The sequence below is a fragment of the Alteromonas sp. CNT1-28 genome, from assembly GCF_022348345.1.
GTDB lineage: Bacteria > Pseudomonadota > Gammaproteobacteria > Enterobacterales > Alteromonadaceae > Alteromonas > Alteromonas macleodii.
In genome coordinates this window covers 1-57671 of sequence record NZ_JAKREZ010000002.1, presented here as the reverse complement: position 1 = coordinate 57671, position 57671 = coordinate 1, and the positions used below count along the sequence as shown (strand labels likewise).

Here is a 57671-nt window from a genome sequence, read left to right as displayed (position 1 = left end):
AGCACCACTAGTTCAGGCTCGTGTATAACAGCGCGAGCAATAGAAACTTTTTGCTTCATCCCTGATGAGAAATTCTCGGCACGTCTATCAAGGAAGGTTTGCATATCGAGTAAATCAGCTAACTCTTCAATACGCGCGTTAATCACATTTTTTGGAATACCGTGCAACTCACCGAAGTAGCTAATATTCTCTCGGCCACTCAAACGACCATAAAGGCCCGTTGAGCTAGATAAAAAGCCAATTTTTTTACGGGCAATATTAGGGTTAGAAAGCACATCCTCACCACCAATGATAACTTTTCCGCTATCAGGCTTTAGTGCTGTTGAAAGCATGCGAAGTGTGGTTGTTTTGCCAGCTCCATTTGGCCCTAACAGCCCAAGTACCTGTCCTTTTTCGCACGTAAACGACACATCCCTTACCGACTGGAAATAGCGCCCTTTTAATCGCGGGTCCTTTTTTTCCTGTTCGCTAAGCTTTTTTGGGTTCTCCACCTCAAAACGCTTAGCAAGGCCTGATATTTCAATCATTTCCCTTCCCTCTTCTCACGTGTGAACAGTAGCACCGTTCATTATTGTTGTAGGCTTGCTTTGCTGTAGCCGCAAATTATGCCGTTCTATTTGTTTAAAGTTGTTTTAGCGTACTAACCAGCTTTGGCAGTAATGGCCATTGCACCCTAGTAGTCTGTACTTACAAATATTTATTACAGCATTCCTTGTTTTTATTTGTTGTACAAGTTTCAGCCTTGCATTAAGTGTTAGTAAATATTTCTTAATATACCCTTTGATGAAGCCATAAAAAAACCCACCTAGCGGTGGGTTCTTAATATGCGGTTAAGCGCTAATTTTACTCAGGAAGCACATCGTCTTCTTGCTGAGGTACCGCTTCCTCTGCTTTCATTGTTTTAGAAAGCAAAAGTTCTTGGCGGATCTTAGTTTCAATCTCGTTTGCGATCTCAGGGTTCTCTTTCAAGAACTTCATTACGTTCGCTTTACCTTGACCAATGCGGTCGCCCTTGTAGCTATACCAAGCACCCGCTTTATCAACTAGCTTTTGCTTAACACCAAGGTCGATAAGCTCAGCTTCTTTGCTGATACCTTCGCCGTAGCGGATCATAAATTCAGCTTGCTTAAACGGAGGTGCAACTTTGTTCTTCACTACCTTAACGCGAGTTTCGTTACCAACTACCTCGTCGCCTTCTTTCACTGCACCAATACGGCGAATGTCTAGACGAACAGAAGAGTAGAACTTAAGCGCGTTACCACCGGTTGTAGTTTCTGGGTTACCAAACATAACACCAATCTTCATACGAATTTGGTTAATGAAGATACACAGTGTATTTGAACGCTTGATGTTTGCAGTAAGCTTACGCAACGCTTGCGACATTAGACGCGCCTGCAGACCAACGTGAGAATCACCCATGTCACCTTCAATTTCAGCTTTAGGTGTAAGCGCTGCTACCGAGTCAACAATAACAACATCTACCGCACCCGAGCGTACTAGCATGTCGCAAATTTCTAGCGCTTGCTCACCAGTATCCGGCTGAGATACCAATAGCTCATCAATGTTTACGCCTAGTTTCTCAGCGTATACCGGGTCAAGGGCGTGTTCCGCATCAACGAAGGCACAGGTTTTACCCTTGCGCTGCGCTTCAGCAATAACTTGAAGCGTTAGCGTGGTTTTACCTGATGATTCAGGACCGTAGATTTCGACAACTCGTCCACATGGCAAACCGCCTATACCTAGAGCGATATCAATGGTAAGTGAGCCAGTAGAAATCGCTTCAATATCCATGGCTTGGTTATCGCCTAAGCGCATGATTGCGCCTTTACCAAATTGCTTTTCAATTTGGCCAACTGCGGCGGTTAAAGCTTTTGATTTGTTATCGTCCACGTATGTATCCTCTAGGATTTGCGGTTAAATTCTGTATTGGTGTTTTCCATATCTTGTATGAAATTACCAAATAATGATCACATTCTATACTGTACAAGCATACAGTTTCAACCAGTGTTTTTAATTTTCACTCAACATTTTAACTAAGTGAGTAATCGCAAAGCTAATAGCGTGTTGACGTACTTCGTCGCGATTGCCGCTAAACACCTGTTTAATTTGCGCTTCGTGTTCTCCACATAAAAAGCCGAACCATACCGTGCCCACTGGTTTTTCTTTGCTACCACCGCCAGGACCGGCAATGCCACTCACCGTTACAACAAGTTGCGCTCCGCTATTACGGCGCACGCCGTCTGCCATTTCAATTACCGTTTGCTTCGACACCGCGCCGTACTCTTTTAGCGTCTGCTCTGTTACGCCCAGTATGCTTTGCTTTGCGTCGTTTGAGTACGTCACCCAGGATTGGTTAAACCAATCAGAACTGCCAGCCACACTGGTAAAAGCAAAAGCGACTCCTCCGCCTGTACACGACTCAGCGCTTGATACAGTCCAACCTTTTTCCCTTAGTGCGTCGCCTAACACCTGAACTTGCGCAGATAATGCGCTATCAAGCGTTAAAGGGGTGGCGTTTGCTGTCGAATCAGTTAAAAATGTTGTGCTCATTTGGATATACCTAATTACACCTGTTGTGCTTTATCAGATCTTCGCTTGATCTTAGTGGGCGTGAGTTTATCATTTATTCCCCTCAACAGGCATTAAACCCAGCAACAAATTCGCAGAGGCATTTTTTGGAATCACATACTCCTATGATGCGCCAATACCTGACTATTAAGGCGCAGCATCCGAATATTTTACTGTTTTATCGCATGGGCGACTTTTATGAGTTGTTTTACGACGATGCCAAAAAAGCTGCTGAATTACTGGATATCTCATTAACAGCCAGAGGAAAATCTGGTGGTGAACCTATTCCTATGGCTGGTGTGCCTTATCATGCGGTAGAAAGCTATCTGTCACGCTTAGTGAAAATGGGCGAGTCAGTAGCCATTTGTGAACAGGTAGGAGACCCAGCCACCAGTAAAGGCCCTGTTGAACGCGCGGTACAACGTATTGTTACGCCTGGTACAGTCACCGACGAAGCGCTGTTAGAAGAACGTCGCGACAATATTCTGGCCGCCGTTTGTGGTCACAGTATGCACTATGGTCTGGCAACCCTAGATGTTACAAGCGGTCGTTTTGTTGTGTTTGAATGCGACAGCGATGAAAGCCTACTTGCTGAAATTCAGCGCATTAACCCGGCAGAACTGCTCTACCCCGAAGGATTTGAAAGCTTAGCATTGGTTGAAAACCGCAAAGGACTTAGACGCCGTCCTGAATGGGAATTCGACATTGATACCGCCACAGAGCAATTAAACGCACAGTTTGAAACCAAAACATTAGATGGCTTTGGAATAAAAGGCGTCACTAAAGGCTTAGGCGCAGCGGGCTGCGTTTTACAATATGTAAAGGATACCCAGCGCACTGCTCTGCCTCACATTCGCCGCATTCAGACCGAACAGCAAGACAGCCGTGTGCAGCTTGATGCTGCCACCCGCAGAAACCTAGAACTTACCCATAATTTGTCGGGCGGACAGGAAAATACGCTGTTCAGCGTGATGGATACCACCACTACGGCCATGGGTAGTCGTATGCTGCAGCGCGTTATTCACTCGCCTTTAACCGACCAGCATGAACTGCACAGCCGTTTAGATGCTGTTGAAACGTTTATTAATGACGACCCTGAAGATATTCGCACCGCGCTCAAACACATTGGTGACATTGAGCGTATTATGGCGCGCTTAGCTCTTCGTTCAGCGCGGCCACGGGACTTTGCTCGCCTAAAAAATGCCTTTAACGCCCTGCCTGACTTACAAGATGCTCTAGCTCGGTTCGACACAGGGCAAATCCGAAGTATTAGCGAAACCATTGGCACTTACCCTGAACTTCAAGCCCTGTTAAATGATGCCATTATCGATAACCCACCAGTGGTAATACGGGATGGCGGCGTGATTGCCGAGGGCTACAACGCCGAACTTGATGAATTGCGTAAGCTATCACAAGGAGCTACCGACTACTTAGACGCTATGGAGCAACGTGAGCGCGAGCGCACCGGCATTTCTACGCTAAAAGTGGGCTATAACAAAGTTCACGGGTTCTTTATTGAAATTAGCCGGGCCAACAGTGCATTAGCGCCTGCTGAATATATTCGAAGACAAACCCTTAAAAACACTGAACGTTATATAACGCCAGAACTTAAAGAGCACGAAGATAAAGTGCTAAGCAGTCAGGGTGCTGCACTTGCTCTTGAAAAGCAGCTTTATGAAGCCTTGTTTGATAACTTTGCTCCACACTTAAATAACTTAATTGAAACCGCCGCAGCCCTTGCCAAGCTTGACGTGCTGTGCTGTTTTGCCGAACGGGCAGTCTCCCTTGATTGGCATCGACCAAATCTAAGCCAAGAATGTGCACTTACCTATGATGCCGGCCGCCACCCTGTGGTTGAAAACGTAATGAAAGACCCCTTCATTGCCAACCCGCTACAGCTAGATACCGAGCGCCGCATGCTAATTATTACTGGCCCGAACATGGGCGGTAAATCAACTTACATGCGCCAAACAGCGTTGATTGCGTTACTAGCCTGTATTGGTAGCTTTGTACCTGCTGAAAACGCCCACATAGGAAAACTTGATCGTATTTTCACCCGTATAGGCGCATCAGATGACTTAGCCTCAGGTCGCTCTACCTTTATGGTTGAGATGACAGAAACGGCGAACATTCTCAACAATGCCACAGAAAACTCACTGGTTTTAATGGATGAAATAGGCCGAGGTACCAGTACCTATGACGGATTGTCACTGGCGTGGGCATGCGCGAGTTATTTGGCAAAACAGTTAAATGCTTATACGCTTTTTGCCACTCATTACTTTGAACTAACTGAACTTCCAGAAACGCAAAGCGGCGTAGTGAATGTGCACTTAGATGCGATGGAGTTTGAAGATACTATACGCTTCATGCATACCGTATCAGAAGGTGCGGCGAGCAAAAGCTTTGGTTTACAAGTTGCCCAACTTGCAGGCGTACCTAAGGCGGTAATAAAAGCGGCGCAACAAAAACTTGCGGTGTTGGAATCATCACACCTTATGACCAGCACGGAAGATGGATCAGAGAAAGCCAATGATGAGTCTTTTGTGGCGAAGAGCTCGGTAAAAGGTGGAAATAAAACAAGCGCATCAGGTAAAGCTCCATCAAATACCAAAGGCCAAGCTGAAATGCTGTTCCCTGATAAGCCGCACCCGGTAGTAGAAGCCCTTGAAAACTTGTCACCCGATGAGCTATCACCGCGCCAAGCGCTAGACCTTATCTACACACTTAAGCGCCTGAGCCAATCTTAAACCAAGCTTAAGCGCGTATAAATTGCGCATCATGTGGGCAAATTGATTGTCTGCCCACATGAATTTGCGTATACTATCGCCCCGTCCAAAGTGTAGCTGGTTTTGTTCTAAACTCAGCCTATATTTACCATACAACCCAAACGTTCTAGGTTTCGCATGACAAATTATATTTTCGTCACCGGTGGTGTAGTTTCATCGCTAGGTAAAGGTATTGCTGCAGCATCGTTGGCCGCAATTCTGGAAGCTCGCGGTCTCACCGTAACCATGTTAAAACTCGACCCTTACATCAATGTCGACCCGGGCACTATGAGCCCTATCCAGCATGGTGAAGTATTTGTTACCGATGACGGCGCTGAGACCGACCTTGATCTTGGTCACTATGAGCGTTTTATTCGCACCCGCATGACTAAGCGCAACAACTTCACTACCGGCCGTGTATACGAAGAAGTGTTAAAGCGCGAGCGTCGCGGTGATTACCTTGGCGCAACCATTCAGGTTATTCCTCATATCACCAATGAAATTAAGCGCCGCGTAATTGAAGGTGCTGAAGGTCACGATGTAGCTATTGTTGAAGTAGGCGGAACCGTAGGTGACATCGAGTCACAACCTTTCTTAGAAGCTATTCGTCAGCTAGGTACCGAAGTAGGCCGTGAACGCGCTATGTTCATGCACTTAACGCTAGTACCTTATATGCCAGCATCAGGTGAAGTAAAAACTAAGCCTACGCAGCACTCGGTAAAAGAGCTTCGCTCTATTGGTATTCAACCAGACATTCTCGTTTGTCGTTCAGTAGGTGCATTGCCGGCTAGTGAGCGCTCGAAAATCGCCCTATTCACAAACGTTGCTGACAAAGCCGTTATTTCTTTGAAAGACGTAGACAGCATTTACCGCATCCCTGCTGCACTTAAAGCACAAGGCATGGATCAGTTAGTTGTAGACCGCTTCGGTCTTGAGTGTGAAGAAGCCGACTTATCTGAGTGGGAACAAGTACTTTACGCAGAATCAAACCCTACTGCAGAAGTTAACATTGGCATGGTAGGCAAGTATGTTGAATTACCTGACGCTTATAAGTCTGTTAATGAAGCGCTTAAGCATGCTGGCCTTAAAAACCGTCTAACTGTGAACATCCACCACATTGACTCACAAGACGTGGAAAGTAAAGGTACCCAAATTCTAGAAAAACTAGATGCTATCTTGGTGCCTGGCGGCTTTGGCGAACGCGGTATAGAAGGTAAAATTGCTGCTGCGCGTTATGCCCGTGAAAACAAAGTCCCTTACCTTGGCATTTGCTTAGGTATGCAGGTAGCGCTTATCGAGTACGCGCGCAATGTTGCAGGTATGGAAAATGCGAACAGCACAGAGTTCGACCCTGAAACGCCTTATCCTGTTGTGGGCCTAATCACTGAGTGGTTAGACGCAGCCGGTACAACTGAAACTCGCACTGAAAACTCAGATCTTGGCGGAACTATGCGCTTAGGCAGCCAGCTTTGCCACCTTATTGAAGGTACAAAAGTTCATGAGATGTATGGTAATGCCGAAATTTATGAGCGTCACCGTCACCGTTATGAAGTGAACAATAACCTGCGCGACCAAATTGAAGCTGCGGGATTGAAAGTAAGTGGTTTGTCCACTGACAAGCGACTTGTAGAAGTGGTGGAAATCCCTGATCATCCTTGGTTCATTGCGGGCCAATTCCACCCTGAGTTCACATCAACTCCTCGGGATGGACACCCATTATTCACTGGTTTCGTTGCTGCGGCAGGAAAATACCAGAAAGAAAATCACTAATTTCTAATAAAAGGGGTGCTCTCTCCCGTTGCACCCCATTCAATTGTTGAGGAAAAAACATGGCGAAAATTAGTCGCATTATCGGACGCGAAATCTTAGATTCACGCGGAAACCCTACCGTAGAAGCAGATGTATACTTAGAATCAGGCGTAATGGGCCGTGCTGCAGCACCATCTGGTGCCTCTACTGGTAGCCGCGAAGCACTAGAGCTACGCGACGGCGACAAGTCTCGTTACCTAGGTAAAGGTGTAACAAAGGCAGTTGCAGCAGTTAACGATACCATCGCGCCAGCGCTTATCGGCAAAGACGCACTAGCGCAAGCTGATATCGACGGCATCATGATTGACCTTGATGGCACAGAAAACAAAGAAACCCTTGGTGCGAACGCAATTCTTGCAGTTTCTCTTGCTGTAGCTAAAGCGGCTGCAGCGGAAAAAGGCGTAGCGCTTTACGAGCACATTGCAGACCTAAACGGTACATCTGGCCAATACTCTATGCCAGTACCTATGATGAACATCATCAACGGTGGTGAGCACGCTGACAACAACGTAGACATTCAAGAGTTCATGGTACAGCCAGTTGGCGCGAAGAGCTTCAAAGAAGCACTACGTATGGGTGCAGAAATCTTCCACGCTCTTAAGAAAGTACTGTCTGCTAAAGGTCTTAATACAGCAGTTGGTGACGAAGGTGGTTTTGCCCCTAATCTTAGCTCAAACGCTGAAGCGCTTGCAGTAATCGTAGAAGCCGTTGAAAACGCTGGCTATAAAATGAATGAAGACATCACCCTTGCACTAGACTGCGCGGCGTCTGAATTCTATAAAGAAGGCAAATACGTACTATCTGGTGAAGACAAGAGCTTCGATTCAGAAGCGTTTGGCGATTACCTTGCTGACCTTTCTTCACAATACCCAATTGTATCTATTGAAGACGGCCTGGACGAAAGCGACTGGGACGGCTGGGCAAGCCTAACTAAGAAGATTGGCGACAAAGTACAGCTAGTTGGTGACGACTTGTTTGTAACTAACACTAAAATTCTTAAGCGCGGTATTGATAACGGTATTGGTAACTCAATCCTTATCAAGTTCAACCAAATCGGTTCACTAACTGAAACCCTTAACGCTATTAAAATGGCAAAAGATGCGGGCTTTACGGCAGTTATCTCTCACCGTTCTGGTGAAACTGAAGACGCCACTATTGCCGACCTAGCAGTAGGTACAGCGGCGGGCCAAATCAAAACGGGTTCACTATGCCGTTCTGACCGTGTTGCTAAGTACAACCAGTTACTTCGTATTGAAGAAGCACTAGGTGACGCTGCTACTTACAAAGGCCGTAGCGAAATCAAAGGTCAATAATTGACGCCTGAGATTATGATGAAAAGCCGCTTTCTATAGCGGCTTTTTTTGTGTCTATTTTTCGCATTGTTTAATGAAACCGTGTAGCAACAAGCGCTTAATCTTGCTAGGGTTAAATAACTTTAGACAGGTATTTGATAATCCCGATGGCTTCAGGCGACAAACTTTCCCACTCTTTGCCCAACTCCCAAGTTGGCTTTTTCAGTGAAGCTGGTGAACTCGGCGGAAGCCACCCTCAATTCAATGAAATATGTACTGCTCTGTATGAAAGAGAAATCGTCTCTCTAGCTCATAGCGAGATAAAAAACCTATCGCTGCTTAAGCGTCGAATGGGCGGGCTTCCCTATCACGTGAAAGCTATTGCTCGATATATGATAAATAATGGCAACTCAAACAACCCATCCCCGCTAAAAACAGATACCCATAATGGAAGTTGGTATGCCAAGCAATCTGCAAAGTGCCCCGGCATTAATCATTTAGACGATGTAGAAAAGCGAGAAGCGTGGTATAGAAAAAACGCTAGGTATGGTCTTGTTGTACCTGTTTTAATTTTAAATATGGAAGGTTCTCACATTGAGCTTGATTCCATTGATATGGTAAACCAAGACAATACCCAGCTCCATTTGAACAAAAATGGATGGTTTGCCAATTCAGGGGAGTGCATTTCTTCAACTCCACTACGCGATGAAATGGAAACGGCCACGGCACTTTCAGTTCAAAACAAAATACTGCTACGGCCTTCAAAGGCGATAATGACCGCTGCATGCTGTGGCCACGCATGGAGCTTTAAATCCAAGCGTTCACCACGTGCCTTATCCCTTCGCGAAATGCGCTTATCGACTCAAATCAACTGGAAGAACTTTACGCTGCTTAATAGGTAACAAAGCCCCGACAAGAATAAAAAACCAGTATATCCGCATAAAAAACCACAATCTCTTTTGCGCCTCCACAACCAAATTTAGTACAAACATCCTAACCAACATCATATATAGTAAATTAACCCCCTCACAAATGGCTGTAGTTACTGGTCACGTTGCTCTCAGGCCAAGATCGTTAGGACAAGTATCCTAAATAATTAAAAGAAAGTATTTATACACGAAAAATATACTCATTATTGTAAACAATGGTTGACCTCTTCATGCCACATGGGTACATTGTCGCTATCAACTTGGTCAGCAAAGAAACAACAACAAATGCGTATTCGTTTCCTTCTTCTATCTCTACTCCTTATGGCAGCCAGACTGCACGGGTAGATTGCGACCAGCGATTTAATTTCACAAAAACCCGTGCCAAGCACGGGTTTTTTTTAACTATTCAACTGAGAGAGCGTCATGACAAATCAAGTGAAGATCTTTGATACCACATTGCGAGACGGCGAGCAGGCCTTACCTGCAAGCCTAAGTGCCAAAGAGAAATTGCAGATCGCGCTGGCGCTCGAACGGTTAGGCGTTGACATCATTGAGGCAGGCTTTCCTGTCTCTTCACCCGGCGATTTTCGCTCTGTACAAATGATTGCCAAAGAAGTTAAGAACTCCATCGTTTGTGGCCTATCTCGCGCATTGCCGGGTGATATTGATGCATGCGGACAAGCATTAAGCGTTGCTGAGCAATTCAGAATTCACACCTTCATCGCAACGTCAGAGATTCACGTAGGTGCCAAGCTTCGCAAGTCACAAGATGAAATTGTAGATATGGCCGTAGCCGCGGTGAAACATGCACGTAAGTATACTGACGATGTAGAGTTTTCCTGTGAAGATGCGGGGCGTACCCATATTGATTACCTATGCCGAATGGTTGAAGCCGCTATTAGCGCTGGCGCGACGACGGTGAATATTCCGGACACCGTAGGCTACACAACACCTACAGAGTTTGGCGGTATTATTCAGCAATTGTTTAATCGCGTTCCAAATATCGATAAAGCAACCATTTCAGTGCATTGTCACAACGACTTGGGCTTAGCGGTAGCAAATTCATTAGCAGCTGTTGAGCAAGGTGCCAGACAGGTTGAATGTACGATAAACGGTATTGGCGAGCGTGCTGGTAATGCATCACTTGAAGAAATTGCTATGATCTTGCAAACCCGTAAGAACATGTTGGGCTTTGAAACTAACATTAATTCTACCGAAATATCGCGCACATCTAAGCTAGTCAGCCAGCTTTGTAACATGCCAGTTCAATCAAACAAGGCCATTGTTGGCGCGAATGCGTTTAGCCATTCATCTGGTATTCACCAAGACGGTGTCTTAAAAGCGCAAAATACCTATGAAATTATGACTCCAGAAAGTGTGGGTATTAATAAGAACAACCTAAACTTAACGTCACGTTCTGGCCGTCATGTGATTAAGCATCGCTTAACCGAACTTGGCTATAAAACCGAAGACTATGACTTAGAAGCGGTGTATGACGCATTCTTAAAGTTAGCGGATAAAAAAGGCCAAGTATACGATTACGACCTTGAAGCCTTGTTGTTCTTCGATAAGCAAAAGCACGACCAAGCACACTTCCAGTTGCTTTATCTTCAAGCGAATTCAGGGCGTGAAATTATTCCAAGCGCCACCGTTAAAATGAAAGTGGGCACTGAAGAAATTACCCAGTCTAGCATTGGAAACGGCCCGGTAGATGCGGCTTATAAGGCCATCATGTCTATACTAGGTCACGAAGATTTAGAAGTTGTCGACTTTAAATTAGATTCAAAAGGTGAAGGTGCCGACGCTTTGGCGCAAGTGAGCGTTATCGCTACATATAAAGGCCGTCGTTTCCATGGAATCGGCTTGGCTACAGATATTGTGGAAGCCGGCGTTAAAGCCCTTATCTTTGTATTAAACAACACATATTTAGCCGATCAAATTGATCAGCAAAAAAATCAACAAGAACGCGTTGCAGGAGTATAAATGAGCCAGTATTCAATTGCCGTATTAGCCGGAGACGGTATCGGCCCAGAAGTTATGCAGGAAGCCAATAAGGTTTTAGATGCTGTTGAAAAGAAGTTTAACGTCACACTCAACCGTACTGCATATCCTGTAGGTGGCTACGCCATTGATACTGAAGGCGAAGCGCTACCCTCAAAAACGCTTTTGGGCTGTGAGCAAGCCGATGCGATCTTGTTTGGCAGCATCGGTGGCCCTAAGTGGGACACCTTGCCGTTAGAGCAACGTCCTGAGCGTGCCGCATTACTTACCCTTCGCAGTCATTTTGACCTGTTCAGCAACTTGCGCCCAGCTCGCATTTATCCGGGCCTTGAAAGCCTGTCTCCCCTTCGTGAAGACATTGCTAAATCAGGCGTAGATGTTTTGGTAGTGCGCGAGTTAACCAGCGGTATCTACTTTGGTCAGCCGAAGGGCCGAGAAGGTGAAGGCGAAGAAGAATTCGCGTATGACACTATGCGCTACAGTAAACGTGAAATTCGCCGTATTGCTATTGCAGCGTTTGAAGCAGCACAGAAGCGTCGCGGCAAAGTGACGTCGGTGGACAAAGCCAACGTACTGGTAACCAGCCGTTTATGGCGTGAAATTGCTGAAGAAGTAGCAAAAGACTATCCAGATGTAGAGCTTGACCATATCTACATCGACAATGCCACTATGCAAATAATGAAGAATCCGGCGCAGTTCGATGTGATGCTGTGTTCAAACCTTTTTGGCGATATCGTTTCTGATGAATGCGCTATGATGACGGGCTCTATGGGCTTGTTGCCATCGGCAAGCATGAACGAGGAAGGCTTTGGCCTTTATGAGCCAGCAGGCGGTTCGGCCCCAGATATTGCAGGCCAAGGCATTGCTAACCCTATCGCACAAATTTTATCGGCCGCCATGATGCTGCGTTTCAGCATGGACTTGAATGATGCTGCCGACGCAATTGAAAAGGCAGTAGTGGCAACGCTAGAAGCAGGAGTACTTACGGGCGAGTTATTACCTGCAGATAAACGCAGCCAAGCGGCAAGCACGTCGCAAGTAGGCGATGAAATCGTTAAACAATTAATGGCGCAGGAGTAAAACAACCTCATGGCCAAGACCTTATATGACAAAGTGTGGCAAGCCCACATTATTGACCAAATCGGTGAAGACAGCTTAATTTATATCGACCGTCACTTAATTCATGAAGTAACGTCACCTCAGGCATTCGCTGGCCTTAATGAAAAAGGCCGTAAAGTACGACGCCCTGATCGCACGGTTGGTACTATGGATCACAGCATTTCAACCCGTTCATTGGCAATTGATGCCTGTGGTCCGGCGAATGCGCTTCAGCTACAAACCTTGGCAAAAAACTGTGAAGAACACGGCATTCAGCTATTTCCAGTGGGCCACCAGAAGCAAGGTATTGTGCACGTTATGGGCCCTGAATTAGGTCTAATTCAGCCTGGTATGACGGTGGTGTGTGGTGACTCACACACTGCAACCCACGGTGCATTTGGTGCGCTGGCATTTGGTATTGGTACCTCTCAGGTAGAGCATGTATTGGCCACGCAAACGTTGAAACAAAGCCGCGCGAAAAGCATGCTTATCAACGTAAATGGCAAGCTTCCTGTCGGTATTACGGCAAAAGACATCATTCTTGCCATTATCGGCAAAATTGGCCACGCTGGCGCTACTGGCCATGTTATCGAATACGCAGGTGAAGCTATCCGCGGTTTGAGCATGGAAGAGCGCATGACGGTGTGTAACATGAGTATTGAAGCTGGCGCGAAAGCTGGCCTTGTTGCACCAGACGAGAAAACCTTCGCCTACCTTGAAGGCCGCGAATACGCACCTAAGGGTCAAGACTGGGAAGACGCTGTCGCTTATTGGAAAACCCTTTACACCGAAGAAGGCGCAACCTTTGACACTGTGGTTGAACTTGAGGCGGCGGATATCGCTCCTCAGGTTACGTGGGGCACCAACCCAGGTCAGGTTATTGGCGTAAACACGCCTGTACCTGCCCCTGAAGATTTTAGCGACCCGATTGAAAAAGAGAGCGCAGTAAAAGCACTAGAGTATATGGGCTTGAAACCTGGTGAAAAGCTTGCCGATATTGCAGTAAACCACGTATTTATCGGCTCGTGTACCAACGGTCGAATTGAAGATATGCGTGCAGCAGCACAAATCGCCAAGCGCGGTAAAGTTGCCGATTCAGTAACAGCTATTGTTGTTCCGGGGTCTGGTAACGTTAAGCGCCAAGCGGAAGCTGAAGGCTTAGATAAAATTTTTATCGATGCTGGCTTTGAGTGGCGTTTGCCAGGTTGCTCTATGTGCCTTGGTATGAATGACGACAAGCTAGTGGCAGGCGATAGATGTGCCTCTACCAGTAACCGTAACTTTGAAGGCCGTCAAGGCCGTGGGGCGCGCACTCACTTGGTAAGCCCAGCAATGGCTGCCGCTGCTGCAATTACCGGTCGCTTTGCTGACGTTAGAGATTATCAGGAGTAACTTATGTCTGAACAAGGTTTTACACAACACACAGGCATTGCTGCGCCGCTTGATCAGGCCAATGTCGATACCGACCAAATTATTCCAAAACAGTTTCTAACTGGCGTAACACGTGCTGGCTACGGCAAACATTTGTTTCACGACTGGCGTTATTTGGATTTAGAAGAGAAAGAGCCAAACCCAGCGTTCGCGCTGAATAAGCCTGAGCACAAAGGTGCGAGTCTGTTGCTAGCTCGCGAAAACTTTGGTTGTGGATCAAGCCGAGAACACGCGCCGTGGGCACTTGCCGACTTTGGATTTAAAACGGTTATTGCCACCAGCTTTGCTGATATTTTTTACGGCAACTGCATTAATAATCAGCTAGTGCCTGTGGCATTATCAAGCGAGCAAATGGACGCTTTGTTTGCTGCAGTGAAGGCAGACCCAGCAACTAAGATCACCGTTGATCTTCCAGCGCAAACAGTAAGTTTTAACGATACAAGCTTCAGCTTCGATATTGCTGAGCATCACAAAAACAACCTTATTAAAGGCTTAGATGCTATCGGTCAAACCCTTGAACTCACAAGTGCTATAGAAGCCTTCGAAGATAAACAGCCCGCGTGGTTGTAAAAGCGTGGGGCTTTAGCGCTTAACAACGCCCTTGCATGACACATGGGTGCTGTCGCGAGATGGCACCCTGTTTATTTCTCTCATCTATGCCTCTACTTTAACTTCGCATCAAGACGCCTAATACCAATCCGCAATAAAAATATCAGTTCACCTGATTTGAGCCATAAGCAACTTCTCGGCACATTTACACGTCACGCGTTTTCTCACGAATTCGGTAATCCTACATTCGCCGACTCTAGCTATACTAAAGACTAATAAACTCCTCACTTTTTTCACTGGAATATCGTACTATTCGTTTCTATTGTAATTGAAGGCTATGGCAACGTTGTGCCTCACAGGAGAGATAATGCTAGAACAGGTACCCATTGATGATTTGCAGCCAGGAATGTACGTCAATCAAGTACTTGAACAAACAGGTTCACTTAAAATGCGCTCTAAAGGCATTGTGAAAACCCAAGCCATTATTGATAGTCTAAAATCGAAAGGTATTTTAAGCGTCGAAGTAGATCTTGCGAAATCTAAGCTGCCCGAGCCAGCTGTGCCACCCGAGCCAGCTAAAGAAAAAGAGCCTGAAGTGACTAAACCGGTTGTTAAGCCAGTGGGTCGTGATTCAATTAACGAAGCCAACGAGCTTTACAGCAGCGCAATTGCCATTCAAAGCAGCTTTTTAAAGTCGCTTAAAAATGGGGCGGTAAAAGATTTGTCTCCCATGGAGTCGCTGTCGCAAAGCCTGATCGAAAGTGTATTTGATAATAAAGATGCGCTGAGCTGCCTGACTATGATCAAGGATACCGACCAGTACCTTCTTGAGCACAGTATTAATTGCAGTGTACTAAGCGGCATTTTCTGTGAGTTTCTTGGCTATGACAGAGATACCACAGAGCAAGTGAGTTTAGGCGCCCTATTGATGGATATCGGCATGTCTTCCCTGCCAGATGAAATTCGCAATAACACAGGCGAATTTTCCAGTGATGATTGGGAAGTGATGAAAACCCACGTTGAAATTGGTGCAGACCTAGTTGAACAGTGTGGCGATATTTCTGACCTATCACTACGCATTATTGAAGAGCACCACGAGCGCGTTGATGGAAGCGGCTACCCGAGAGGATTGGTTGGTGACGAAATCTCAGAGTTCGCGCGTATTGCTGCCATTGTGGATGCATACGATGCCATGACATCTAATCGTACGCACAAAAACAGTATCACGCCTACTCAGGCGCTAAAGCGACTAACTGCGACAGAGAACTTAGACCAAGAATTGGTAAAACAATTTATCCAGTGTATTGGCGTGCACCCTGTTGGCTCCTTAGTGAGGTTAAAGAGCGGTAAATTAGGTATTGTTAGCAAGATCAACCCTAAAGACCCCGTAAGCCCTCACGTTATGACCTTTTACAGCGTGACGTCGCAGCATTTCAATGAAGTGAAACGCGTTGATTTAAGTCAGTACGACGATGAGATTGTGTCAGGCGTTCGCCCCGAAGAGTTTAGTTTGAACTTACCAAAATTCTTTAAAGACGTTTTCATCAATCAGATGCCGCTGTAAAACACAAAGTATAACCAGCGAAAAGGCCCTTTTTTCAAAGGGCCTTTTTAGTGTTTTTTGGAACTAACAGATAGTAATTACCAATCGGTTAATGCTGCCATAGTAAAAATCTCATCTTCGAAAGCAAGCACCACACGTTGCGCTTCAATATTGACGATTTGCACTCTATCAGCAATCCAGTCGCCCTCACCTATTTGACGGCCATTGACTCTCACCCACCTATCGGCAGGACGAGACGCATACATATGCGCGCTAAAGTTCATGGTAGGAAGTCGTGTTAACAAGCGAACGGGTAACTGATCTACACGGGGTAGTTCGTCTTTAACCGTCACCCTTGTTTGCTCTTCAGCGGGTGTATTATCTTGTGCCTTTGAGTCTAGCGCTTCAACGGCAGCATTAAAACGCGCCATGAGTTCTGGTGACACGGATACGTCAGATTGAGACGTAGCTTCATTTAATACTCTCCCTTCATAATTCCCTGAAGTCTCAGTTTGTCTTGTATCCATTGAAGAGCTACGCTCATATCCACTACTTGGCTCGGCGCCAGAACGTTGGGAGACGTCGTTATTGTAGCGATTCTGAGTACCTGTTGTGTTTGGGTTTGTATTTGGAACTGCACCTAAATCAGTATTTTGCGTTGCAGCTAAGTTGCCAACAGACTGGTTATTAACCATAGCGTTCGCTTGCGTGCCTTGCTGAGCTGCAACGCCGTTACTAACGTTGGCATTTACCGCTGTGTTAGCAGTTTCAATTAAACCTGCGCTTTGCCCACTTCCCTGAATGTTAGAAGATACCTGTTCACTTTTGTTGCTTGAAGTGCCTGGTGCTTCATTACTACTTTGCGTGGTCGTAAGCGCTGAAGCGCCTGCGCTTGCTTCAACCTGTGAAACTGAGCTTTCAGAGTCTGCCACCGGTACAGAAGCGGGTGCAGTTAGCATTGGCCACCAGCGTTTTGCCGTAGCGGCGGAAAAGCCAATGCATAAACCACCAAGAATAACGACGGCAAAAAGCGCAACTTGCTTGGTGTAAAGCTTCCATGCTGACGGAAGCCCTTCTACTGTGGGTAAAAACAAGCTTCGATTAAACTGCTCGTTAAGGGATTTATCAAATTTGGCGGTAGTGTCGTGCTCGCCCCGAAGCAAAGCTTGGGTCTGAGTTCTATGATGAACTGTCGGCGCTATTTCCACGGTTTGCTCAGGATCTATTTCGACCTCTTGCACGCCCATTTCAGACAAGCCCTGCACCATAGCATCGCTTGTCACTAAACCCGACTTTCTAATTTTAACTGGCCCATTTTGCTTGGTAATTTGAACAATCACCATACCGGGCACTAAATTTTCAATGGCGACGATATTAGACATACAAACTCCCTAACCCGTAGCCGAATATGATGGCCAAAACAAACGCCGATGCGAGATACCATTTACGCTGGCTTTGCACGCGCTGACTGACAACATCTTCACCTAGAATTTGCTCTGCCGCGGCCAAGAATATAGGCTTTTGCACAACCGCATACTGCTTAGTAAAAGATAAGGTTAACGCTCGGTCGCACAGCAAATTAATTACCCTTGGAATCCCGCCCGTAATTTGATGCACCGCGCGCAATGTTGACTTACTGAAAATACTGATATCACCTTCAGCCACGCTTAAGCGGTGTGCTATGTAAGCACTAACTTCAGGCGCAGTTAAGGGCAGCAGATGATAACGAGCGGTAATGCGTTGAGCCAGCTGACGTAATTCGTTACGCTTTAGCAACTGCTGTAACTCAGGCTGACCTATCAATACAACCTTTAACAGTTTTTCACGATTCGTTTCTAGGTTGGTCAATAAACGAAGTTGTTCTAGTACTTCGGGCAACAGATGCTGCGCTTCATCAACCATTAGTACCGTATTCATGCCTGACTGATGATTCTCTGCTAACTTAGACAAAATCAAATCGGTGAAATACTTAAGGCTTGCTTTTTCAGGTGTATAAGCCAAGCCTAGCTCATCACAAACCGTTGCTAATAGCTCAAGGGCGGATAAGGTAGGATTCAAAATCATGGCTACCTGCGTATTATCGGGTAGCTGCTGCAACAGTTTTCTCGATACCGTTGTTTTTCCCGTGCCCACTTCTCCGGTGAGCATTACAAAACCACCGCTTTCTCTGAGGCCAAAGGTCAAATGGGCCAAAGCCTCTTTGTGCCTAGGGCTCATATACAAATAATCGGGGTTAGGCGCAATCGAAAAAGGATTGTCATTTAACCCGAAGTAGTTCAAATACATGGTTGCTGAAGCGCCTATCTGTTTTAATTTTTAACGACGAATAAACTACCAGACGCAACCTTGAAGTGAAAGCGCATAACGATGTGGCTACGAATTTTAATTGTAACATTGCTATACTGCGCCACTATGACGTGGGGAGTGTTGAGTTTTGCGACACGCCAAAAGTCGGCACATCCCTAATCTAAAAAGTATTACTGACTAAAAAATCGATGGAAGAGCATGCAAGTATATCTCGTTGGTGGCGCAGTACGTGACGCACTGTTAAACAGAAAAGTTGTTGAACGCGACTATGTCGTGGTGGGCGCCACGCCAGAAGAAATGCTCAGCCAGGGTTTTACCCAAGTAGGCAAAGACTTCCCTGTTTTTTTACACCCTAAAACACAGGAAGAATACGCACTTGCACGTACAGAACGTAAGTCAGGAAAAGGTTACACCGGTTTTGTATGCGATGCGTCAAGCTCGGTGACGTTAGAAGAAGATTTGTTACGCCGGGACCTTACCGTTAATGCGATAGCGCAAGACAACCTTGGAAACCTTATCGACCCCTATGGTGGTAAAAAAGATTTAGAAAACCGCCTACTTCGCCACGTATCTGAAGCCTTTAGTGAAGACCCTCTACGCGTATTTCGCGTTGCTCGGTTTGCCACCCGCTATGCTTATTTAGGGTTTACTATCGCCACTGAAACCATGGCTCTTATGCAGTCTATGGCGCAAAGCGGCGAGTTAAGCACGCTAAGTGCTGAGCGGGTATGGCAAGAAACAAAGCGTAGTCTTTTAGAGAAAACACCGCATGTTTTTTTCACTGTATTAAACCAAGCCCACGGTCTTAATGACTGGTTTACTGAGCTTGAAAGTAACTTAGATACTGCTTTGGCAACATTAAAAACGGCGGTAGATCTAGAAAAGGCTAAAAATGAGAGCTTTGTTAAAGACACGGGTTCAGAAACCCCATTACCTGACAGCAGCAATTCAGAAACCGCTAGGCTGATAACAAGATTTACTGCTCTGCTCTCTCACCTTGGTGAGGAGGATGCGAAGCACTTATGTAGCCGACTGAAAGTGCAGAACCAAGTTAGTGAGATTGTCATCCTTGCCTGCAAATTCAAAGATTTTCTATTGACTATGCAGAACTCTCCCGCCGACCTCCTCGCCTTATTCAATGGCTGTGATGCATGGAGAAGAGAGGAGCGTTTTACATTATTGCTTAGCGCTTTTGCGCCTTATGCTCATAGCAAAGGCGTAGATTGGCAAGAACAACAAAAGCGCATCGAAAATGCATTAGCTGCCGCCAAACAAGTGAACGTGCAAGACATCATTGCCACGGGCGTTAAAGGCCCTGGAATAAAAGACGCGCTTAACCGGGCAAAGCTATCCGCTATTGCCTCTATTAATACATAATTGTGCTAAAGCAATGATCGAAAGAAAAACGTACGGACGCTTTCTCTCACCTTTAGCGTCACCACTTTTTTATTTACTTTTCACCGTTCTCCTTGCGCTTTTTGGTTGCACTGAAGAGACGCGCGTATTACCTGTTCACGAGTTTCGCTTTACCCAAGAGCCAGTGAGGAATGCTGCGCTTTCAGACGATGCCCGTCTTGCGGCATTCATTTTTGACGATTCCTCTGTTTCTGTTTGGGATGTTGATGAAAAACGAGAGCGCTACAAGTGGCATAGTGACGTGCTTGATGAAGAGTCACTGCACCTCATTACGTTTTCCAAAGACAAGGCATGGTTAGCGCTCACAGGCTATTGGAGCACTACACTGATTAACTTGCAATCAGGTGATGTGGTAGGTAGTTGGCATTTTAGTGGTAAAGATCCCGGCGCCACAGCGTCATCAACTTCCCTATCCCACCATGGTGACAGCGCACTAGTTGGTATGACCGACGGTACCGTATTGCTACTAAATTTTGATAACGGCACTGCATTGCAATACCAGCACAATACAATGAAAGTGCTTCATGTAGGCTATTTTTCTAATGACTATGCGTTTTCTGGAGGGATAGATAAGCGCTGGTTTCTATGGGATTTAGACAAAAACGATGTGTTGCTAGAAAGGCAATATCGCAGTCGAGTTACCGCTTCAGCGCTAGACAATAGAGCTCAGCGAGCTTTTATATCCGATGCGCTGAACAGCCACGAAATTATTGATCTCGCCACCCATGAAGTGATCTCTGAACTACAATTTATGGAACGTTTCCGCTTTTTCCGAAAAGGGTTATTTTTAGAAAACGGTGACTACCTAATGACAACATCACCCAAATCAGTGGTAACGCTATGGCATGCTAACTCTGGCGAAGAGATAGCCTCATGGGAAATTAAACGCTACTCAAGCGAAGCCACCACTCACGCTATAACACTGAACGAGGATGGTGATGTTGTTACCCTCTCCTCTGATGGCGTGCTTCAAAACTGGGATTACCGCGCACTGGTTACACCACTGTGATATACCTAATGCCGATACCGTCCCTCACAGCCTTTGTCCCACCTTTTTGCTAACAAGTTTTCGTTTACACCGCTTGAACATGTCGCTATTATCGAGTTTAGATTACAAATGTAATCCTTAACTGTATTTGTGCGTTCTTGTGCAACAGTTGCTCGCTAGTTATTCGTTGCTTGTTCGCAGCTCGTTAAATAACAGCTTCAAAGCGCGCTTCGCTTTAAACAAACGATTCGCCCTTTTAAATGAAAAAATCTGGCATCGGCTTGGAGATTCTTAAGTGAAAAAAACAATAATAACGTACCTTATAACTTTAGCTTTTCCCCTTATAGTTAGTGGATGTGCAAGCCCCCCAACCGTCTACCTTTATGGCAAATATCTTGAACCGTCCAAAGTTCAAGCCTTATCTGAACAGTTAACGGACCAAGGCTTGAATGTTGAAGTAAACGACTTTGATTTTCCTACATCCGTGTCTACAAATACGTTGCTCTATTCATTGCTGCTACAATCACCAGAAGCAATCGACAATACCACTAGCATCGCAGAGCATGCGGGTTACTCTATAAACCGTGTCCAATCGCTCACTCAAGGCAATCATTGGTATACTAAAAACTCTTTGGCGCTGTTCGTGTTTCCTAACGGCAATCGCCCCCACGGAACCCTCCTTGCCCAAGATCTTATCCATAGCTATATCGCCAATGGATGTGGTAACGGCGAGCGCCTCACGCTGTATAAAGACGGTACGTATACCCTCACACTTCAAACGCCCACATCTTCAGAAGACGTAAAGGGTAAATGGAAGTATCGCCAGTTTCCTTACCTAGAGCTTCAAGAACCAAATTCACCGTACGCCAACTACTACTTCGAAATTTCACGGGTTGAAAGTGAGGATAAAGTGAGTAAGCTCGATTTGACGCACTTGCACTTACTTAACGCCAACAGTACCAACCCGTTAGCATCAGAATGTGTATTTACCTACGGTGTGCGAATTTAACGCCAGTTTTTCTCAATGTTTTGGTATAGCAATGCTACAATACGCCCCATTCATTTAGAGCGTTTTTTATACTATGACTTTCGAAGAACTCGAATTAGACGAAGCACTGTGTCACGCAGCTGCCGATATGGGGTTTGAAACTCCAACTAGCATTCAAGAACTGGTTATCCCGCATGCGTTGGATGGACGAGATATCTTGGCCTCTGCTCCTACAGGTACTGGTAAAACAGCCGCTTTCTTATTGCCTGCATGCCAGTTTTTACTTGATTATCCGCGCAGACAGCCTGGTGCTACACGTATTTTGATCCTAACGCCTACCCGCGAGTTAGCGCTACAGGTTTACGAACAAGCCCTAGCCATAACAAAGCATACACAAATTGTGTGCGGGGTAATAACCGGTGGTATTAACTACGGTACCGATAAAGAAACCTTAAGCAAGAATCTCGATATTCTTGTGGCCACGCCAGGTCGTTTGCTTGAGCATATCGAAAAAGAAGCCGCAGATTGCCGTGATATCGAGTGTTTAATTCTTGATGAAGCTGACCGCATGTTGGATATGGGTTTCTCAACGGTAGTTAACCAAATTGCTGCCGAAGCGCGCTGGCGCAAGCAAAACCTATTGTTCTCTGCCACGCTTGAAGGCAAAGGCGTTAAGACTTTCGCTCATGACATTCTTAACAATCCTGAAGTGATTGAAGCGAACCCATCGCGCAAAGAGAAGAACAAAATTCATCAGTGGTATCACCTTGCTGACGACATGAATCACAAGCAAGCATTGCTGGTGAATATTTTGAAGCAAGAAACAACGACGTCAGCGGTTGTGTTTGTGAAAACCCGCGAACGCCTGCAAATGCTTAAGGACTTCTTAGCCTCGAAAGATATTCCAGTGTGCTGGCTACAGGGTGAAATGCCACAAGACAAACGTATTGCAGCGCTAGCCCGTTTCAAAAGTGGTGAAGTACCTATCTTGCTGGCAACGGATGTTGCTGCCCGCGGTATTGATGTGCCTAACGTGAGCCATGTTATTAACTTCGACATGCCGCGCAAAGCCGACGTTTATGTTCACCGCATTGGCAGAACAGGCCGCGCTGGCGCCAAAGGTACTGCAATATCTTTGGTTGAGGCCCACGATTTTGACATGGTAGCCAAAACCGCACGTTACATGGGCGAACCACTTAAAGCTCGCGTTATTGACGAGCTACGCCCCAAAAACAAAACGCCTAAAATTGGCCCGAAAAAGAAAAAAGTAAAGGCCAAAGACAAAGCCAAGGCAAAAGCTAAGCCTAAAAAGAAAAAGTAAAACTCGAGCACGTAGAGGGTGAGCGATGCGATGGCCGAAGGTTGGGAGTGGCTTTCGCAAACACGCGGTAAACACATCCATGTGCGCTCCGCTGCCGCATCCCTGCGGCAGAGGGTTTGCTCAAACCACTCCCAACCTTCGTCCTGAATAACCTAAAGTAACCCGATGAATGTGCTCGAGCTTATTTCAGGAGCAAAGAAAAAACGAGGAGTCTGGCACAATGAAATTCCCAGAAAAAATTGTTTTAGCCACAGGTAATCAAGGCAAGGTGCGAGAGTTTGCATCCTTATTTGCAGATTACGGCGTAGACGTTGTGGCGCAAAAAGAATTAGGTGTATCTGATGTGCCTGAAACAGGCACAACATTCGTTGAAAATGCCATTATTAAAGCGCGTCATGCGGCACAAGTAACAGGCCTTCCTGCTATTGCTGACGACTCAGGCTTAGTAGTCGACGCCCTTGGCGGTGCACCCGGTATCTATTCAGCCCGCTATGCTGGCGCTGATGCAACTGATGACACCAATATTGACAAGCTATTAGCTGCCCTAGATGGCGAAACCCAGCGTAAAGCGCATTTCTTCTGTACATTAGTGTTTATGCGCCATGCTGACGACCCTGTGCCATTAGTTAGTCAAGGCAAGTGGCAAGGTGAAATTTTAACTGCTCGCTCTGGTAACGACGGTTTTGGTTACGACCCGGTATTTCACGTGCCAACTCATGGCTGCACAGCTGCAGAATTGGAGAAAGCCGAAAAGAACCGTATTAGCCATCGCGGCAACGCCTTAGCGATTTTGCTTGATAATATGAGAGCGACTTTTGCGTAATCCACCGCTTAGCCTTTATATCCACATTCCTTGGTGTGTTCAAAAGTGTCCGTACTGTGACTTTAACTCTCACGGGCTTAAATCTGATTTACCCGAGAAAGAATATGTGGCGCACCTGCTGGACGATTTAGCCATTGATGCCAAACGCATTGGCGACCGCCCTGTCGAGACAATCTTTATAGGCGGTGGCACGCCCAGTTTGTTTTCAAGCGAGGCCATGGCTGACATCTTAAACGGCGTCAAACAGCGGGTTAACTTAAGCGACACTGCTGAAATAACCATGGAAGCCAACCCAGGCACCGTCGAGGCAGGTAAGTTTGCGGGCTTTTATCAGGCAGGCGTAAACCGAATATCGGTTGGCATTCAAAGCTTTCAGCCGAAGGATTTAAAAGTGCTAGGCCGTATTCACAATGAAAGCCAAGCTGAAAATGCGGTAAAACAAGCACACAGCGCGGGACTACCCACGTTTAATTTAGATCTCATGCATGGTCTACCTGAACAAAGCGTAGAGAATGCTATGGCAGATTTGAAGCAAGGCATTGAGCTCGATCCTTACCACTTGTCGTGGTACCAGCTTACCATCGAGCCAAACACGCCTTTCTATTCAAAGCCGCCAGAGCTGCCAGACGACGACATCCTGTGGGAAATACAGGAAAAAGGCCACAGCCTCTTAGAGCGTGCAGGCTATCACCAGTACGAAATTTCAGGCTACGCCAAAGCGGGGCACCAATGCCGCCATAACCTTAATTACTGGCGCTTTGGCGATTACTTAGGTATTGGATGCGGTGCACACGGGAAGATTACCGATGCCGCTAACGGCACAATTCATCGTATCGTTAAAGTGAAGCATCCAAGAGGCTACATGGAAATGAGCCGACCGTATTTAGATACGCAAACGCGGGTTAGTGCAGACGACCTGCCGTTTGAGTTTTTTATGAACAGGTTTCGTTTAGTTGAGCCTTGCCCGATAAGTGATTTTAATGATTTCACAGGTACTGAATTAACAGATGACGTTAAACGCGCACTGTCTGATGCTCATCACCAAGGGCTGCTTTCTATTTCAGATAGTCACTGGCAGGTAACTGCTAAAGGGCGTAGATATCTCAACTCTCTGCTGTCGTGCTTCGTATAATCTTGCCCATTTGAGCCAACCAAAAAGCTAGATCAAAAAAGCCTGCTCACGCAGGCTTTTCAGTCTTTAACCAGAATTAGTACACGTAATACTTATTTCAACTAGTTTTCGCTCTTATCATGTCGCGTAATGATATTGTAAGGCTTGAATGCAGGCACACTTGCTCGAAGGTTTTCTTCCGCTACGTCTAAGCGTTTGAGCTTTTCACAAAACCACTCTGCCTTTTTACGCAATGTCGTAGCTTTATCACCCACATCAAGATGCTCGCCCACGTTATTAAGCTGACGAGTAATTTCCGCTACTTTCTCTTGATTTACTTCGCCACTTCCAGTGTTGATACCACTGATCGCCGATAATATACCGCCTACTGAGGTAGAAATTGCTTCCTCAAGCTGTGCTTCAATTTCACTATCCACGAATTCATCAACGCTTTCCAGTGATCCAGGGCCGATAAAATAATGATTACTGGCATGCCTGAATTTATCTTTCACGCGGTTTTGAACACGCTTCATAGCAGCATTCAAACGCTCGTAGCTGTCGTGATCACTGCCTACTAAGCCTAGGTAAACATGCTCAATGGTATCAATAGCTAAATCTACACCTTCGGTGGCCAAAATAATCATTTTTGGTACTACATAGTGTAACCCTGAAGAATACTCTTCTAGCCACTGCCGTTCTTGCTCATTCAAGGTTTGCCAACGCCCACCTACAAACAGCTGGTTTTGGTCATTAATCTGAACTACGGTGCGGGTTTTATCCATTACGCGAAGCTGTTCGTTATTAACGGCAATACCGTAAGCAAAATCGATATTACAGGTATATTCAGCCTGCGCCGATGTGCTAAGTCCAGCGAATAAACAAATTGTAAAAAGGGCAGCCTTAAGGCTCGATATCATTTTCATACCAACATTGTGGCTAGCTTACTGGGAAATAAAAAGCCATCATGAGTCTAACGTGCTAAAAATCAGGTTGAACATGTCGATATTATCAATCTACTCAAAACGCAGCTTGATACTAGGGCCTGTAGACTTTTGTTATTCACCAAAGGTCAACAGGCTCTAAGCAAGAGTGTCGATTTTCTTTAAAGTTGACGTTCAAACCAAAAAACAAAGCACGCATTATAGAGCGTGCTTTGTTGATAAAAAGTCTAAGGGTTAGATACTAGACGAAAGACTAATACGAAGCAGTGTAGATCTTTATCTACACCTATTCGTTGGTGTAGGTGCGCACCAGTCGTACGTAAATGAAACGGTCTTTCTCTTTAATCGAATGGCTCGCATTAAAGAATGCAACAACCCAGGCTCTGTCTGGGTCATCTGCCGAAGGGGTAGAAGTCCAAAAATCATCCGGAGGCGTAGCTGGGAAAAGCGAGCTATTAATCGCCGGGCGTACGCAGTCGCGTTCCGTTAAGGTGGCCAACTCTTTAACGTTGGGCAAGCGCCATCCTAGCAGGTCTTCGTTACTCGCCTGCTGAGCAAGTTGTAGCGCCTGCTGCCACGTATACTTCACCGCTTCACCACTGCATGTTGAGCCGTCCCAAGTTTGCCCTTCGGAACATCGTCTCCATACTAAATCTGTGGTGGTATCCAACAAAGTACTGGTAGTCACTGCTTCAAAATTATCGTTGGGCGTGGTTTCTAGTCCATCAGACAAGCACTCTTGAGCGAAAGCTGAAAGCGATGCACTAGCAAGCAACGTCGAGGCCGCAACCATTTTGAGTGTAGTTAGCACTGCGCTTTTCAGTACGCGTTGAGCGGATTTATTAACTTTATTGCTCATGACTATCTCCCTGCTCTTACAAGACGAACACGCGCCGCCGATGACTTATTAAGAAAGTTATCGACACCTGAATCGAAATCCAATGCCCATGCATTTTGTGCATCATCACTGTTTACCCCATCAGCACTTGGCACTGAGGTCCAATACCATAGGGGCTCGGTAGAGACTGCACCGGTGTTAGGGAAGTAATCTTCATCAATGGCCACGTCGTCGGCAATGCCTAAATGCATTAACGAAAAGAGTTCATGGTGAGTAGGTAGCCGCCAGTCGTAAAAACCACACAGCCCTTGTGCGTTAACCGCCTGTACATATGCAGAGGTATTACAGCTGGTTAATAAACACGTTGCATTCGCGCCTGTCTGGTCGCCCTCAAAACCACCATTTACCTCTTCGCTGTACCAAGAATAGGTGTAGTCTTTATCTTGAAATGCGCCATCGTCAGTTTTAACTTCCCACACCAATCCGGTGACATTGTCACGAACGCACGACCACGTATCTGCGCTGGCGTCTTGTTCGTCGCCATTGGCATTTAAACGGGTAAAGTCGAAGCCGGCTTTACCACGCCCAGCTTTTTCAATTAAGCCATTCTGTTCAATAATATCAGCTCCGCGTTGTCCGTCTTGGCCAGGAAAATCATTTTGCTGCGCCTCTGTTAACGCATTATTGGTGGCTTGCTGCAAAAATCCCGTGTCGTTCAATAGCGGCGTCGGCATGGGGCGTATTCTAACGTTAATGGTGTCTTCAACACTGTTGTTGTTAGCGTCTGTTACAGTAAGTGTATAGGCCACCACAGTCGCGGTGGATACGGAAGGGGCAATAGCAAACGTAGATAGTGCATCGTTGTCATCTACCGGGCGAGCTGCCACTCCTGTGTTTGCCCCATTGTTAGATGTAACGTTGTTACTACGCTCCCAAGAATAAGTAAGCGGTAAAGCACTGGGAATACTGGTGCTTGCTTCACCATCCAAAATAACCACCTCACCACTGAAAACGCCTTGCGAGAAGCCTGCATCAACCACAGGCAGTGTCTCGGTTTCAGACTGCACTGAGATTGTCACTGTGTCTACGTCGGTTGCACCTTCGCTATCAGTTACTTCAAGTTGAAAAGTGAGTTCCTGAGACTCGTTAGCGATAGGCGTAGTAATTGTTAAGGTAGAAAGGTTCGTTTCCCCCCCCGTAATAACGTTAGTGCCGCTGGTTTGAGACCAAACATAATCGGCAATTTCGCCATCGGACGTAGATGAGTCAGTATCGCTGCTTCCCGTGCCATCAAAAATAATTTCAACGCCGCCTGGGAAAGTATTCGCTGGCAGACCTTCCCACGCAGGCACATCAATACTTGCTTCCGGCGCTATGTTTACCGGCGCAACAGTAATTACCGTGAAGTCACTAGCCGTATTACCGCTTTGATCGTTTACCGAGACGGTAAGCGTGTATTCAGTGGCGCTATTAACTAACGGCGCGACGAAGCTCGCTGCAGAAGCGCTGGTGTCTTCGTGTGTAATGGTCAGCGATGGAGACGCGCTCCAGTTGTACGTATACGTGCCATCACCACCACTCACTTGTGCACTTAGTGAATAGGTCACGCCTTCCGTTACGGTAGCGTTAGCGCCTGCATTAACAACTAAGTTGCCATTGCCAGATCCCCCACCACTAGAGTCACCATCTCCGCCTCCGCCACCACCGCAGGCTGCTAGAATGAAAGCACCACCAATAACTGCAAGCCCGCGTATTACGGTGCGAGGAAGGTAGCTTGAAAATGAAGACGAACTTGATTGCATACGTACTCCCATCGCACTCTGTGCTGCTGTTCTATGCTCAGTGCGAGTAAAAACTTGATGTAGATAGAACCGCAAGATAAACAATATAATCTAACGGGTTTAACGTAGCGGTTATAAGAAGGTTTTCTTTGCTCTATCTGATTGTGAGCTTGCTTCTTGCGCTTCAGACACTGTTACTTGTAGCGCTTCTAGCTGCTTTTTACCTACCGCTACATCAGTCATGTCGTAAATCATCATACTGATAAAATCCACCTTGCCCGTCGCAGAGGTAAGAGGAGAAAGTGTGATGTTTTGGTACATGAATGACTCACTACCTGTAATCGGCCGGTAGTTTGGAAACTTGAACAAATAAGGGCGTTGTTCCCATGTCATAAAGGCACGGGTTTTTAGGTCGAAAACGGGCTTAGCTTTCTTAATAAACCAGTCTTGTTTGATTGCGGGAAATAACGAAAATAACGTTTTGTCTCTTACTTCACTCGGCAAAAGCCCACTGTGACTTTCCATAAAACCGTTCCACACTTGCACGGTGAAGTTGCGGTCTAGTACGACAATGCCAACGTCTACCGTTTGCAGCATGTCCATCATCCAGTGAAATTCTTGTAACTCATCTAAATGCTGGCTCATTAAAAATCCTCCAACAAGTGGGCGAGTTTAGAATTCATCATTTTCATAGACTCTTCCGTGAACAACAAAATTAAATCACACTGAACATTGTAGCCTTCCAAGCCATAGCTAAGCTCAATCGCCAACGTTCGCTTCCACTTTATTTGGTTCATGCTGATAATTTCAGTGATGGCACGATGTTGACCAAGTACAATGGGATGACCTTGGCTGAAGTTAATGTCCATTTGATGGGCCAGCCCTGTTAAACAGGTTCCAATCAAAATACTCGCAGCATCCATAAGCAGCTCTAACTGAAGCTGGTCGTCAACTTCGCCTTCTACATTGAGTATTTTAGCCACGTCGTCAAAGCTAGAGTCGCTCAAAATACACAATGCCTCACCACTAACACCTGGCCCTAAGAAGCCTTGGCATACCGCAGTAACTTGCTCATGGCTCTCAATATCAGAAAGCATCATGTGAAGTTCAGACACTTCAATTAAATTAACGTTGGGAATAGGCAGTTCAACAAACACGTTCATGGTGCGGGCTAAATGATCCCCCGCTTGCCCCATGGCTATGTTAGTGATTTCTTGGTAACAATCGCGGATTTCAGGGTCTAGCGGTGAAACTTCTTCCGGCTCGTCCTCTTCAACATGAAGAATGTTGAATTTATCTAGTACCTCGGCCAGCTTCTTAGGATCCACCGGCTTTCGAATAAAGTCCAAAGCGCCAAGCGATGTCACTCTTTCATGAGCTTCTGGCTGAATATCACCAGACACAACAATAACTTTGGTTTTAAGACCTTGTTTCTGAATTGCTTCTAATGTGCCGTACCCATCTAAAACGGGCATATTGAGGTCGAGCAATAGAAGATCGCCCTTTCCTTCAGCGAGCGCCGATAGAGCATCTTGACCATTCTTCGCAAAATGTACGGCCACTTCCCAATCTTGAGGAAGGCATTTAGCCACTTGCTTGCGCGCAACTAACGAGTCGTCACATACGAGTACAGAAAACATTAAGTTCTTTTACCACCTAGCTTTTGAAACCAGCTACCGCCGGTATTTTCTAGCAATTTCAATTGTATCGGCACAACTACTGTGAACTGAAGTAACGATTTGAGTTAACTTACACTTCGCAGTAACCCTGTTACTTTTTGTTTGAATAGATACCATGCATATAGTGATACGAAACACCTCACTAAGAAATAGCACTTTTGGGGAATATTGCCAGCACGTTTTTACTTACAAACATCAGCGCGCGTTGATTCTTTGCTACGCGTTTTTACAGCAGCTTGTGCACCTTTTAGTCAAGGCGGGTGATTGCAGGTCTGGTCAGGCTAAATCACAACGAACAGATAGAACGCCAAGTTACGAGAAAAGCTCTCAAACAAAGAAACCAAAAATGACAGGTAGTGCCAACGCAGTAAATATACCATTTACACAAAGGCCTAGAGTCGCCATCGCCGCCACGTCTTCCCCCATTTGAATAGCTTTGGCTGTACCAATTGCGTGGGCCACCGTGCCCATAGCAATACCTTGCGCCTGTCGATTTTGTACATTGAGGACCGCAAACACACCAGTAGCCACAATGGCTCCAACTACACCCGTCACAATGACAAAAACGGCAGCCAATGCGGGAATGCCGCCAACCTGTGCACTCGACTCCATAGCAAGGGGCGTGGTGATTGATTTAGCTAACATGGTAATTTGTATTGCACGCGGTGCATCTAGTGCAAACAAAGTAAGCCACGCGGTGAAAGGCGCGAGTATGCCACCAAAAGCAATACTCGCCATTAACCGCCAGCCGTAGTGCCTTAGCTTTTGCCATTGTCTGTAAATGGGTAGTGCTAATGCCACAGTGATAGGCCCTAGCAACCAATGCAACAAAGAAGCCGCCTGTTGATACTCAGTAACCCCTGTTTCAGTTAAATAAAGGCCAGCTGACACAATCAGCGCGGTAACGACAATGGGATGCGCTAGCGGGTGACCTTTGCATTTTTTGTTCACCCAAAGGGCAATAATGTAGCCAATTATTGAAACGCTAAGCCACAATAACCCCGTTAAGCTAAATGCTTGATGTAGAGCCTCCTTCATTCTTGCTTTCCACCCTTGCTTGCCACATCTGAGCCGCTGCCGCTTTTGCTATTAAACAATTGCTGCGAAAACCAAGCGGTTATTCCTAAACTTATCGACGTCGTTACAATAATCGCGATAGCAATGGCAAGTGCATTGGACTGAATGTCAGCCCAATAAATAGATACGCCAAGTACGGCTGGAATAAACAGTAAGGACATATGCTTCAAAGGAAAAGTAACAAAGCGCGCCGTGTGAACCTCAAGCTGAGGAAAAAGAAAAAGCATCGCGAGTAAAAAGAATAAGCCCATTAATGGCCCTGGAATAGGAAGGGCACTCACACTAACGACAACTAGCCCAAGATAATAAGCAGCAAACACTAAAACTGCGCCCACTATCATGTTTCTTACATCTCGCACTATCGCTCCTTATTAGGCCTTGCAGGTCCTGGTACTTATTCCCAAAATTCAGTGAGTAAGTGTAACGATAAGCGAGTTAGACCACCAGCAGTACCATGGTCGTATAGTAGAATGTTGCACTGAAATGCGATTTGACGTTCAGTCTGTTAGCCAAAACTGATAGTAATACTTGTGAGTAATCTTGAACGCTTCGCCACCTTGCATGACAACTCGCTGCTGATTGAGTTTTTGTTCCAGGTGCGCGATATGTTTTGCGTTGACCGCCACAGAGCGGTTACAGCGTTTAAAATTCTGCTCTCCCAAACGCTTAAGTAATTCACACAAGGTTGTGCGGACAACGTAGCTTTCTGATAGCGTTTGAACACACATGTAGTCACCTGCAGCTTCAATCCATTTAATCTCTGCTGGATTTAAGCAACACCACCCGTTTTCAGCGCGTATCCCTACAACATTTGGCTGAACACTTTTGTTCAATTGCTGGCGCAATGTAGCTAGAAGCGCAGGTTCAGACACCCCATATTGTTCACAAAGTCCCTTTACCAGCATATTGAATTGAAAGTCCCGTTCATAAAAATGGTACTTGGTTTTGACATGCTCTATAGCGTTTAATACTTGGGGTTCTTCAAGTGGTGATTTAACAAATCCTGACGCGTTATGAGAAAAGGCTAACAGCGCTTCTTCGTCTTTATTTCCTACTGCAAGCCAATACCGTGATGCAAGGTTTCGACTTGACTGAGAGACTGAATAGAAACCGATGGACTGAGGATATTTCTCTGCTAACGCAAGACAATGGCCTACCGATTGCGCGCCATAAACGTGACTGAATACGTCTAGCTTTTCTAGCATTTTGCAAAGTGAGTTTTGCATAGAAACAGAGTGTAAAAAAACCAGTGCGATCATCTGCGATCCCTTGCAAGTGCAAGCAGTAATAGCTGTCAGCGTTATTTATCCCACTCTTAATAAGTGATGGGATGAAGACAGCGAAAAGTAAAAATAAGCGAAAAAGGGGCTATAAGCTGCATAGCCCAATCGCCAGGGTAGAAAACTCTTCATTAGCGTTTTGCTGTTAATACACTAGGGCTAGCATTAATGCGACGAGCAATCAGCTGTGCGTTTTTAGATGCATTATGAGTAAGTGCAAAAGTAAGCATGTCTTGCCCGTTGCACACTAATCCTTCATGGATATATCGCATTTTAAAACCCGTCGCTTTCACGGCGCGATGCAATCGCAAACGGCTATCGCTTTTTACCGCTTCACACACTGCAATTAAGTTTCTTTCTACATGCTTGGGATACGGGGCGGCATTCGCTACTGTTGCAGTAAGCGACAAGGTTATTCCTAGTAAAGCAAGTTGGGTAACACGGCGTGACATAAACATAACAAGTTCCTCTGATAATATTCGGCAACGCGGTGACTACCTCTTTTGTCCCCGCACCATTAAATTAGTGAAACTTTGTAAAATTCACGCTATAAAAACGTTAAAGCACCGCTATTTGAGACGTTGCGACAAGTACACAAAAGCTAAGGTTTAATAATCGGTCTAAACTGTTATTAGTCGTACTTAACACACACTTTGCAACATTCTTATAAATGCATACATTGCAAAGTGGAAAATCATAAGCAAATACTCTTGCCCGCCTAGCGGTGCAGACAACAATCTAATTTTTTAACACGTATTCAAGGAAGAGCCATGTTAGAGCAGCAACAATATCACCTTATTAGAGAGCATATGCAGCCTGGTGACATCATCGCATTTGGCGGCAATAGCTTATTTTCTCGTTGGACCAAACTCACGACACGCTCTGCGGTAACGCATGTGGCAATAGTTATGCAAACGAAGATGCGCGATGAAGATTCTAATCGATATTTTAATCAAGTCATGGAAGCAACATCGTATAAAGGAAAGCGAGGGGTAATGACCAATAGACTAAGCGAGCGAGTAGCATCTTATGACGGTGATATTTGGTGGCTGCCCTTGTCTAGCGCGTCAAGAAGTATCTTTGAGCAAAATAAGCGAGACTTCTTTAACTTCATGTTTGAACAAGACGGGAAACCTTACGACGTGCTACAGCTATTCGGCTCAGCAGTGGACGCGATTGATGAACATCCCCTGTTCGGCAGCATAAGCTACAATCAAGAAGACTTTAATAGCTGGTTCTGTTCAGAGTTAATTGCTGAGGGGTTGGAGACTGCAGGTGTTGTAAGTGGAGTAAATGCATCGGAAGTCACGCCAGTGGACATCTGCCGGTTTAACATTTTCAAAAAGCGTTACGTACAGCTTAAAGGAAAAGGAAGGGTAATTGGAGGGTTCAATTCACTCAAGGCAGATAACTGGGGCCAGATTGCCTAACCCCATTAATTAAAAACACATCTACCCCAATATGGGGTAAGGTGAGTTTTAGAAAATACTGTCTTGGTGAATCTTAATAAACATGCTCGTCCCAATTTTAGAGTAATCGATTTTATACTCTTTCCCATTTAGGGTTTGTACGAACAATAATGTTTTTTCGTCGCCAAACACATCGCTAGTAGTTACATCTACTAGTTCCATGTCCATCATCTTGGCATCGCGCTTGTTTTCAGGCACTTTGCCTTCGTACTGCTTAATACCTTTATAAGTAACAAGAATTGGCGGATGTTCATCACCATTGATCACCAATAGATCTAATTTTCTTATTTTATGAATGATGGTATTTCGACCACTTGTAATGAAGGGTTTTTCAGTCATTCTCATCTCCGCGACCGCTCACCTGCTTTATAGTTATTAACAAAGAATGTAAGTGATTGAGTTTATCACGATGTTAACAATCAGCACATAAGCATTTGGTTGATATATGTGTGCAAAGTATAAACATAAATTACACAAAATGAGCAATAAATCGCTAATTTTTGCGTGTAGTGTGTGTTTTTACAAATTGCTCGTCGGTTAAACTGCGCAAAAATGCAACCAACGCCGCCTTTTCATCTTCAGAAATCGTAAAGCCTTTTATAAACGGACTGCGGTAAGGGTTAGGGCTTTCAGCCAGATTTCCCCCACGAGCATAAAACTCAATGACTTCATCAAGGGTGGCAATACTGCCATCATGCATGTAGGGCGCAGTAAGGGCTATATTGCGCAAAGTAGGTGCTCTAAACTTCCCCATGTCTTGTTTATTGTGAGTAACGCTGTAAAGCCCCATGTCCGATTCCGGATAACTGCCCTTCCCATCTTCGTTATACAGGCCAGTGTTGTGGAAAGGCTGAGCCGCAAAAGGTTGAAAACTATGCTTAGACGATTGAGTAAAGTTCAGACCTCCGTGGCAGTGAAAGCACTCAGTGCGCTCTGAAAAAAACAGATTCAAACCTTCAAGCTGCTGGGCGGTTAGTGCATCGTCATCTTGAGCGTAAGCGTAGTTATCGAAAGCACTATTAAACGACACTAAACTTCTCACGTAGCTAGCAAGCGCCTTTACGATATTATTTAAATTGGGTGTATCATCACCATAAGCCGCTTCAAACAGCGCTCGATATTCGCTGCCCTCAAAGCCCTTTAATATACGCTTTTCATTTCCCGTAACGCCCATTTCCACAGGATGTTCATTAAAAAGCGGGATCATCAACTGCTTTTCTATACTTTCTAAATTGTTATGCGCCCAAGTGAAGGATGCATTATAAGCCACGTTTACTAGCGCTAATGCGTTACGGTTTAGCGCGTCTCCATTCGCGCCTACTGAAACCGTCTTAGGTTCAGAGAAAGCATGCTCTGGTTCATGGCAGCTGCTGCATGAAACCGTGTTGTTAGCACTTAAGCCCTTATCAAAGAAAAGCTTCTCTCCCAAAATTACGCTTTCTTCGGTCACAGGATTGTCTGCGGGAACGGGAGGCGGTGGAATATTGTGAGGCAAATTCCAAGTGTAAGGCGTGGGCGATTTACTGCACGCTCCTAAAATCATTACAACATGAGCGATAATTGCCGCCTTGAAAGCGAGCAGAGCTCGTCTTCTAGTGCAAATTAAAAGTGCCGCTACTGCCACTTAATCCAAGGCCTGTGCACTAAATTCTGAATGAGCTTTTTACAGGGCTCAGTTTCAGGAGACTCGAACATACAACTTGGCGCTTCGTTTATATCAACTTGCGCAACAATGTTAGACACCGATACTTCCAAATCTAAATCAGTATCAAGCTGGGTCATCGGCAGAATAAACTCCACCCGGTTTGTGAAAGCACACGATTTTTCAGGTGGCCTGACTGCTGATTCAGAATCGCAACCCACGCTACCTAAATGATAAGACCATTTGCGTGTTTCCTCTGAGCCTTTAGACACATCCAGTCGCAAAAACTTATGACCGTTTTGCCAGCTCCAAAACATTGTACTGTCATTCAATGGCGAAGGCTGTGTAAGCGGGTTAGCGTGATTATCGTCGAAGGGAAGACCCATAGTGAAGCGCAAGTTTGTGGACAGCTTTAAAAGCTCTTCCGATACATCTAATACAATTTTGCTATTGGCATCATCAGGATTGTTGCACTTATTGTGAAACTTTAGCAATGCTATATTCTGCGTCTGCCATTGGGTTTGTTTAAACTTAACCCGCTGCCACTTCCCATCAATGCGCACTTCTGGCTTGCTAAGGTAAAAACCGAAGTAGTCTATATTCCATCGCTGTTGTCCAATACTCATGATCATTGGACATGCCCCCGTATCGACTCCCACCAACTTAAACGGGATTTCACCAGGCTCTCTTCCTTTGAGGTTAATGACATCACAGCCGGTTAACGACACTAGCGCCGCAAAGAGTAACGAAGGCATGACACTCATGCGAAAAAGCATTTTCATTTACGTATGTACTTCCTTTGGATATCTGGTAGTTTTTTATACAAACTACCTTTTTCTAATTACACACTTGCGCGGACGACAAGATGAATGCATTCCCATTAACGCTAATAGTGCTGCTTTTAGCATTTGTGAGTCAAGGTGCACAAGCACACACAGACCATGACAAAGCGCGTTTTGTTGCCGAAGACGGCGTGGACGCGGGCAAGTGTGACAACCGTTTCAGGCCCTGTAAAACGTTGAGCTATGCCGCGCGACAGGCCAATAAAGGCGACAAAATTCTCGTTGCTGAAGGCCAATATTATTTCGACAACGCTCAGCATGCACAAGTTCTAAACGACAGTCTTTTACCCGTATTAGGAGGCTTTTCTCGTGAAGATCATTACCAGGCACAGAAGCCTGCCTTGCACAAAACTACACTAGTTAATGTGCCTACCTATTTATCAGAAGCCCTTTATGAAAAAGGGTTCGATAGTATAACTGACGGAAAAGCCGCGTCTTCCTTTCAAGCACAGGCATCATCGCACATGGTCCTTAGTACCGAAGTCAGTGCAAATGAAGCTTGCACAGATGGCACGGCTGCCGACTTCCCATGCAGCCAATATCGATCTACTCTCTAACGTACCTGTTAACGTATTGTCGTCGGTATCAAATAGTACCAACGATATTTGGGGGCACGTCGATTTAAACAACCGTAGAGAATATGCCATTGTTGGCATGCAGGCCAGCATTGCCGTTGTAGATGTAACCGAGCCAACAGCGCCGGTAGTAGTGGGTGAAATTACCGGTCAAAGTACGACATGGCGCGACATTAAGGTCTATCAGTATTTCGATAGCGCTGCGGGGCGTTTTAAAGCGTATGCCTATGCCAGTGCCGATAGCGTAACAGAAGGTTTTACCATCATTGACCTTAACGACCTCCCTAATGGTATTAGCTTAACGAAGCGGATTAACGACGATAACCGTGCACACAATATCTACATCTCAAACGTAGATTACACGCTAAACACACCGTTAAATGACGCTGCGCCTCAGCTACATTTGGTTGGTCAGGATAGTAACGGCGGAGCCTTTCGTTCATATACGCTAACCTCACCTCAAACACCAACCGCGTCTTACATACCTAGCGGTCTTACACGTGCCGACTATACGCATGATGCGTCATCTATGCGCGTTACCGACGCAAGAGCGCAAATTGACTGTGTGAATGCTACGGCTGATGGATGTACGGTTATGCTTGACTTCAATGAAGATGCAATGCGCCTTTGGGATCACACGAACACAAATAGTACCTCTGAACTAAGTAGTATTAGTTATAACGAGGTTGCCTACACCCATAGCGGTTGGTTTAGTGAAGACAAGCAATATGCCTTTGTTCACGATGAGTTGGACGAGCGAAACTTCAGCTTAAATACCCGGGTTATGATTTTTGATATTTCATCACTCACAACACCTGTGCTTGCCAGCATTTGGACCAGTGACAACGGCACTATCGATCACAATGGCTACGTAAGAGGTAACCGCTACTATATGTCTAACTATGAGCGTGGCTTAACGGTACTAGACATTTCAGATCCTACCGCGCCTGTAGAAGCAGGCTTTTTCGACACCTACCCTGCTTTTAACAGCACCAACTTTAATGGTGCGTGGGGCGTATACCCGTTTCTACCTAGCGGTAATATTTTGGTTAGTGATATTCAGCGCGGTTTGTTTGTATTAAAAGACAATACGTTAAGCGCAACAACAGTTGCGGGCTTCTCTCAGGCTAATTATGAAACGGATGCTGATACAACCTTAAGCCTTCCTGTTAATAAGACAGGTACCGGGGCTATGACAGTTGCGTATGAAGTAATAGCGGGTTCAGCCACCAGCAGTGATGTAATGTTAGCGCCTGGAGAACTCAGTTGGGGTGCATCTGAAACACAGGCTAAAAATATTACGTTAAGCGTAAGTGCTAATGAAGATAACGAAAGCAATGAGGTATTTTTCGTTAGACTATTTAACCCGCAAGGAGGAGGTATCGCCTCTGGTAGCGGCTATGCTCAAGTCACTATTAACGGTGCTGCCCAACAAGGAAAAATTGAATTAAGCGCTGGCGAACTCGCTGTTTTAGAGACCGACTCTGAATTTGCGTTAAACATTGTTCGCCAAGGTGGAAGTGAAGGCGAAGTAAGTGTGAATTATTCACTGGAAAGCGGGACAGCACTGAGCGATGAAGACTTTGTCAGCCAAAGCGGCGCGCTAACTTGGAGCGACGGCGATACCAGTTCGAAGACTGTAAATATAGCGCTTGTTAACGATACTATCGAAGAAGACAACGAACAATTTCGTTTAGTACTTGCTGCACAAGACACCAATCTTCTAGGTGGTGTGGTAGAAACGCTGATTACGATAAAGGACGATGAGAGCAATCAAGCCCCTGTGGTAAACGCAGGAACAGATGTTGAAACCGATGTAAGAGCCAGCGTTGAATTAACGGGAAGCGCCCAAGACCCCGAAGGCGCGTTAACAAGCGTAGAATGGACGCAAACCGCCGGCGACACGGTTACCATCAGAAATGAAGATACATTAACCATGTCTTTTACCGCCCCATCATCTCAAAGCAATTTAACCTTTTCGTTAACTGCAACGGATGAGTTTGGAGTTAGCACCAGCGACACCGTTACTGTTACCGTAAACGAAAGTGTAGTGAGCTTGCCAACGGATACTAATTCAAATAGCTCTGGTGGAGGCGGTTCTACGACTCTGTTTAGCATGTTAGGCTTGGCATTTGCTCTTGGGTGGCGACGTGTAAAATTGCCAAACAAGGCACATAAACTACAGCTTAGTGAACAAAAATAAAGCAAACAAATCACAAAGCCACCAGCGAGGCGTGACAAGGCAAATAAAACTGCTTATACTTGCGCTCGCTTGTGGTTGTTATGCATAGCAATTTGCAATAGAAAACTGCACAGCACATCTCAAAATGGCCCCATAGCTCAGTTGGTTAGAGCATCCGACTCATAATCGGCAGGTCCCCTGTTCAAGTCAGGGTGGGGCCACCATTTTTTCTAGAATTACTAGTCACCACTCGCTTATATCATCACGATATCAGTTTTCTCAAATTCAAAAAAAGCGTCTTTATTAAAACTGTAACACCAAATCTGTAGCCTAACTGCACTGTCTCTTTACCCATAGTTTGGTTCCCCTTGGATGAAGCACACCATGTCACGCCATACGTTTTATTCGCTGACGGTAACCTTCACCATTTTGTCTATTCTTGGCCAACTCTCTACCAGCATTTATAGCCCCTTCTTTTTTGACTTGGCTGCTATATACGACAGCTATGTGGGAATAATTGAAAAAAGCGTGGCCGTGTTTCTTATCGCGTTCTCACTTTCGCAGTTAGTGTCTGGTGTCGCCTGCGACTACCTAAACAAACAAAAGTTTCTACTGTATGGAGTCTTTGTATTCATCGCCGGTACGCTTACGGTGGCACTTGCCACCGAAGAAAATACCTTTCTTTTAGGAAGAGTCATTCAAGGCTTAGGCGGTGGGGTTGGCGTTTCAGTATCGCGCGGACTGTCACGTCAGATATTTAGCGAAAAGCAGCTGAATGTTTCACTTTCATTTATCAACATTGCATTCGCTATCGCGCCAGCAATAGCGCCACTAGTAGGTACACTAATAGGCGAGTCCTTCGGAGTTTCATCTATCTTTTATTTTGTACTAGTAATGGGAGTATTCGCCTTACTTTTACTGCTTTCAGTTTCCACCACCCTCAAACTGTATATGCCGACAACCTCAGAGAACGTCTTTAGCGATACTTTAGCGCTTATTAAAAGCACAATGATGAAAATCGTCTCAGTGGGGATGGCCAGCGGACTACTTTATGGCATTGTGTTTAGCTTCATTACCATCTCGCCATCAATGATAATGCAGCAATTCGGACTCACCAAAACTGTGTTCTCGGTATATTCGCTTCTAGCCACGCTGTCTTTTGTGATGGGAAGCATAATCAATATTCGACTAGCCTCTGTTTCACCATTGTTTAAATTCAAGTATTCAAGCTTGTTTATCGCTGTGCTTTCAGTGCTTTTTTGGTTACTTATTTCCCCCTTCGCAATAAAAGGGTTAATGGGTATTTTGACTTATTGCTATATCACCTTCTTTTTTATTGGCATCGCAATGCCCTGCAGCGTAACTATCATGCTTGGCTACTCTGATAAATCCGCAGGTTTTTTAGCGGCACTAACCGGCTTTTTTCACCTAACAGGGGCAGCAATAGGCGCTTACGCGGTGACCTTAATTACCCTAGAACCTATCATTTCTTTTTGTTTGTCCTCTTGCGGCTTAAGCGTTGCAAGTATCCTCATCTGTACAACACTGAAGAGGAATTAACTCAGCTCTTGTACGGCAATGCCGTTGTATTGATAAAACGTACACCACTTAAGGTGTTGAATAGTGAAAATCGAGTCGTGTTGCCCGTTTGATTTCTAAAATCCATCCCCATAATGATGAGGCTCCCGAAGTGGTTGGGAGTAATTATTGTTAAAAGGATATTAGAAACAATGAAACGTACTATTCTCGCCAGTATCTTTGGCGCGCTTTCTTTAAATGCTTTCGCAGCTTCGCCTTCATATGACTTCGTTAAAGCTGGATACGTACAAGCAGATATTGAAGACGCAGGCGACTTCGAGCCTACCGGTTTTCAAATTCAAGGCTTCAAATCACTTAACGAAAATGTATACCTGACAGGTCGTTATGGTCAGTTGAGTGAAGACGAATATGGTGTTGACGGTGAACTTGACTATATCTCTGCAGGGGTTGGTTACCGCTATGGTTTAACTACAACAACCGACTTTTTTGGTGAGTTGACGTATGAGTATGTAGATATTGACCTAGACTCAAGCTTCGCTTCTGCTGAAGCTGACGACAATGGCTATGGCATTACTGCCGGTATTCGTTCAATGCTGTCAGAGCAATTTGAGCTTCGCGGTGCTATCCGCTATATCGACATTGAAGACGACGAAACAGCTTTTGAAATTGGCGCAGACTATTTCTTTACACCACAATTCTCTTTCGGCGCAACTTACGTTATAGCTGATGATGTTGACCTACTAGGCGTATCTGCACGTTACACCTTCTAACACCTTTGATGGGTTAACGTACTCGCAACAAAGCCACGTTACACAACGTGGCTTTTTTATTGAGTTAAATAAACTCTCACTGAGAGTCACCTAAAAAGGTTTAGAACAAGCGCAACCGACTTAATCTAAATACACCTCAAACTCTGCAATTTGTGGTCGTTGTGTTGCAGAATCGATGACAAAGTTGATTTTATCCAAATTGGTATTTGAAAACGAAATCGTACTTGGAATTGAGTTTCCTGATGCCAATACGCTGCCTGTGTCATTGTTCACAAGTTGCCATGATGTTACCGCACCTTGAGTAGAAGAGGTCTCAATTACCCGTACAGTATTTACTGTCGTATTCAAGCGTTTGATGCTAATTCTTCCCGTCGTTCCGCTCGGAGACCAGTAAGTAGATACATCCCCATCCCTTACGTTCCCGTAACTTGTTCCACTGTACTTAGAGCTACCGTCAGATTGTGCATTTAACGCTAAGTTGGTGCCGCTTGGCGGATTACCTCCTGAGTTATCATCGCCGCCACCATTATCACCTCCCCCTGTGTCGCCACCTCCTGTATCACCACCTCCGGTATCGCCACCGCCACCAGTTGAACCGCAGCTACCGTCTGATACTGCAAGATTTTTGTTGGCACCAGCGGTGCTCTCAAGAATATCTCGTATACAAGATGCCCCATCTAGCGAGTAACTATAGGGAATAGATATTGATGCTGTAGATTGAACGTTTGGCCCTGCAGGTTCATAGTCACTGTCTGAGTCGCTCCACGTTACGCCACTTCCGAAAGTGTTTCCCGCAACCTGCCAATAACCGTCAGTTGTTGTATAAAACGTACCCAGTGGATCTTTACTATTTTCGAAATAGTTGTTTTCTACTTTGACTTCGGCTCCTGCGCGGGAATTAATCCCTGAAGAGCGAACGCCGTCATAGTAGTTATTGTAAATGTGAGCTGTTGCCCCCCTTACAAGGGGAACGCGCGAGTTCAAATTGTCAAAGATATTGTGGTGATAGGTGATCGGACCGTTATTAACTTGTGATTCGCTTGAACCTACCAGACCGCCTCGATCTGAGTTACGTAAAATGCTGTAAGATAAGGTGATGTATTTCGAGTTATCCTTTACATCGAACAAGCCGTCATAACCATCACTCTCACCACCACTAGCTTCTAAGGTTACGTGGTCAACCCATACGTTGCGAACGTCTTTTTCTATCCCTATCGCGTCTCCGCCATTTGACGTGGGTGAGCCCGATTTTTTGACATTTTTAACATGAACGTTTCTTATAATGATGTTTTGGGAATTCCTTATGTGTATACCTAGCTGGTCGAATGTAGCGCCACCGCCTACACCAATAAGTGTCACATTCGCGATGTCTTTTAACTCAATTTTGTCTTCTGCGGTATTACAGCTGTCTCCAGACACTTTTTCAGTATTACCATGATTGATTGTACCCGAGACTTGAATAATGATTGGCGTTTCTGAGGTGTTTCTATTACACAATGCTTCGTGAATTTGTTTACCCGTAGAAGCTTGTACTACTTGTCCACCTTGACCGCCTGTCGTGCCTCCATTCTGTGTGTGAAAACCTGAAGCAACTGCAGACGTAGAGACGGCAAAGGCAATTGATGATGCAATTATCGTCGATTGAAATATAGGTAAGTTCTTTTTCATTTTTTGTCCTTAGATTAATAATTAGAAGGGCGTACTGCTTCAATTACTCAACAAGACAACATCAATTAGTTCTTCTTTACACGCGAACTAAAGAAACTCAATTACCGCCCATTTGCCACCGGTAGCAAAAAGATAGTAGCAGGCAAAAGAAAATAATTAACAATCGCATTAATAACAAATTATTAATAAATATAACAAAAAACATACAACAAGCGGTATAACCTTGAAAAACCTAAAGTTAATTTCCTTTATAGAAAAGAGAAATACAACCCAAATTGCCACCGGTATCTTTTGAGAAGTCAAAAATCACTCGGTGAAAATCAACGGTGTATAGAAAAGAGAGCGATACGGATAAACGCATGTTGACTATTTTTGGCGAAAACTCCCCGTCAGAAGTCTAGGACATCATTTGCTCAAGTCATATTTAGCGAGATTTTTAAGCTTTGGGCGTTAAATTCTCTGTGGATTGAGCTGCACCTTCCTGCTCTAGGTTAAGCGCAGTAATTGGAAATGGAATGACAATCCCTTCTTCATCAAAACGCTTTTTAAGCATTTTTATAAAGGCGCTCTTTATGAAGAAGCGGTTAAAGTATTCACGGGTTCTCAGCATCACTGTTAAGTTGATACTAGAATTGTCGAAAGTGTGAAACAGAACAAAAGGTTGATAAGTTTCAACACCAAACTCGTGCTGCTCTAGAATAGTATTGGCAACCTCTAAACATACGTTTTCAACATGCTCTAAATCAGAGCTATAATGCACGCCAACTTCAACAGGCACCGACAGTTCGCGTTCAGGGTAGTAGTAGTTAATCAACTTTGAATTAGACAACTTACTGTTAGGCATGATCACGATGTTGTTAGGTAGCATTCTAACCCACGTGGAGCGCCATCCTATTTTCTCTACAAAACCTTGTTCTCCGGAATCCAGCTCGATGAAGTCGCCTATACGAATGGGCTTATCCATTACCAACTGAATACCCGAGAAGAAGTTTTCAAGCGTTGGCTGTAGCGCTAGTGCTACTGCGAGCGAAGTAATGCCTAACGATGCAACAATGGGTGTTACCGACACCCCCATGGTGCTTAATATAATCAAAATTGCTAATACAGCGAAAAGCGCTCTAACTGCTCCACCGGCAATTGCGCTGGTATTTTTAACTATGGTTGACTGGTCGCGATAACGACTCAACGAGTAAGTGACAAAACGCTCGAAGAAGAGAAATAAAGTAATGATGAGGCCAGCTTCGATAACAATGGATAGCGCTTTAATCGCCCCTTCATCTTCTATCTGAAATACTGAAACAATACTTTTAACCAACAGCAGGAAAATAACCCAGATAAGCAAATTAAGTGGGGCATTTAACGACAGCACAAGCACGCGATAGATATCAGACATACTGCTGTTTTCTGAACGCGCTTTAGCTTTCAAACGCACCAAAATAAGTCGTTTAACAATGAAGAGCACAATAACAACGCCTACTAATCCGGCTATTGCTATTGCCTGCTGGTTTTCAAGAAGTTGAGTGCTGTCCACGGCTGACGGGGCTCCTGCATATATGAGTAGGCACTTTTTATTTTTAGCTACACCTTAGTACGTGAAAGAAGAGGCAAAAGGTGCACCAGTTATATCAATCCGCATAGATAATTGCCCACTCAGAAGGCGCAGGCAAGTTTCCTAGCGAAGCGCGGGAATGAACGAAGCTAGGATACTTGCCAGACCTTCCCGGAGGGCGAGTTTAATAAAAAAAACCCATGCAGTTTTCACAACATGGGGCTTTGGTTTGTTTTATAGGCCTTTAGAAAGGCAGTTGTTGGTAGGTGACCTTTCTTCTAGTTAGCCTAGATTCTTCGTGTTTTCACGGGCGACTAATTAAGTAAGTTCAAAGGTATTACTTTCCCTGTTACGGGATTAAACTCAAACGTTACTGTTCCCGTTGTCGCATTACCATTTTGATCAACGTTTGCGTCGTTAATATCACTTACAAACTGATCAATAACAACCCGGTATGACGTCGGGCCGTTAGCCCAACCATTCACGCGAACCCGATAGGTTTCTCCGGGGACAATGCCACCGCCAACTTGCTCATTAGAGCCCAAGTTGCCGGAGCTCGCCATAATATTGCCTTCGGCATCGAGCAGTTCAAAGTCAAGATCTGGCACCGCTACTACCTCAACATCAGCGCTCAGCGTTGCAACTACACTTGATGCACTAGGCAGCGCTGTAAACGGGATATCAACATAGTCAACGCCATCAACCAATGCTTCATCCGCTGCACCAATTAAGACAACACCCGTGTGCTCCTCAATATTATGGTAAACCACAGACTGTTCTTTTGGCTCAGACGTATCAAAGGTAGGCGTTTCTCCTCTACCGGTTGACGAAGCGCCAGCTTCGTAGCCGCTGATCCGCGCTTGGAACGTAAAGAGTTTTCCATTTGGGTTATCAAACTTTAGATAACGCAGTGCAGATGTTCTGTCTACATCTAGCGATTGATCGAAACGGAACCTTGCTATGTTGCCGTTTTGACCAGTGCCACCATTATCTGCATTCAATACGGTAATACTGCCATTGCTAATATGAGTAATATCGAAATCAACTGGACCGTAAATTCTCTCGTCGCCAGTATTTATCAACGCAATATCAAAGGCAAAGATACCGTTATTGTAGTTTACATTACCCACCTTGTAGTCAACTTGCTCACTCACATCCACCGTGTTTAAGCCGGTTGAAGCAATCCCTGACATATTAGAAAAACCAACTTGCTGATTAGGGTTAAGGCTGATTGCACGTACTACGTATTCATAGTCAAACGAGTCTATGCCTTGACCTGCACCACGCCCTAAACCTTGCCCTTTGTCTATGTAGCGATTATCGCCCACAATAAATTCAACATGGGTGAAGCCAGAGAATGTGAGGTCGCCGTCAAAGTATTCTCGGGTTGATACACCCGTAAACAAACGCGCACTCGACCCTTTTTTGCGTTTTAGCAATTGATAAGCAAAAGCGTCAGGTACGGTTTCCCACGTAATTTCAATCGCGTCATCAGAAATGATATGCGCGTCTATAGCGTCTGGTGTCGATGGCTTAGCCTGGGTAGCCGTAAACTCGCTCACTGCCGTTGATATAGTCTGTCGACCGCCTAACGGTGCTTTCGCGTTTGCACCTAGCTCTCTGGCAGCAAAAACACGCTCAATTAATGCATGATGACGACCTGGTGAAGTTAAATCTAAAGGATCGGTAGGATATAAGGCGGCATCGGCAATTAACACTGCATCCCGTGCGCGCACGAAGGTATCTGGCGCAGATACCCCTAGCACGTACATTGAGCCTAGGAAGATACGTTCCCACGTTTCTTTGCCCAAGCTAGTTTCTTGGGTAGGATCGCCGGTAACTGGATCGGGGCGAACGAAATCTTGTCTAGGCTGCAGCGCCACCATAAGCTCTCTTAAGTCCCACATTGCACCCGCGTAAATTTCTCCATCACGATGCACTTCAAATGCGTTGTCTCTTGTGCCTAACTGCGAATAACGAATTTGGCTCTGTGCAGAACGAATAAACTCAAATGAGTCGGGATTAACCCCCTGCTCTCTTAAGAATTTTCGTAAATCGCACGAATTAACGGGGTAAGTACCTAAATCTGGTGTTTCGCCTACCGTGTATGCCCATAGGTCGGCTTGCCCTTCGTTAAGCGCGCCACCTTCTGGCTCGCCTTCAAAACCTGCGATAGGGGTAATTGTCGCATGGGTGCCTTCATGAATGGGAACCGAGAAATCCATTGCTAGGTTGTTGAATAAGTAACCATGGCCGTAAGCTGTCGGGTTAACCACGACCTCTTCACCTGCAATTTCCTGTGATAACGGCACTGCGAATGCGTTGTCCAAGCCCAATAGCTTAGCCATAAACTCAGGATCTGCTGGATTATCTGGTGGGTCGAGCACATTTGGAATATGTACCACACCAGTTAACGGTACCGCTTCGTTAGGGTAGCTATTTGGAAACGAGCCATCGCCCACGCCACGACTATGCACAGCATCGCCGCCTTTATGAAGGTAATCTAAATATTCGAGCAATGTGGTGATGTAAATAAACTGGCTGATGCCGTCAATGTGATGTGCCGTAGAAGGCGTTACATGATCATCTTCGACAGGTCTTGCCTCTATGGCAGCATCCTCGCTGAAGTGATACGTACCCGTTGCCGCTTGTGGAAAAGGCCCTTTTGTCAGCATCGCGCTTTCAATAAGCGCGTGCTTACCTGTAAGCAAACCTTCAACACCCGTCACTAAGTTAGAATCGTCAAACTTACGTAGATTAATGCGTTCCATCCCTTTCGGTTTGCCGGTGTAGCCACCTGCATCGTCCTCTATCAAACATTCACTTTGCATTGAACGCGTAATGGGTGGAAATGTTGGGAAATAATCCGCAGTCTGCTGAACTAAGCCAACCTGCCCCGTTTGCGTAACTTCATTTTCACCTGAAGGAAGAATGGTTTTGACCCGATCATTACGTGCCAGAATGTCTCCCGACTGGGCATCGATGACATACTCAAACACACCAAAGGGATTTGAAGAGTAATAGAAGAACTTCCATGCGAGTTTCAGTTTATTGTTATCTTGTACCACCACTTTCTGTGGTACTGGCTTGGCGAAAATGCCAAGGCTTTTTTCTATTTGAGAAAAAGCGGGGTTCAGTACATCAAGAGCTTCTATTGGCAATGCTCGCTTGTAAGACGCTAAATCGGCAGTTGCCACGCTGATCGCGCTATTAGCAGAAAGAACCTGAGAGTTAGCAATAGGCGTATTTATAGCTGTATCGGCAAACAGCGCTCTCACCACCTGAGACTCATCGATTAAGAGGCCGACACCTCTATCTTTGATTTTTACACCATCAATGACTTGGTCAAACCTCACTAAATGACCACCCAATGCTGATTTGCTGCGGTGAGGGTTAAAAACAAAATCCCCGTCACTTAGCCCACCTAAAAGAGCAGAATGTCGACTAATAAAGTCATACCCCATCTGTTCAGGCGACGTGCCTGAAACATCAATGGCAATACCAAAAACACTATCTAAATGACCATTAGCTGTTCGTAATGTAGATGATGGGAATGTGGTTTGCAGTTGGTCTAACGCCATTTGAAACAAGCTGTTTGCTGGCGGGTTAACAACATTGTCAGTCAGATTTATTTCAGCAATGCGGTGCGATGAAGTATCTAAGGGTGCGTGTACTTTGGAGGCGCTTGCTACGAAAGGTAAAGCCGCTGCTACCGCAGCATATATAAGGGTTCTTTTTTTCATTATTCAATCCTTAAAATTTGGAGCTATCAATGCGTTCAGCGTTAATACTGAGCAACGACTAGATAGCGTTAACCAAATTAGGATCGAGCAAAAAACGCCCATCCACCATAGGGGTTAACCACTAGAGTTAACTGCACCAACCAGATGTGGGAAATGAGATAGTTAATTGCGCTATTAACTTATTACAGGCTAATTAGGAATCAGAGAGCAGAGATAGTTTGCGTTCATATTCGCGAGACAACCACGAAGAAGCTTCGTCAATATCTGTGAAAAAAAGATAATCCATACTTTTGAGCTCGGGGATCCTCTGAAACATTATTCCACGTATAACAGGTTCTTTATAAACATAAGCTTTCGCGATTAATCCCATATCAGGGAGCCGTTTTATAATACGCTTGAGTATGTCGAAGGCCTCAGGAGTTGCACCTTCAACTTGGCTAATATCTGCCAGAAGGGAAAAGGGTCGTTGATTCAGTCCTATGACTAGTTTAAAAAGACGATCGCTGTAGTCTTCCGCACTTTTTTCATTAAACGCGCCATAGAGTCGAGTGGTGACTACCCCGTTCTCGTACGAAATTGTTGATGAGCTCAGTATTTTTGGCATAGCCTACTTTCACAATTACTTCCTAGGTTAATAGTAGACGATAAGTTTTCGTAAATGCGAATACTCTTAAAGTTTAGGTTTATTTCTCAGCCAATGTTAACAGCGGTTCGTTATTGGGAAAGCGTTCAAGCCCCTGTTTTAGAATTGTATTTGCCTTCTCGGGCATGTTGTTTTCGCGCAAAGCTAATACGTAGTTGTGAACATAAACATGTTGGTGCTGCCCCACTTCATAGCCTTTCTCAAACCAAGCCACGGCTTGGTTGTCGTTTTGCTCTAAGTAATAATTAGCAATCAGGAAATAACTTAACCAGTACGTTGGCCATGTATGCGACGCGGTTTCCAAAAACGCCAATGAACGCGCTTTATCTCCCACTTTAAGCATGTCGTAAGCCGCACTTACATAAGTGAACGGTGTCATCTCAGGCGAGGTTACATTAGGAGGAACTGGTGCCAAATACCAGTAATTTCCTCTTCCCCACGTTCTTTCAAAAAGCTCAAGCGACATTTCGTGATTAGGCGTAAGGCCGGTATGTAAAGTAACCGTCCCCTTATCACTATCGAACCCAATAACAACAGCGTAGTGCCATTGGGGTAATAACTGGATGGACAAATTTTGAAAAACAATCACTGGGATATCGTCTTTAACTAACGACATAATTGACGATAAAGTCCCTCGGTCAGAATATGGCAAAAAACCAAATTGTCGGGTAGCGCTCACCATTTCTAGTTGTAAACTCCCTTCTTTACTGGGAATGAACAACTTAGGCGCAATATCATTTGGAGAGGTGCTTTCACCATAATAACCAAACACTTCAGATAGTGTGGTAGGTCCGCAATAAAACTGTTCTTGGGGGAAAAACGGAACAGATTGAATAGTGTGAGATTCAGGTAAAGAGGCAAGTCCCTCTTGCCGCAGCTTGTCAGCTTGAGGTGTGGACTGACAGCCTGAAAGCAAAAATAGAAGCGAAAGGCCTGCTAACGCGCAGGCCTTTTTAACTGAATTGATCATTCAATTAGCTGTTCACTGGACGAATAAATGGGTAAACGTCAGTTACACCAATTAGGTCCAAAATTGCGATAATAGCAAGTACGGTAAGCACTGCGCCCACAACGCCACCCGCTGGCGCTTGATTAATTTCATCATTTAATTGGGCAATTTCGCTGTCGGTCATGCCGTTGATTCTGGCGATAGCTTGGTTGCTATCTACACCTAAGCTAACCAATTTACTCTGCACGTCTGCACGATTAACCATGTCAATTAGCTGCTGCTTATTGTAGTGAGCGGCTTGAGTTTGCATTACGGAATCTGAGCTAATTGCTTCTGCATGCACGCTGCCTGACATTAAAACCGTTGCCGAAAAGCAACCAATCGCAATTTTTTTCAAAAATTTCATGATGTTTCCCTCTTTATAATGCCCAGTTTTATTCTTCTTTTGCGTTACCTAACTCACGATAAACTAGAGTGAAATAAAACTTCGCACTGATTCAGCAGACGCATTTGCGCTCTGCGGTTTATTTTCAGTAGATAAGAACAGCAAGATTAAGACCAACTAAAAATGCCTTTTCTTCATAATAGACAAGATTCCATTTTTTCTCTTTAAAATAACGAGTTAAGTGACCTTTATACGAAGAATGCAGATCAAAGCTTTGTTCGTTAATTCTGCATTGATGCATCACCGCGCGCTGACTTTTATGTAATATTTTCTTTATGCTGGAATTATTTGCTTGCCACTAATATAAAAGAAGCAACAAACAATAAGGGGCACTCTGTGGAATGAGCGGGTGTTTCGAAACGCCTATTTCACGCCTCATACCGTACGGAGTTAAGTTTGAGGTGCAATTTTTGACAAAAACACGCTATAAAAGGTTAATACTTTTTTTAGCGTTTGGGTGAAATGCGCATCAAGCAGAATCTCATTTATTGGGTATTGGTAGCGACTGTCTGCTGTATTAGTGCATGCAGTTCAGATAAGTTTATACGTAAAAAAGTATCCCCTTTGTCTTTGGCAGGTGCATATGGATATGGCTATTTGCCCGACTTAAGCCACTTGGACAACATACAGCTGGCTGCTCGGTGCACGTCGTACGAGCAAAGTACTACATTAGATATCGCGCTTGCGCTCGATTGCTACATTACCTTGTTGAAAAGAGACAGTCTTTCCGATGCGCATCGTGCTATAGGGATCGACGGGTATAACCTCGCAGTAAACAAGTTATTCCGTCTTAGACATACAACTGACAACTTAATTCAGGTTAACTACTCGGGCCCAAGCGAGCTCGTTTTAGTTTCAGAAATAGAAGCCTTAGACGCTCGCCTCTCTCCTAAGGTATTTGGTGAACTTGGCGGTGCTGCAGTGGCTCGAATTAGCAACCAAGCACAGAATGGCCGTAGCCTTGACCTAAACTATCCACTAGAAGGTATCTACTCGCCTTACTCCCTTCAAGTTGAGTCGGTTGCATTGAAAGGGCTTAGAATTCACATATCCTTGCAAGCCCAACACGTCGATGTGCCTACCGAAATACTGGTTGGAAACAACACATACACGCAACGGTACTCACCTGCTGCCGCTTACCTTTCCCTATTACAAAATGCCGACATCCATAATTTCAGCTGGCTAGGATTTATTAATGCACAAGACGCTGAAAAGAGAATGGGAGTCTTTAGTATTGGAGAGCTTTCTTCAGTCAAAACCCCGATTATTATGATTCATGGCCTCAATTCAGACCCGCTAATTTGGCGGTATCTCACAATGGCTATTTTCAATGACGAAGAATTATCTCAACACTATCAGATATTGCACGTGTACTACCCATCAGGCCCTCCTCCTTTCTATAACGCCATGCGAGTTCGCAATTTACTGTACAAGCTAAACCAGCGGATAGCGTCATCGGAAGGCGCTTCTTCATCTGCGGTATTGATAGGGCATAGTATGGGCGGCGTAATCGCAAAGCTGATTTCAACGCATTCAGATAACACGTTATGGGATACTACTTTCACAGAGCCTCCAGAAGCGCTACTTGCTGAAGGCGATGAAATGTTGCGAGATATATTTATATTTAGTCCTGTGTATAAAGAGAATACGGTGTTTTTTCTCGACACTCCACACCGAGGCTCAGAAATAGCTAATAGCCTTATAGGATCGTTAGGCTCTTCACTCATCACACTCCCTTTTAGTTTTAAAGCGCTATTTAAAAACTTTATCGAAAAAGTAGGCGTGAGCAGATTAACCGCTGCTATGCTTCCTTTCTTGCAAAACTACGGGCCAGATAGCGTCCAAGTGTTGCGCCCCAATCACCCGCTGATGACAGCGTTAGCCGACATTTCTGTAGAAGGCGAGAGCTATTCTATTATTGGCTCAATCAGCACCTTGTATTGCCAGTCAGAAACAGAATGCGCTGCTATAACTGATTCTGTCGTCAGTTATAGCAGCGCATATTTGCCTGACGCAAAAGACACAACAATTGTTAACTCGTCACATAACTCATTCAAAAGCACTCAGGCAATCGAGTTTATACTTGATAAGCTTCGCCAAAAGCACATCAGCGCAAAAACTGTTCAAAATTCCCTCGACATGTAGCCCTCAATTCCTTATAGTGCGCGCGCTTTTATATATTAGTGAAGTGACAACCGCTTTCACTACTATCTCTTCTCATCGTTTTACCCCTGGATACCTGTTTTGATTACCACCGCAAATATCACAATGCAGTTTGGCTCTAAGCCATTATTTGAAAATATTTCCGCAAAATTCGGCAACGGCAACCGATACGGCCTAATTGGCGCAAACGGTTGTGGCAAGTCTACCTTTATGAAAATTCTAAGCGGTAAACTTACTCCATCGTCGGGCAACGTTTCTATGGCGCCAGGCACAAAGCTAGGTATCTTGAGTCAGGACCAGTTTGCGTTTGAAGAGTTTAGCGTAGTCGATACCGTTATCATGGGTGACCGTGAACTATGGGAAGTTAAGCAAGAGCGCGACGCCATTTACAGCAAGGCTGAAATGAGCGAAGAAGATGGCATGCGCGTAGCGGACTTGGAAACCCAATTCGCCGAGATGGATGGTTACACCGCCGAAGCACGCGCTGGCGATATCTTAAACTCTGCTGGCATCGACGAAAGCTATCATTTTGGTCTAATGAAAGAAGTTGCACCCGGTAAAAAAGTACGTGTGCTTTTGGCGCAGGCATTATTTGCCGAGCCTGACATTCTGCTTCTAGACGAACCAACCAACAACTTGGATATCTACACCATCAGTTGGCTTGCTGAAGAGCTTAACAAGCGTAAGTCGACCATGCTTATTATTTCGCACGACAGACACTTTCTAAACTCTGTATGCACGCACATGGCCGATATCGACTACGGTGAACTGCGCGTTTATCCGGGTAACTACGACGACTACATTCAAGCTGCCATGCTCGTTCAAGAACAGCTTCATGCAGAGAATGCTAAGAAGTCAGCGGAAATCGAAGAGCTACAGAGCTTCGTAGCGCGATTCTCTGCCAACGCATCGAAAGCGAAACAAGCCACCTCGCGTGCCCGCCGTCTTGAGAAAATTGAATTAGCTGAGGTAAAAGCGTCTAGCCGTCGTAAGCCTTATATTGTGTTTAACCAACATAAGAAACTTCACCGACTTGCTATTACTCTTGAAGAGCTAGGCCATAGCTACCCAGATCTTCCGTTATTCGATAACGCGAACTTGCTATTAGAAGCTGGTCAGCGCTTGGCGATTATTGGTGAGAACGGGGCCGGCAAAACCACGCTTTTGAAGTGTTTGGTTAATGACATTGAACCTACCGCAGGTAGCTATAAGTGGGCTGAAAACGCTGCGATTGGTTACATTCCGCAGGATAACGCTAAATACTTTGCCGAAGATATCACTATGTTTGAGTGGATGAGCCAATGGCGTAGCCCCAAACACGATGACCTGCAAATAAAAGGTATGTTAGGACGTTTGCTATTTACGTCTGACGACTTCAACAAACGCGTGCAGGTATGTTCTGGTGGTGAGAAAAACCGTTTGCTGTTCGGAAAGCTAATGCTTCAAGACATCAACGTATTGGTAATGGATGAACCCACTAACCACATGGACATGGAGTCGATTGAAGCCTTGAACAATGCGCTATACAAGTTTGATGGCACTGTTATTTTTGTTAGTCACGACCGTGAATTCGTTTCGTCACTGGCGACGCAAATCATCGAAATTAAAGACAAGAAACTGAATCACTTCGATGGAAACTACGAAGAGTTTTTGGCGCATAAAGAAAACGCGTAATTATATATCGATGCCTTCATCAATAGATGAAGTGAGCCACATAACAAAACGGGCACTTATTTAAGTGCCCGTTTTTTGTTTCAGTATATTAAAAGCTTACTGACCAGATAAATACTTGCCAACCGCTGTCGCTAAGCGGTCAAAGTAGTTAACAATCGTATTTTTAATTGGCGCTAACTCTTGTTCCGTTATTTCATCAAAGTTATCTGGCGGTGTGAAATCTTCAACACGCTCATTTTTTAGCGCATCATCTTGAAATTCGGTAAACACTGGCAGCGTTAAGATATCAACTGGCTTGTCTAAACGCTCAATACTAACGTTAAAGCTTGCCGAAGCAATATAGTGATCGGTACCCAAAAAACTACGCGTAAACAGTCCGAACCCTTTGCTTTGATGCTCTGAACATCCATAAGTACCGCACTCGGTAATAGCCACCGTCGGCGCTTCTTCAACGATAATCACAGTGGCAATGCCTTTGTCTAACAACGATTTTCTTAACGTGTTTTGTTTGTCATTGAACGTCCCGTTATTTCCTTCACCCATCACGAAATCAAGGGCGCCTGCATCGTCAACCAAAGAAGAGATATCCACCGCAGTGAAACGACTGTTTTGCTCAATGGCTTTTTTGAATGTGCTATACAGCGTGTTGTTCAATTGCCAGTCGTAGCTATATTCTTTCGTAAAATTGTTAAATTTAGTGGTACCGATATGCGTGTGAGTGGGAAAATTTTTAGCGCTAACCCATACCCCAACTTTTGGTTTTGGTGGAGCAACTGGCTTGCTAACTGGCTCTTTAGTCGATTCGCCTTTCGTGGTTCCATCATTTACGCTGTCGCCATCTTGCACCACATCTTCTTGCTCTGTGCTTTCAGTTGGCGTGGCTTCCTCGCTCTTAGGTTGAGAAGGAACGCTTTCGCCAGAATCCATACCTCGTTGCGTAACACACCCTGCAGCCAACATTAATACGGCTAACAGAACAGTAAACTTTGTCACAAACTTCATAACACTTCCTTATTTCAAAGCCATTTAAGTTAATACTAAATTTCTACCTAAAAGACCATTCTCATATTACTGAAAACGTGGGTCAGTGCATTGGCGGAATTAAGCAGTAAAAAGTCTGCGCGCTGACCTTCTGTAATGCTGCCTATGTCACTCTCTAGCCCCATAAATTGAGCCGGCGTGGCACTCGCCATTTTGCTCGCATCTTCTAACGTTACACCGCAATCATTGTGCGTATTCAAAACTGCACTATGCATATCTAAGCACGAGCCAGCCAGTGTTTTGCCGTCTGGCGTAGTAAGTTTATCGCCATGCCTAACGATCTCGGTATTAAAAAAGTGAAGACGCTCAATATCACTGCCCACATGCGCCATGGCATCGGTAACCAACAAGGCGCGGTTGGCAGTTTTCACGTTTAATGCCAACTCAGCACTTTTGCGGTGTAAGTGGTGATGATCGATAATAAAACCACAATATACTCTGTCATTAAGCAACGCGGCACCAACGGCTCCTGGCTCCCTGGAGGTTAATGCAGACATAGCGTTGTACAAATGCGTAAAGCCTGTAGCTCCCGCGTCGATAGCCGCCTGAACTTGCTCATAGCTGGCATTGGTGTGCCCAATTGCAACCACAACACCTTCAGCAACCATTTCTTTTATGAAGCTAGTACTCACCGTTTCTGGTGCGACAGTAAGTAAGACTTTACCAATATCTTTGCGACATAAGGTTGCAAGCTCTGCGTCAGAAGGCGTTCTTATAAATTGTGCTTCGTGCACACCCTTTTTTGCTTTACTCAAAAAGGGCCCCTCAAAGTGAATCCCTTTTATTAACGCTTTAATGCACTCTGGGCCGCCCGCCATTACTTCCGCAATGGCATCCGCCGCCTGAGCCATTGTTGAAGCATTATCGGTAATGATAGTTGGCAACATGGACGTTGTGCCGAAACGAAGATGAGCCAGCGCCATGGTTTCTACTATAGCGGCAGAAGGGCTATGGTTAAAAAGCACACCACCACCGCCGTTCACTTGCGTGTCGAAATAACCGGGAATGAGCTTTCCGTTGTAAATACTATTGAGCTCTGCTGAGGTCGCATCGCTAATACTGACTATCTTGCCGCTATCAGCAGTAATGGTTTGGTTTTCAAGCCAACCTTTTGGCGTTAAAACCTGCTCGACAGTAATTGATTCTATCATTCGCTTTTTACTCTTTTGGCAAAGCTGATAGCGCCATATTCAGCACTTTTTAGCGGCGCTGTTAAATTAGAAGAGATAGAAGACGAAAGTAAAGGCGTGTAAACATCAGCGAGACCGCCAACCAAACATAGCGGCAATGTAGAAGCCTGATTAATCAATGCTTCACCCAACTGATTGAGGTAATTTGCTCCCTTTCGAATAAGAGAGGTCGCGGCGGCACACTGGTCTCGATAAGCCTGTATAACCACTGGGGCAATATCACCAAAATCTGCAGCGTTGTAATTTGCCACCAAGGTCACTAATTGCTGAGGTGACGCTAAATTAAGGTGCTCACAAATTCGCTTCTTTAATTCACTAACGGGCTCTACGCCGTCATAAGAAAGCAGTACATGCTTTATAGCTGATAAGCCCAACCACGCACCACTTGCATCATCGCCAACTTGCAGGCCGTAACCACCTTTGTCAGTGAACACACCCTTGTCGTAACGGGTTGCCGCTGAACCAGTACCGCAAATAATAAGGGCTCCAGACTGATTTTCGTGCGCGCCCAAACAAGCGGCGTGTAAATCACTTATTACCACGGTATCGGCAAATGGGTTGTCTAACGCCAAAAAAGACTGCTTTGCTTGCGGAATATTCGCCCCTGCCAATCCAGCAGCTAGCAACACTTCTTCGCATGTAATCGGCATCGCAGTACTTTCTATTGCGTCTAACGTTGCGTCTATTACCGACCCCATTGCTTGTTCGGGGTTGGTCATTATATTTGCAGGGCCTGCCGCCCCTTCACCTAATGTATTGCCATCAATATCTTGCAACAATGCTCGGCACCGGGTGCCACCACCGTCAATACCCACTACATATTTGTAACTCACGGGTTACCTGCTTCTCTAAACTATTCAATACAACTTGTTGTATGCACTTTACCACACCGATTTAACAGAATAACTTGCTTTCTTGCCAGTAATGCAGCCTTTCACGTTACCTGAAGGCCCTTATACCATATATGGACCCTCTCCGATTGCAAGACACCGTGTTGATTTAATAACGTGATTCATTGCTGCCATATATTCGGCTTTTTCGTGAAGTCAATT

The 57671-nt window shown here is 45.1% G+C and carries 48 protein-coding genes and 1 tRNA gene (1 of these 49 running past the window's edge); 23 read left to right on the top strand and 26 right to left on the bottom strand.

Features of this window, described 5'->3' with window-relative positions; translation table 11 throughout:
- From MHN02_RS01930 to MHN02_RS01920, 3 genes are all read right to left on the bottom strand, one after another.
- On the bottom strand, nucleotides 1-527 hold the 5' portion of the coding sequence (locus tag MHN02_RS01930) for an ATP-binding cassette domain-containing protein (RefSeq protein ID WP_069943842.1). Its footprint begins 295 nt before the window's first position; 527 of the gene's 822 nt are visible here — the first part of the coding sequence; its start codon is at nucleotides 525-527; its stop codon lies beyond the left edge, outside the window.
- A gap of 316 nt (nucleotides 528-843) precedes the next feature.
- Nucleotides 844-1890 (bottom strand): recombinase RecA, encoded by a 1047-nt coding sequence (gene recA, locus MHN02_RS01925; protein ID WP_014948506.1) that lies wholly within the window; start codon nucleotides 1888-1890, stop codon nucleotides 844-846.
- A gap of 120 nt (nucleotides 1891-2010) precedes the next feature.
- The gene (locus tag MHN02_RS01920) at nucleotides 2011-2550 is read right to left on the bottom strand and encodes a CinA family protein (RefSeq protein ID WP_239244313.1); all 540 of its coding nucleotides are present in this window, start codon (nucleotides 2548-2550) and stop codon (nucleotides 2011-2013) included.
- 143 nt (nucleotides 2551-2693) lie between these two features.
- On the opposite strand from MHN02_RS01920, the gene mutS reads away from it, so the two are divergent.
- The 9 genes from mutS to MHN02_RS01875 all read left to right on the top strand — a co-directional run bounded on the left by mutS (nucleotide 2694) and on the right by MHN02_RS01875 (nucleotide 16006).
- On the top strand, nucleotides 2694-5315 hold the full coding sequence (gene mutS, locus MHN02_RS01915; protein WP_239244424.1) for a DNA mismatch repair protein MutS: 2622 nt from the start codon (nucleotides 2694-2696) through the stop codon (nucleotides 5313-5315).
- A gap of 156 nt (nucleotides 5316-5471) precedes the next feature.
- Nucleotides 5472-7103 (top strand): CTP synthase, encoded by a 1632-nt coding sequence (locus MHN02_RS01910; RefSeq protein WP_061094373.1) that lies wholly within the window; start codon nucleotides 5472-5474, stop codon nucleotides 7101-7103.
- Nucleotides 7104-7162: 59 nt separating this feature from the next.
- Complete coding sequence (gene eno / locus MHN02_RS01905) at nucleotides 7163-8455, top strand: phosphopyruvate hydratase (RefSeq protein WP_014975823.1); 1293 nt, start codon at nucleotides 7163-7165, stop codon at nucleotides 8453-8455.
- A 146-nt stretch (nucleotides 8456-8601) separates the two neighbouring features.
- Entirely contained in the window at nucleotides 8602-9336 is a 735-nt protein-coding gene (locus MHN02_RS01900) for a hypothetical protein (protein WP_014975822.1), read from the top strand.
- A 450-nt stretch (nucleotides 9337-9786) separates the two neighbouring features.
- Nucleotides 9787-11346 (top strand): 2-isopropylmalate synthase, encoded by a 1560-nt coding sequence (leuA, locus tag MHN02_RS01895; protein ID WP_014948485.1) that lies wholly within the window; start codon nucleotides 9787-9789, stop codon nucleotides 11344-11346.
- Entirely contained in the window at nucleotides 11347-12444 is a 1098-nt protein-coding gene (leuB, locus tag MHN02_RS01890) for a 3-isopropylmalate dehydrogenase (protein WP_014975821.1), read from the top strand. It abuts the gene before it with no gap.
- A gap of 9 nt (nucleotides 12445-12453) precedes the next feature.
- The gene (gene leuC, locus MHN02_RS01885; RefSeq protein WP_014975820.1) at nucleotides 12454-13854 is read left to right on the top strand and encodes a 3-isopropylmalate dehydratase large subunit; all 1401 of its coding nucleotides are present in this window, start codon (nucleotides 12454-12456) and stop codon (nucleotides 13852-13854) included.
- A 3-nt stretch (nucleotides 13855-13857) separates the two neighbouring features.
- Nucleotides 13858-14463 (top strand): 3-isopropylmalate dehydratase small subunit, encoded by a 606-nt coding sequence (gene leuD / locus MHN02_RS01880; protein ID WP_014948483.1) that lies wholly within the window; start codon nucleotides 13858-13860, stop codon nucleotides 14461-14463.
- Nucleotides 14464-14809: 346 nt separating this feature from the next.
- A complete protein-coding gene (locus MHN02_RS01875; protein WP_014975819.1) occupies nucleotides 14810-16006 on the top strand; it encodes an HD domain-containing phosphohydrolase in 1197 nt (398 codons plus the stop codon).
- 77 nt (nucleotides 16007-16083) lie between these two features.
- Here MHN02_RS01875 and MHN02_RS01870 read toward each other — a convergent pair whose 3' ends face one another.
- Entirely contained in the window at nucleotides 16084-17367 is a 1284-nt protein-coding gene (locus MHN02_RS01870) for a general secretion pathway protein GspB (protein ID WP_014975818.1), read from the bottom strand.
- Nucleotides 17360-18271 carry an AAA family ATPase gene (locus MHN02_RS01865; RefSeq protein ID WP_014975817.1) on the bottom strand — a complete coding sequence of 304 codons (912 nt, stop codon included), beginning with the start codon at nucleotides 18269-18271 and terminating at the stop codon, nucleotides 17360-17362. The genes MHN02_RS01870 and MHN02_RS01865 overlap by 8 nt, the downstream gene beginning before the upstream one ends.
- 219 nt (nucleotides 18272-18490) lie before the next feature.
- Here MHN02_RS01865 and MHN02_RS01860 point away from each other — a divergent pair, with 219 nt between their 5' ends.
- The 6 genes from MHN02_RS01860 to hemW all read left to right on the top strand — a co-directional run bounded on the left by MHN02_RS01860 (nucleotide 18491) and on the right by hemW (nucleotide 24960).
- On the top strand, nucleotides 18491-19669 hold the full coding sequence (locus MHN02_RS01860) for a CCA-adding protein (protein WP_014975816.1): 1179 nt from the start codon (nucleotides 18491-18493) through the stop codon (nucleotides 19667-19669).
- Nucleotides 19670-19682: 13 nt separating this feature from the next.
- Nucleotides 19683-20717, top strand: a complete 1035-nt coding sequence (locus MHN02_RS01855) for a WD40 repeat domain-containing protein (RefSeq protein WP_014975815.1) — start codon at nucleotides 19683-19685, stop codon at nucleotides 20715-20717.
- Between the two features lie 274 nt (nucleotides 20718-20991).
- Entirely contained in the window at nucleotides 20992-21705 is a 714-nt protein-coding gene (locus tag MHN02_RS01850) for a hypothetical protein (protein ID WP_014975814.1), read from the top strand.
- A gap of 73 nt (nucleotides 21706-21778) precedes the next feature.
- A complete protein-coding gene (srmB, locus tag MHN02_RS01845; protein ID WP_014948476.1) occupies nucleotides 21779-23005 on the top strand; it encodes an ATP-dependent RNA helicase SrmB in 1227 nt (408 codons plus the stop codon).
- A gap of 220 nt (nucleotides 23006-23225) precedes the next feature.
- On the top strand, nucleotides 23226-23828 hold the full coding sequence (locus MHN02_RS01840) for an XTP/dITP diphosphatase (protein ID WP_014948475.1): 603 nt from the start codon (nucleotides 23226-23228) through the stop codon (nucleotides 23826-23828).
- Complete coding sequence (gene hemW / locus MHN02_RS01835) at nucleotides 23821-24960, top strand: radical SAM family heme chaperone HemW (RefSeq protein ID WP_014975813.1); 1140 nt, start codon at nucleotides 23821-23823, stop codon at nucleotides 24958-24960. Before MHN02_RS01840 ends, hemW begins: the two co-directional genes overlap by 8 nt.
- Nucleotides 24961-25061: 101 nt before the next feature.
- Here the strand turns inward: hemW and MHN02_RS01830 are convergent, their stop codons facing one another.
- From MHN02_RS01830 to MHN02_RS01790, 9 genes are all read right to left on the bottom strand, one after another.
- A complete protein-coding gene (locus MHN02_RS01830; protein ID WP_014975812.1) occupies nucleotides 25062-25856 on the bottom strand; it encodes a YggN family protein in 795 nt (264 codons plus the stop codon).
- A 310-nt stretch (nucleotides 25857-26166) separates the two neighbouring features.
- Nucleotides 26167-26739, bottom strand: a complete 573-nt coding sequence (locus MHN02_RS01825) for a DUF1566 domain-containing protein (protein WP_014948472.1) — start codon at nucleotides 26737-26739, stop codon at nucleotides 26167-26169.
- Nucleotides 26740-26741: 2 nt separating this feature from the next.
- Nucleotides 26742-28520: a DUF1566 domain-containing protein gene (locus MHN02_RS01820; protein WP_014975811.1), complete on the bottom strand. Its 1779-nt coding sequence runs from the start codon at nucleotides 28518-28520 to the stop codon at nucleotides 26742-26744.
- 111 nt (nucleotides 28521-28631) lie between these two features.
- The gene (locus MHN02_RS01815; protein ID WP_014948470.1) at nucleotides 28632-29144 is read right to left on the bottom strand and encodes a PAS domain-containing protein; all 513 of its coding nucleotides are present in this window, start codon (nucleotides 29142-29144) and stop codon (nucleotides 28632-28634) included.
- Nucleotides 29144-30139 (bottom strand): response regulator, encoded by a 996-nt coding sequence (locus MHN02_RS01810; RefSeq protein WP_014978488.1) that lies wholly within the window; start codon nucleotides 30137-30139, stop codon nucleotides 29144-29146. The genes MHN02_RS01815 and MHN02_RS01810 overlap by 1 nt, the downstream gene beginning before the upstream one ends.
- Nucleotides 30140-30505: 366 nt before the next feature.
- On the bottom strand, nucleotides 30506-31216 hold the full coding sequence (locus MHN02_RS01805) for an LrgB family protein (protein WP_014975808.1): 711 nt from the start codon (nucleotides 31214-31216) through the stop codon (nucleotides 30506-30508).
- On the bottom strand, nucleotides 31213-31614 hold the full coding sequence (locus tag MHN02_RS01800) for a CidA/LrgA family protein (protein ID WP_014975807.1): 402 nt from the start codon (nucleotides 31612-31614) through the stop codon (nucleotides 31213-31215). The genes MHN02_RS01805 and MHN02_RS01800 overlap by 4 nt, the downstream gene beginning before the upstream one ends.
- Before the next feature lie 138 nt (nucleotides 31615-31752).
- Nucleotides 31753-32514, bottom strand: coding sequence for a LytTR family DNA-binding domain-containing protein (locus MHN02_RS01795; protein WP_014948466.1), 762 nt, complete (start codon nucleotides 32512-32514; stop codon nucleotides 31753-31755).
- Between the two features lie 152 nt (nucleotides 32515-32666).
- Entirely contained in the window at nucleotides 32667-32993 is a 327-nt protein-coding gene (locus tag MHN02_RS01790; protein ID WP_239244311.1) for a DUF3718 domain-containing protein, read from the bottom strand.
- 312 nt (nucleotides 32994-33305) lie between these two features.
- On the opposite strand from MHN02_RS01790, the gene MHN02_RS01785 reads away from it, so the two are divergent.
- A complete protein-coding gene (locus tag MHN02_RS01785; RefSeq protein ID WP_014975806.1) occupies nucleotides 33306-33965 on the top strand; it encodes a hypothetical protein in 660 nt (219 codons plus the stop codon).
- A gap of 48 nt (nucleotides 33966-34013) precedes the next feature.
- Here MHN02_RS01785 and MHN02_RS01780 read toward each other — a convergent pair whose 3' ends face one another.
- The 3 genes from MHN02_RS01780 to MHN02_RS01770 form a co-directional block, all read right to left on the bottom strand.
- Nucleotides 34014-34343 (bottom strand): hypothetical protein, encoded by a 330-nt coding sequence (locus tag MHN02_RS01780; RefSeq protein ID WP_014948463.1) that lies wholly within the window; start codon nucleotides 34341-34343, stop codon nucleotides 34014-34016.
- Between the two features lie 154 nt (nucleotides 34344-34497).
- Nucleotides 34498-35628, bottom strand: a complete 1131-nt coding sequence (locus MHN02_RS01775; RefSeq protein ID WP_239244309.1) for an MbnH family di-heme enzyme — start codon at nucleotides 35626-35628, stop codon at nucleotides 34498-34500.
- Nucleotides 35619-36428, bottom strand: coding sequence for an MbnP family copper-binding protein (locus MHN02_RS01770; protein ID WP_239244307.1), 810 nt, complete (start codon nucleotides 36426-36428; stop codon nucleotides 35619-35621). The genes MHN02_RS01775 and MHN02_RS01770 overlap by 10 nt, the downstream gene beginning before the upstream one ends.
- A gap of 83 nt (nucleotides 36429-36511) precedes the next feature.
- Here MHN02_RS01770 and MHN02_RS01765 point away from each other — a divergent pair, with 83 nt between their 5' ends.
- From MHN02_RS01765 to MHN02_RS01745, 5 genes are all read left to right on the top strand, one after another.
- The gene (locus MHN02_RS01765; RefSeq protein WP_239244305.1) at nucleotides 36512-37045 is read left to right on the top strand and encodes a hypothetical protein; all 534 of its coding nucleotides are present in this window, start codon (nucleotides 36512-36514) and stop codon (nucleotides 37043-37045) included.
- Entirely contained in the window at nucleotides 36981-39266 is a 2286-nt protein-coding gene (locus MHN02_RS01760; RefSeq protein ID WP_239244303.1) for a choice-of-anchor B family protein, read from the top strand. Before MHN02_RS01765 ends, MHN02_RS01760 begins: the two co-directional genes overlap by 65 nt.
- 126 nt (nucleotides 39267-39392) lie before the next feature.
- Nucleotides 39393-39469, top strand: a tRNA-Ile gene (locus tag MHN02_RS01755).
- Between the two features lie 160 nt (nucleotides 39470-39629).
- Nucleotides 39630-40805: an MFS transporter gene (locus MHN02_RS01750; protein WP_239244301.1), complete on the top strand. Its 1176-nt coding sequence runs from the start codon at nucleotides 39630-39632 to the stop codon at nucleotides 40803-40805.
- Between the two features lie 170 nt (nucleotides 40806-40975).
- Entirely contained in the window at nucleotides 40976-41554 is a 579-nt protein-coding gene (locus MHN02_RS01745; protein ID WP_014975802.1) for a porin family protein, read from the top strand.
- A 120-nt stretch (nucleotides 41555-41674) separates the two neighbouring features.
- On the opposite strand, the gene MHN02_RS01740 is transcribed toward MHN02_RS01745, so the two are convergent.
- The 6 genes from MHN02_RS01740 to MHN02_RS01715 form a co-directional block, all read right to left on the bottom strand.
- Entirely contained in the window at nucleotides 41675-43222 is a 1548-nt protein-coding gene (locus MHN02_RS01740) for a pectate lyase (RefSeq protein ID WP_014975801.1), read from the bottom strand.
- A 436-nt stretch (nucleotides 43223-43658) separates the two neighbouring features.
- Nucleotides 43659-44753 (bottom strand): mechanosensitive ion channel family protein, encoded by a 1095-nt coding sequence (locus MHN02_RS01735; protein ID WP_014975800.1) that lies wholly within the window; start codon nucleotides 44751-44753, stop codon nucleotides 43659-43661.
- Between the two features lie 332 nt (nucleotides 44754-45085).
- Nucleotides 45086-48514 carry a M36 family metallopeptidase gene (locus MHN02_RS01730; protein WP_239244299.1) on the bottom strand — a complete coding sequence of 1143 codons (3429 nt, stop codon included), beginning with the start codon at nucleotides 48512-48514 and terminating at the stop codon, nucleotides 45086-45088.
- 193 nt (nucleotides 48515-48707) lie between these two features.
- Nucleotides 48708-49118, bottom strand: coding sequence for a hypothetical protein (locus MHN02_RS01725; protein WP_014975798.1), 411 nt, complete (start codon nucleotides 49116-49118; stop codon nucleotides 48708-48710).
- A gap of 79 nt (nucleotides 49119-49197) precedes the next feature.
- Nucleotides 49198-50127: a PA2778 family cysteine peptidase gene (locus MHN02_RS01720; protein WP_014951407.1), complete on the bottom strand. Its 930-nt coding sequence runs from the start codon at nucleotides 50125-50127 to the stop codon at nucleotides 49198-49200.
- A gap of 4 nt (nucleotides 50128-50131) precedes the next feature.
- Nucleotides 50132-50512 (bottom strand): PA2779 family protein, encoded by a 381-nt coding sequence (locus tag MHN02_RS01715; RefSeq protein WP_014951406.1) that lies wholly within the window; start codon nucleotides 50510-50512, stop codon nucleotides 50132-50134.
- A gap of 501 nt (nucleotides 50513-51013) precedes the next feature.
- Between MHN02_RS01715 and MHN02_RS01710 the strand changes: the two genes are divergently transcribed.
- Together MHN02_RS01710 and MHN02_RS01705 are read left to right on the top strand one after the other, a co-directional pair.
- A complete protein-coding gene (locus tag MHN02_RS01710; protein WP_232300911.1) occupies nucleotides 51014-52696 on the top strand; it encodes an alpha/beta hydrolase in 1683 nt (560 codons plus the stop codon).
- 99 nt (nucleotides 52697-52795) lie between these two features.
- The gene (locus tag MHN02_RS01705; protein WP_014951404.1) at nucleotides 52796-54388 is read left to right on the top strand and encodes an ABC-F family ATPase; all 1593 of its coding nucleotides are present in this window, start codon (nucleotides 52796-52798) and stop codon (nucleotides 54386-54388) included.
- Nucleotides 54389-54484: 96 nt separating this feature from the next.
- Here MHN02_RS01705 and MHN02_RS01700 read toward each other — a convergent pair whose 3' ends face one another.
- Genes MHN02_RS01700 through MHN02_RS01690 form a run of 3 tightly spaced genes read right to left on the bottom strand, consistent with a single transcriptional unit; the run spans nucleotide 54485 to nucleotide 57452 of the window.
- On the bottom strand, nucleotides 54485-55390 hold the full coding sequence (locus MHN02_RS01700; protein ID WP_014975796.1) for a hypothetical protein: 906 nt from the start codon (nucleotides 55388-55390) through the stop codon (nucleotides 54485-54487).
- A gap of 47 nt (nucleotides 55391-55437) precedes the next feature.
- Nucleotides 55438-56580 (bottom strand): N-acetylglucosamine-6-phosphate deacetylase, encoded by a 1143-nt coding sequence (nagA, locus tag MHN02_RS01695; RefSeq protein ID WP_168532594.1) that lies wholly within the window; start codon nucleotides 56578-56580, stop codon nucleotides 55438-55440.
- Entirely contained in the window at nucleotides 56577-57452 is an 876-nt protein-coding gene (locus tag MHN02_RS01690) for a BadF/BadG/BcrA/BcrD ATPase family protein (protein WP_239244297.1), read from the bottom strand. The genes nagA and MHN02_RS01690 overlap by 4 nt, the downstream gene beginning before the upstream one ends.
- Between the last annotated feature and the right edge of the window lie 219 nt (nucleotides 57453-57671).

Excerpts from the sequence above, each read along its gene's own strand:
- MHN02_RS01730 (WP_239244299.1), bottom strand. The coding sequence starts at position 48,514 with ATGAAAAAAAGAACCCTTATATATGCTGCGGTAGCAGCGGCTTTACCT.
- MHN02_RS01760 (WP_239244303.1), top strand. The coding sequence starts at position 36,981 with ATGAAGCTTGCACAGATGGCACGGCTGCCGACTTCCCATGCAGCCAAT.
- MHN02_RS01910 (WP_061094373.1), top strand. The coding sequence starts at position 5,472 with ATGACAAATTATATTTTCGTCACCGGTGGTGTAGTTTCATCGCTAGGT.
- MHN02_RS01855 (WP_014975815.1), top strand. The coding sequence starts at position 19,683 with ATGATCGAAAGAAAAACGTACGGACGCTTTCTCTCACCTTTAGCGTCA.
- MHN02_RS01790 (WP_239244311.1), bottom strand. The coding sequence starts at position 32,993 with ATGTTTATGTCACGCCGTGTTACCCAACTTGCTTTACTAGGAATAACC.
- MHN02_RS01770 (WP_239244307.1), bottom strand. The coding sequence starts at position 36,428 with ATGAAAATGCTTTTTCGCATGAGTGTCATGCCTTCGTTACTCTTTGCG.
- MHN02_RS01795 (WP_014948466.1), bottom strand. The coding sequence starts at position 32,514 with ATGATCGCACTGGTTTTTTTACACTCTGTTTCTATGCAAAACTCACTT.
- MHN02_RS01750 (WP_239244301.1), top strand. The coding sequence starts at position 39,630 with ATGTCACGCCATACGTTTTATTCGCTGACGGTAACCTTCACCATTTTG.
- MHN02_RS01745 (WP_014975802.1), top strand. The coding sequence starts at position 40,976 with ATGAAACGTACTATTCTCGCCAGTATCTTTGGCGCGCTTTCTTTAAAT.
- MHN02_RS01780 (WP_014948463.1), bottom strand. The coding sequence starts at position 34,343 with ATGACTGAAAAACCCTTCATTACAAGTGGTCGAAATACCATCATTCAT.
- eno (WP_014975823.1), top strand. The coding sequence starts at position 7,163 with ATGGCGAAAATTAGTCGCATTATCGGACGCGAAATCTTAGATTCACGC.
- MHN02_RS01820 (WP_014975811.1), bottom strand. The coding sequence starts at position 28,520 with ATGCAATCAAGTTCGTCTTCATTTTCAAGCTACCTTCCTCGCACCGTA.
- MHN02_RS01815 (WP_014948470.1), bottom strand. The coding sequence starts at position 29,144 with ATGAGCCAGCATTTAGATGAGTTACAAGAATTTCACTGGATGATGGAC.
- MHN02_RS01725 (WP_014975798.1), bottom strand. The coding sequence starts at position 49,118 with ATGCCAAAAATACTGAGCTCATCAACAATTTCGTACGAGAACGGGGTA.
- MHN02_RS01900 (WP_014975822.1), top strand. The coding sequence starts at position 8,602 with ATGGCTTCAGGCGACAAACTTTCCCACTCTTTGCCCAACTCCCAAGTT.
- MHN02_RS01805 (WP_014975808.1), bottom strand. The coding sequence starts at position 31,216 with ATGAAGGAGGCTCTACATCAAGCATTTAGCTTAACGGGGTTATTGTGG.
- leuA (WP_014948485.1), top strand. The coding sequence starts at position 9,787 with ATGACAAATCAAGTGAAGATCTTTGATACCACATTGCGAGACGGCGAG.
- MHN02_RS01870 (WP_014975818.1), bottom strand. The coding sequence starts at position 17,367 with ATGTCTAATATCGTCGCCATTGAAAATTTAGTGCCCGGTATGGTGATT.
- MHN02_RS01785 (WP_014975806.1), top strand. The coding sequence starts at position 33,306 with ATGTTAGAGCAGCAACAATATCACCTTATTAGAGAGCATATGCAGCCT.
- MHN02_RS01710 (WP_232300911.1), top strand. The coding sequence starts at position 51,014 with ATGCGCATCAAGCAGAATCTCATTTATTGGGTATTGGTAGCGACTGTC.
- MHN02_RS01840 (WP_014948475.1), top strand. The coding sequence starts at position 23,226 with ATGAAATTCCCAGAAAAAATTGTTTTAGCCACAGGTAATCAAGGCAAG.
- MHN02_RS01920 (WP_239244313.1), bottom strand. The coding sequence starts at position 2,550 with ATGAGCACAACATTTTTAACTGATTCGACAGCAAACGCCACCCCTTTA.
- leuC (WP_014975820.1), top strand. The coding sequence starts at position 12,454 with ATGGCCAAGACCTTATATGACAAAGTGTGGCAAGCCCACATTATTGAC.
- MHN02_RS01810 (WP_014978488.1), bottom strand. The coding sequence starts at position 30,139 with ATGTTTTCTGTACTCGTATGTGACGACTCGTTAGTTGCGCGCAAGCAA.
- leuB (WP_014975821.1), top strand. The coding sequence starts at position 11,347 with ATGAGCCAGTATTCAATTGCCGTATTAGCCGGAGACGGTATCGGCCCA.
- MHN02_RS01740 (WP_014975801.1), bottom strand. The coding sequence starts at position 43,222 with ATGAAAAAGAACTTACCTATATTTCAATCGACGATAATTGCATCATCA.
- MHN02_RS01700 (WP_014975796.1), bottom strand. The coding sequence starts at position 55,390 with ATGAAGTTTGTGACAAAGTTTACTGTTCTGTTAGCCGTATTAATGTTG.
- leuD (WP_014948483.1), top strand. The coding sequence starts at position 13,858 with ATGTCTGAACAAGGTTTTACACAACACACAGGCATTGCTGCGCCGCTT.
- MHN02_RS01825 (WP_014948472.1), bottom strand. The coding sequence starts at position 26,739 with ATGAGCAATAAAGTTAATAAATCCGCTCAACGCGTACTGAAAAGCGCA.
- MHN02_RS01860 (WP_014975816.1), top strand. The coding sequence starts at position 18,491 with ATGCAAGTATATCTCGTTGGTGGCGCAGTACGTGACGCACTGTTAAAC.
- MHN02_RS01875 (WP_014975819.1), top strand. The coding sequence starts at position 14,810 with ATGCTAGAACAGGTACCCATTGATGATTTGCAGCCAGGAATGTACGTC.
- MHN02_RS01715 (WP_014951406.1), bottom strand. The coding sequence starts at position 50,512 with ATGAAATTTTTGAAAAAAATTGCGATTGGTTGCTTTTCGGCAACGGTT.
- mutS (WP_239244424.1), top strand. The coding sequence starts at position 2,694 with ATGATGCGCCAATACCTGACTATTAAGGCGCAGCATCCGAATATTTTA.
- MHN02_RS01865 (WP_014975817.1), bottom strand. The coding sequence starts at position 18,271 with ATGTATTTGAACTACTTCGGGTTAAATGACAATCCTTTTTCGATTGCG.
- srmB (WP_014948476.1), top strand. The coding sequence starts at position 21,779 with ATGACTTTCGAAGAACTCGAATTAGACGAAGCACTGTGTCACGCAGCT.
- nagA (WP_168532594.1), bottom strand. The coding sequence starts at position 56,580 with ATGATAGAATCAATTACTGTCGAGCAGGTTTTAACGCCAAAAGGTTGG.
- MHN02_RS01765 (WP_239244305.1), top strand. The coding sequence starts at position 36,512 with ATGAATGCATTCCCATTAACGCTAATAGTGCTGCTTTTAGCATTTGTG.
- MHN02_RS01720 (WP_014951407.1), bottom strand. The coding sequence starts at position 50,127 with ATGATCAATTCAGTTAAAAAGGCCTGCGCGTTAGCAGGCCTTTCGCTT.
- MHN02_RS01830 (WP_014975812.1), bottom strand. The coding sequence starts at position 25,856 with ATGATATCGAGCCTTAAGGCTGCCCTTTTTACAATTTGTTTATTCGCT.